48 protein-coding genes and 1 tRNA gene (1 of these 49 running past the window's edge) are annotated in these 57,671 nt (G+C 40.0%); 36 read left to right on the forward strand and 13 right to left on the reverse strand.

Annotated elements, in window-relative coordinates:
• From OCK74_RS20345 to OCK74_RS20375, 7 genes are all read left to right on the forward strand, one after another.
• A partial coding sequence (locus OCK74_RS20345; protein WP_279298925.1) for a non-ribosomal peptide synthetase occupies nucleotides 1-795 on the forward strand: 795 nt, incomplete at its 5' end.
• Nucleotides 792-4,979, forward strand: coding sequence for an amino acid adenylation domain-containing protein (locus OCK74_RS20350; protein ID WP_279298926.1), 4,188 nt, complete (start codon nucleotides 792-794; stop codon nucleotides 4,977-4,979). The genes OCK74_RS20345 and OCK74_RS20350, both read left to right, overlap by 4 nt.
• A 25-nt stretch (nucleotides 4,980-5,004) precedes the next feature.
• Complete coding sequence (locus OCK74_RS20355) at nucleotides 5,005-6,729, forward strand: HAD-IIIC family phosphatase (RefSeq protein ID WP_279298927.1); 1,725 nt, start codon at nucleotides 5,005-5,007, stop codon at nucleotides 6,727-6,729.
• A gap of 2 nt (nucleotides 6,730-6,731) precedes the next feature.
• The gene (locus OCK74_RS20360; RefSeq protein ID WP_279298928.1) at nucleotides 6,732-6,980 is read left to right on the forward strand and encodes an acyl carrier protein; all 249 of its coding nucleotides are present in this window, start codon (nucleotides 6,732-6,734) and stop codon (nucleotides 6,978-6,980) included.
• Between the two features lie 98 nt (nucleotides 6,981-7,078).
• Entirely contained in the window at nucleotides 7,079-8,533 is a 1,455-nt protein-coding gene (locus OCK74_RS20365; RefSeq protein ID WP_279298929.1) for an MBOAT family O-acyltransferase, read from the forward strand.
• 2 nt (nucleotides 8,534-8,535) lie between these two features.
• Nucleotides 8,536-9,522, forward strand: a complete 987-nt coding sequence (locus OCK74_RS20370) for a hypothetical protein (protein ID WP_279298930.1) — start codon at nucleotides 8,536-8,538, stop codon at nucleotides 9,520-9,522.
• A 177-nt stretch (nucleotides 9,523-9,699) separates the two neighbouring features.
• The gene (locus tag OCK74_RS20375; protein WP_279298931.1) at nucleotides 9,700-10,476 is read left to right on the forward strand and encodes a hypothetical protein; all 777 of its coding nucleotides are present in this window, start codon (nucleotides 9,700-9,702) and stop codon (nucleotides 10,474-10,476) included.
• On the opposite strand, the gene OCK74_RS20380 is transcribed toward OCK74_RS20375, so the two are convergent.
• From OCK74_RS20380 to OCK74_RS20390, 3 genes are all read right to left on the reverse strand, one after another.
• Nucleotides 10,428-11,456, reverse strand: a complete 1,029-nt coding sequence (locus OCK74_RS20380) for a synaptic vesicle VAT-1 family membrane protein (RefSeq protein ID WP_279298932.1) — start codon at nucleotides 11,454-11,456, stop codon at nucleotides 10,428-10,430. The two genes, OCK74_RS20375 and OCK74_RS20380, sit on opposite strands and share 49 nt — an antisense overlap.
• 34 nt (nucleotides 11,457-11,490) lie before the next feature.
• Complete coding sequence (gene rnk, locus OCK74_RS20385; protein ID WP_279298933.1) at nucleotides 11,491-11,883, reverse strand: nucleoside diphosphate kinase regulator; 393 nt, start codon at nucleotides 11,881-11,883, stop codon at nucleotides 11,491-11,493.
• Between the two features lie 625 nt (nucleotides 11,884-12,508).
• Nucleotides 12,509-13,249 (reverse strand): YqjF family protein, encoded by a 741-nt coding sequence (locus OCK74_RS20390; protein ID WP_279298934.1) that lies wholly within the window; start codon nucleotides 13,247-13,249, stop codon nucleotides 12,509-12,511.
• A gap of 235 nt (nucleotides 13,250-13,484) precedes the next feature.
• Between OCK74_RS20390 and OCK74_RS20395 the strand changes: the two genes are divergently transcribed.
• From OCK74_RS20395 to eno, 17 genes are all read left to right on the forward strand, one after another.
• Entirely contained in the window at nucleotides 13,485-14,831 is a 1,347-nt protein-coding gene (locus OCK74_RS20395) for a tail fiber domain-containing protein (RefSeq protein ID WP_279298935.1), read from the forward strand.
• Between the two features lie 843 nt (nucleotides 14,832-15,674).
• Nucleotides 15,675-18,704, forward strand: a complete 3,030-nt coding sequence (locus OCK74_RS20400; protein ID WP_279298936.1) for a SusC/RagA family TonB-linked outer membrane protein — start codon at nucleotides 15,675-15,677, stop codon at nucleotides 18,702-18,704.
• Nucleotides 18,705-18,716: 12 nt separating this feature from the next.
• On the forward strand, nucleotides 18,717-20,180 hold the full coding sequence (locus tag OCK74_RS20405) for a RagB/SusD family nutrient uptake outer membrane protein (protein WP_279298937.1): 1,464 nt from the start codon (nucleotides 18,717-18,719) through the stop codon (nucleotides 20,178-20,180).
• A 68-nt stretch (nucleotides 20,181-20,248) separates the two neighbouring features.
• Nucleotides 20,249-21,640, forward strand: a complete 1,392-nt coding sequence (locus tag OCK74_RS20410; RefSeq protein WP_279298938.1) for a glycoside hydrolase family 30 protein — start codon at nucleotides 20,249-20,251, stop codon at nucleotides 21,638-21,640.
• Nucleotides 21,641-21,671: 31 nt separating this feature from the next.
• Nucleotides 21,672-23,903 carry a beta-glucosidase BglX gene (gene bglX / locus OCK74_RS20415; RefSeq protein ID WP_279298939.1) on the forward strand — a complete coding sequence of 744 codons (2,232 nt, stop codon included), beginning with the start codon at nucleotides 21,672-21,674 and terminating at the stop codon, nucleotides 23,901-23,903.
• A gap of 57 nt (nucleotides 23,904-23,960) precedes the next feature.
• A complete protein-coding gene (locus OCK74_RS20420; protein WP_279298940.1) occupies nucleotides 23,961-24,620 on the forward strand; it encodes a GDSL-type esterase/lipase family protein in 660 nt (219 codons plus the stop codon).
• Between the two features lie 40 nt (nucleotides 24,621-24,660).
• Entirely contained in the window at nucleotides 24,661-26,127 is a 1,467-nt protein-coding gene (locus OCK74_RS20425; RefSeq protein WP_279298941.1) for a glycoside hydrolase family 30 protein, read from the forward strand.
• Between the two features lie 48 nt (nucleotides 26,128-26,175).
• Nucleotides 26,176-28,374, forward strand: a complete 2,199-nt coding sequence (locus OCK74_RS20430) for a glycoside hydrolase family 15 protein (protein ID WP_279298942.1) — start codon at nucleotides 26,176-26,178, stop codon at nucleotides 28,372-28,374.
• A 468-nt stretch (nucleotides 28,375-28,842) separates the two neighbouring features.
• Nucleotides 28,843-29,601 (forward strand): hypothetical protein, encoded by a 759-nt coding sequence (locus tag OCK74_RS20435; RefSeq protein ID WP_279298943.1) that lies wholly within the window; start codon nucleotides 28,843-28,845, stop codon nucleotides 29,599-29,601.
• Nucleotides 29,602-29,864: 263 nt separating this feature from the next.
• Nucleotides 29,865-30,074 (forward strand): hypothetical protein, encoded by a 210-nt coding sequence (locus OCK74_RS20440; protein WP_279298944.1) that lies wholly within the window; start codon nucleotides 29,865-29,867, stop codon nucleotides 30,072-30,074.
• A 692-nt stretch (nucleotides 30,075-30,766) separates the two neighbouring features.
• Nucleotides 30,767-30,970, forward strand: a complete 204-nt coding sequence (locus OCK74_RS20445; protein ID WP_279298945.1) for a hypothetical protein — start codon at nucleotides 30,767-30,769, stop codon at nucleotides 30,968-30,970.
• Nucleotides 30,971-31,226: 256 nt separating this feature from the next.
• Entirely contained in the window at nucleotides 31,227-32,297 is a 1,071-nt protein-coding gene (locus tag OCK74_RS20450; RefSeq protein WP_279298946.1) for a mannonate dehydratase, read from the forward strand.
• 4 nt (nucleotides 32,298-32,301) lie between these two features.
• The gene (locus tag OCK74_RS20455) at nucleotides 32,302-33,072 is read left to right on the forward strand and encodes an SDR family NAD(P)-dependent oxidoreductase (RefSeq protein ID WP_279298947.1); all 771 of its coding nucleotides are present in this window, start codon (nucleotides 32,302-32,304) and stop codon (nucleotides 33,070-33,072) included.
• 2 nt (nucleotides 33,073-33,074) lie between these two features.
• Nucleotides 33,075-34,133 carry a lactonase family protein gene (locus OCK74_RS20460; protein WP_279298948.1) on the forward strand — a complete coding sequence of 353 codons (1,059 nt, stop codon included), beginning with the start codon at nucleotides 33,075-33,077 and terminating at the stop codon, nucleotides 34,131-34,133.
• 71 nt (nucleotides 34,134-34,204) lie between these two features.
• Nucleotides 34,205-34,981 carry an SDR family NAD(P)-dependent oxidoreductase gene (locus OCK74_RS20465; RefSeq protein ID WP_279298949.1) on the forward strand — a complete coding sequence of 259 codons (777 nt, stop codon included), beginning with the start codon at nucleotides 34,205-34,207 and terminating at the stop codon, nucleotides 34,979-34,981.
• A gap of 75 nt (nucleotides 34,982-35,056) precedes the next feature.
• A complete protein-coding gene (locus tag OCK74_RS20470) occupies nucleotides 35,057-36,049 on the forward strand; it encodes a phosphotransferase family protein (RefSeq protein WP_279298950.1) in 993 nt (330 codons plus the stop codon).
• Between the two features lie 18 nt (nucleotides 36,050-36,067).
• The gene (eno, locus tag OCK74_RS20475) at nucleotides 36,068-37,351 is read left to right on the forward strand and encodes a phosphopyruvate hydratase (RefSeq protein WP_279298951.1); all 1,284 of its coding nucleotides are present in this window, start codon (nucleotides 36,068-36,070) and stop codon (nucleotides 37,349-37,351) included.
• A gap of 515 nt (nucleotides 37,352-37,866) precedes the next feature.
• Here eno and OCK74_RS20480 read toward each other — a convergent pair.
• A tRNA-Leu gene (locus OCK74_RS20480) sits at nucleotides 37,867-37,950 on the reverse strand.
• Nucleotides 37,951-38,300: 350 nt separating this feature from the next.
• Between OCK74_RS20480 and OCK74_RS20485 the strand changes: the two genes are divergently transcribed.
• Nucleotides 38,301-39,503: an NAD(P)-dependent oxidoreductase gene (locus OCK74_RS20485; RefSeq protein ID WP_279298952.1), complete on the forward strand. Its 1,203-nt coding sequence runs from the start codon at nucleotides 38,301-38,303 to the stop codon at nucleotides 39,501-39,503.
• An 18-nt stretch (nucleotides 39,504-39,521) separates the two neighbouring features.
• Here the strand turns inward: OCK74_RS20485 and OCK74_RS20490 are convergent, their stop codons facing one another.
• Entirely contained in the window at nucleotides 39,522-40,397 is an 876-nt protein-coding gene (locus tag OCK74_RS20490) for a MerR family transcriptional regulator (protein ID WP_279298953.1), read from the reverse strand.
• Nucleotides 40,398-40,585: 188 nt separating this feature from the next.
• Here OCK74_RS20490 and lepB point away from each other — a divergent pair, with 188 nt between their 5' ends.
• Nucleotides 40,586-42,127: a signal peptidase I gene (gene lepB, locus OCK74_RS20495; protein WP_279298954.1), complete on the forward strand. Its 1,542-nt coding sequence runs from the start codon at nucleotides 40,586-40,588 to the stop codon at nucleotides 42,125-42,127.
• Between the two features lie 74 nt (nucleotides 42,128-42,201).
• Complete coding sequence (locus tag OCK74_RS20500) at nucleotides 42,202-42,705, forward strand: cytidine deaminase (RefSeq protein WP_279298955.1); 504 nt, start codon at nucleotides 42,202-42,204, stop codon at nucleotides 42,703-42,705.
• Here OCK74_RS20500 and OCK74_RS20505 read toward each other — a convergent pair.
• From OCK74_RS20505 to OCK74_RS20530, 6 genes are all read right to left on the reverse strand, one after another.
• Nucleotides 42,693-43,208 carry a methylated-DNA--[protein]-cysteine S-methyltransferase gene (locus OCK74_RS20505; RefSeq protein WP_279298956.1) on the reverse strand — a complete coding sequence of 172 codons (516 nt, stop codon included), beginning with the start codon at nucleotides 43,206-43,208 and terminating at the stop codon, nucleotides 42,693-42,695. The two genes, OCK74_RS20500 and OCK74_RS20505, sit on opposite strands and share 13 nt — an antisense overlap.
• Nucleotides 43,208-43,543: a tRNA-binding protein gene (locus OCK74_RS20510; protein ID WP_279298957.1), complete on the reverse strand. Its 336-nt coding sequence runs from the start codon at nucleotides 43,541-43,543 to the stop codon at nucleotides 43,208-43,210. Before OCK74_RS20510 ends, OCK74_RS20505 begins: the two co-directional genes overlap by 1 nt.
• Nucleotides 43,544-43,566: 23 nt before the next feature.
• A complete protein-coding gene (locus OCK74_RS20515) occupies nucleotides 43,567-44,430 on the reverse strand; it encodes a transglutaminase family protein (RefSeq protein ID WP_279298958.1) in 864 nt (287 codons plus the stop codon).
• A gap of 203 nt (nucleotides 44,431-44,633) precedes the next feature.
• Nucleotides 44,634-46,979, reverse strand: coding sequence for a type I DNA topoisomerase (gene topA / locus OCK74_RS20520; RefSeq protein WP_279298959.1), 2,346 nt, complete (start codon nucleotides 46,977-46,979; stop codon nucleotides 44,634-44,636).
• Nucleotides 46,980-47,114: 135 nt separating this feature from the next.
• On the reverse strand, nucleotides 47,115-47,738 hold the full coding sequence (locus tag OCK74_RS20525; RefSeq protein WP_279298960.1) for an SGNH/GDSL hydrolase family protein: 624 nt from the start codon (nucleotides 47,736-47,738) through the stop codon (nucleotides 47,115-47,117).
• 242 nt (nucleotides 47,739-47,980) lie between these two features.
• Complete coding sequence (locus OCK74_RS20530; protein ID WP_279298961.1) at nucleotides 47,981-48,835, reverse strand: alpha/beta hydrolase; 855 nt, start codon at nucleotides 48,833-48,835, stop codon at nucleotides 47,981-47,983.
• Nucleotides 48,836-48,931: 96 nt separating this feature from the next.
• On the opposite strand from OCK74_RS20530, the gene OCK74_RS20535 reads away from it, so the two are divergent.
• The 5 genes from OCK74_RS20535 to OCK74_RS20555 all read left to right on the forward strand — a co-directional run bounded on the left by OCK74_RS20535 (nucleotide 48,932) and on the right by OCK74_RS20555 (nucleotide 53,232).
• On the forward strand, nucleotides 48,932-49,684 hold the full coding sequence (locus OCK74_RS20535) for a Rossmann-like and DUF2520 domain-containing protein (protein ID WP_279298962.1): 753 nt from the start codon (nucleotides 48,932-48,934) through the stop codon (nucleotides 49,682-49,684).
• A gap of 54 nt (nucleotides 49,685-49,738) precedes the next feature.
• On the forward strand, nucleotides 49,739-50,260 hold the full coding sequence (locus OCK74_RS20540) for a KdsC family phosphatase (protein WP_279298963.1): 522 nt from the start codon (nucleotides 49,739-49,741) through the stop codon (nucleotides 50,258-50,260).
• A gap of 87 nt (nucleotides 50,261-50,347) precedes the next feature.
• Nucleotides 50,348-51,259 (forward strand): geranylgeranylglycerol-phosphate geranylgeranyltransferase, encoded by a 912-nt coding sequence (locus OCK74_RS20545; protein ID WP_279298964.1) that lies wholly within the window; start codon nucleotides 50,348-50,350, stop codon nucleotides 51,257-51,259.
• Nucleotides 51,260-51,285: 26 nt separating this feature from the next.
• Complete coding sequence (locus OCK74_RS20550) at nucleotides 51,286-51,852, forward strand: Maf family protein (RefSeq protein WP_279298965.1); 567 nt, start codon at nucleotides 51,286-51,288, stop codon at nucleotides 51,850-51,852.
• Between the two features lie 60 nt (nucleotides 51,853-51,912).
• Nucleotides 51,913-53,232, forward strand: a complete 1,320-nt coding sequence (locus OCK74_RS20555; RefSeq protein ID WP_279298966.1) for a DUF2851 family protein — start codon at nucleotides 51,913-51,915, stop codon at nucleotides 53,230-53,232.
• Here OCK74_RS20555 and OCK74_RS20560 read toward each other — a convergent pair.
• Nucleotides 53,204-53,611: an OsmC family protein gene (locus OCK74_RS20560; protein WP_279298967.1), complete on the reverse strand. Its 408-nt coding sequence runs from the start codon at nucleotides 53,609-53,611 to the stop codon at nucleotides 53,204-53,206. The two genes, OCK74_RS20555 and OCK74_RS20560, sit on opposite strands and share 29 nt — an antisense overlap.
• 45 nt (nucleotides 53,612-53,656) lie before the next feature.
• Between OCK74_RS20560 and OCK74_RS20565 the strand changes: the two genes are divergently transcribed.
• The 4 genes from OCK74_RS20565 (at nucleotide 53,657) to OCK74_RS20580 (ending at nucleotide 56,551) form a co-directional block, all read left to right on the forward strand.
• Nucleotides 53,657-54,460, forward strand: a complete 804-nt coding sequence (locus OCK74_RS20565; RefSeq protein ID WP_279298968.1) for a hypothetical protein — start codon at nucleotides 53,657-53,659, stop codon at nucleotides 54,458-54,460.
• Nucleotides 54,461-54,641: 181 nt separating this feature from the next.
• Complete coding sequence (gene lipA / locus OCK74_RS20570; RefSeq protein WP_279298969.1) at nucleotides 54,642-55,559, forward strand: lipoyl synthase; 918 nt, start codon at nucleotides 54,642-54,644, stop codon at nucleotides 55,557-55,559.
• Nucleotides 55,560-55,743: 184 nt separating this feature from the next.
• Nucleotides 55,744-56,121, forward strand: coding sequence for a cupredoxin domain-containing protein (locus tag OCK74_RS20575; protein WP_279298970.1), 378 nt, complete (start codon nucleotides 55,744-55,746; stop codon nucleotides 56,119-56,121).
• A 25-nt stretch (nucleotides 56,122-56,146) separates the two neighbouring features.
• On the forward strand, nucleotides 56,147-56,551 hold the full coding sequence (locus OCK74_RS20580) for a hypothetical protein (protein ID WP_279298971.1): 405 nt from the start codon (nucleotides 56,147-56,149) through the stop codon (nucleotides 56,549-56,551).
• 101 nt (nucleotides 56,552-56,652) lie between these two features.
• Here the strand turns inward: OCK74_RS20580 and mqnE are convergent, their stop codons facing one another.
• Nucleotides 56,653-57,671, reverse strand: partial view of an aminofutalosine synthase MqnE gene (gene mqnE / locus OCK74_RS20585; protein WP_279298972.1) — the 3' portion only. The gene runs 115 nt beyond the window's last position; only the last 1,019 of its 1,134 coding nucleotides appear in the window; its start codon lies off the right edge, out of view; it ends in the stop codon at nucleotides 56,653-56,655.

Genomic DNA, 57,671 nt, shown 5'->3' on the forward strand with positions numbered 1-57,671 from the left:
CCCATTGGGGTAGTAGGGGAGATCTGTGTGGGGGGAGCAGGCCTGGCCCGGGGCTACCTGAACCGGGAAGAATTAACCCGGGAGAAGTTTATTGCAAGTCCCTTCAAGGCAGGGGCGCGCTTATACCGGACCGGGGATATGGGCAGATGGCTTCAGGATGGCTCTATAGAATACCTGGGTCGTAGGGATGAGCAGGTCAAGATCCGGGGGTATAGAATAGAGCTGGGCGAGATCGAGAGTGTGGTGCTGCAGCGTGGAGGGGTGAGGCAGTGTGTGGTGGTGGCCAAAGAGGAAGAAGAGGGGAGCCGTAAACGACTGGTGGGTTATGTAGTGGCAGAGGAAGCCTTGAATAAGGAAGCCTTGATTGATTATCTGAAGGCAAGGTTGCCGGAGTACATGGTGCCCCTGCAGTGGGTGCAGTTGGAGCAGCTGCCCCTGACCGCCAATGGCAAGGTGGACAGGAGGGCCCTGCCGCAGGTGGAGGTGGGTGCCACCAGCAGGTATGTAGCCCCTACAAATGAAGTGCAGCAGCAACTGGTGCAGATCTGGCAGCAACTGCTGAAAGTAACCCCCATCGGCATCCACGACAACTTCTTCGAACTCGGCGGACACTCCCTGATGGCTACCAGGCTTTTATCAGCCATACGTAAAGATTTTAAAATAGATATTTCTATTCGGGAATTTTTTAATAATTCAACTGTTGTTGGTATTGAAGATGAAATAGAAAAGGCCAATTGGGTGGCAGTTAAACCAATTACAGATGATTTTGATAACCTTGAAAAGTTCTCCATATGATTACTGAGTTATATAAAAAGATGCAAAGCTTAAATGTTCAAATTGAGCTCGTTGACGGTAAGTTGGATATCAGGGCTCCTAAGGGAACATTAAATGAGCAGCTGATCAAAGAAATTAGTGATTCAAAGGAGGAAATCGTTTCATTTATTAAGGCATATCAAAAGAAAAACAATGTTCATTCCATTCCTAAAGTTTTGGTAAGGCCGGAAAATGTCCCACTATCCTTTGCCCAGGAGCGCCTTTGGTTCATCGACCAACTGGAAGGCAGTGTGCAATATAATATGCCAATTGTATTACGCTTGAAAGGTCAGGTAAATCAGAAAGCTTTAGGATACTCTTTTCAAAGTATTATTGATCGTCATGAAGTGCTTCGGACTGTATTCCGAGAAAAGGAAGGAACAGCTTACCAATTCGTCCAGCAAAAGGAAGGATGGCAGTTTGTTCAGGTAGATGGCTTAAAATACAGGGAAGATGCTGTCGCCTTACGTTCCTACATTCAACAGTTGATCAATGAGCCATTTGACCTTAGTAAAGATTACATGCTCAGGGCTCATCTCATAAAGATAGAAGAACAGGAGTATGTGCTGGTGGTTGCCTTACATCATATTGCCTCTGATGGCTGGTCTCTTTCTATCTTGGTAAAAGAACTAGTTGAACTCTATAGTGCATATACGGAGAATCGTTCTTCATCATTACATCCTTTGGAGATCCAGTATGCCGACTATGCCCTCTGGCAACGGAACCATTTACAGGGAGGTGTGTTGCAACATAAATTTAAATATTGGCGAGAAAAACTTCGGGGTGCAGCAGCCCTGCAACTACCCACTGATTATCCCAGGCCTGCCGTACACAGCACCAAAGGTTCTCTTGTAATTTTTAACATTGATCCTTCTCTTTCGGAGCTGCTCAATGTATTTTCACAAAAACAGGGCACTACTTTGTTTATGACCCTGCTTGCTGCTTTCAAGGTCCTGTTGTACCGATATAGTGGACAAAGCGACATCTGTGTGGGTTCACCAATTGCAGGCCGGCAGCAGCATGAAGTGGAAGACCTTATTGGCTTTTTTGTCAATACGCTTGCCCTTAGAGATGAACTGTCAGCAGAAATGTCCTTTATTGAACTGCTGCAACAGGTCAAACAAACCACCCTGGAGGCGTATGAACACCAGGAAGTGCCTTTTGAAAAGATAGTGGAGGAAGTGGTCAGGGAAAGAGACCTGAGCCGCAGTCCTTTGTTCCAGGCCATGTTGGTGCTGCGCAATACTCCAGATGTGCCTCGACTTCAGTTAGGAGATGTGCAACTTTCTGGCGAAGCCCCGGCACATAACACTTCAAAGTTTGAGTTGACTTTTTTTGTTTCTGAGACGAAGAATGGTCTACAGGGATCAGTAGAGTTTTCCACCGATCTGTACAAAGAAGAGACGATCAGGAATATGATCAGGCATTTTCAACAATTGTTGCGCTCAATTGTAAAACAACCCTGGCTAAGAATCTCTGTTCTGCCAATGCTCACAAAGATAGAAGAGCAGCAGTTGCTCTATAATTTCAATAAAACCTCAGTAGAATACCCCGAAGATCATAACATTGTAGATCTGTTTGAACAACAGGTTGAAAAGACGCCATACAGTATTGCTGTTGTTTTTGAAGAAAAGCAAATTACTTACCAGCAATTGAACGAAAGAAGTAATCAACTGGCCCATTACCTCAGAAACAAAGGAATAAAAGCTGAGACCTTAGTACCAGTATGTATCGATCGTTCAATAGAAATGATTGTAGGCGTCTTAGGTATCCTGAAAGCCGGTGGCACATATGTGCCCCTGGATCCTGAATATCCCAGGGAAAGAATATCTTACATGCTTAGCGATAGTGGCGCCTCTGTGGTAGTAACTAGTGGCAAATACATTGACTTGCTCAATGAACAAGCTACCCCTGTAGAAGCTGTAGATTTGGTAGGTGGTTGGGAATTGATCGCCCAGCAGCCTAAACATAATCCGGAAAAGATCAACAAAGCTTGTAACCTGGCCTATGTGATCTATACCTCCGGTTCTACCGGTACCCCCAAAGGTGTTAGAATGCCCGGTAATAGTTTAGTGAATTTATTGACCTGGCAACAAAAGCAATTTCAGAATAAGTACAGGCGGGTCTTACAGTTTGCAAGCCTGAATTTTGATGTAAGTTTTCAAGACATTTTTTCTACTCTTTGCTTTGGAAGCAGCTTGTACTTGATTGCTGCTGAACTTAGATATGATATGGCAGAAATTTTAAAAGAAATACTGCACAATGAAATAACACACTTATTCGTGCCTTTTATTGTTTTGAAGAATCTGGCAGAACATATAAATGTCTCTGGCAATGATTCTTTTAAGTTGGAAGAAATAATTGTAGCTGGTGAGCAATTAAAATTGACAGATGATATTCAAAATCTCATAAAGAAAAAAGGCATCAGGCTAATCAATCAGTATGGACCTACGGAAGCGCATGTGGTAAGTAGTTACACCATTAAGCATGCTGATTCAGAAATACCGTTGCTTCCGCCAATTGGAAAGCCAATTGATAATATTCAATTATATATATTGAGTGAAACACAGCAGCTGGTCCCCGTTGGGGTATCAGGCGAAATTTGTATTGGAGGAGTGGGAGTGGCGCGTGGTTATTTGAACCAGGAAAAACTTACAAATACGAAGTTTATTGACAACCCATTCGGGAATGGTAAATTATATCGTACAGGAGATGTTGGACGCTGGCTGCCTGATGGTAACATAGAATACCTTGGCAGGCGGGATGATCAGGTAAAAATTAGAGGCTATCGGATTGAGTTGGGTGAGGTGGAAAGTGCGCTGCATAAAAGTGGTTTGGTCACACAGTGTGTAGTCATGGCTCGCGAAAGTAAGGAAGGGGGCAAACGGCTGGTTGCCTATGTGGTTCCCCAGGGTGCATTTAATAAGGATTCACTAAAAAGTTATTTGCATAGCAAGCTGCCCGAGTACATGATACCTAACCAATGGGTAAGCTTAAATAGCCTTCCTGTAACGGCAAATGGAAAAGTAAACAAGAAAGCTTTGCCGGATGTGGAAATTACTGCAACTAATCAATATGTAGGTCCTCGCAGTAAAATGGAGGAATTGTTAGTTCAGATCTGGCAAGAACTCCTGGGTGTTGAAAATATAGGCATACAAGATAACTTTTTTGAGCTAGGCGGACATTCCCTTTTAGCTATGCGGGTTGTATCCAGGATTAAAATGGAAACAGGAAAAAGTTTGCCCGTTGGTTCCTTGTTTGAAAATCAAACAATAGAGACGTTTGCGAAACTTTTAATGAAAAATAACCAACCGTCTGCAGTTAAGTCCCTTTACTCATTAAATTCCAAAGGGAGTAAAATACCTCTGTACATAGTTTGCAGCATTGGTGCATCCGCCTTTAGTTTCTACAAGTTCGCAAGTATGTTAGATGATGACCAGCCTATATATGTCTTGCAACAACCAATAAGCTATGAGAAATTAGATGGGCTTCCGAGAAATATAGAGGAGGTTGCTGCAGGATACGTAGCAGAAATGTTGCAACAGAATCCTGATGGTCCATATGCATTATCTGGGTACTGTGTTGGAGGAATTATCGCATTTGAAATGGCAAAACAATTAAAAGCGATGGGTAAACAAGTGGTATTCCTCGCAATGTTTGATACTGCAGTTCCGAAAAAAGTAATGGTTGATCCTTTCTCAAATAAAAAGTTATATCGGTTATATTCGATTGTGTCGAAGTATGTTATTTCATTTTATCTTAAGCTTGATTTTAATATCTATTTATTAAGGTTCGATAGAGGATTATGGATAAATAAGAAAAAGAATTTACTAAAACGATTAATAAATCAAGTAAAGGAAATTTACCCTTCTAATCCGGAAGATGTGGAAGCTAAATTTTTCAAACATAAGATTGCTGTTGCAAATTATCTAGCTTCTAATAGCTATCCGATGACACCCTATGATGGAGAAGTAGTTTTATTCCTTGCTAAAAAAAGTTCAGTTTACAATAAAGGTTTAAAACCTAGCGACTGGAAACCATTTGCAAAGTCAATAAAGGTTTTTAAAATAGATGGAGAACATGCTACCATATTTAATCCCCCTGTTCATCTGGATCGTTTTGTGAAATTATTACAGCAATCCCTAAACGAGTGTAAAAAGGAATAGTTGATGTTAACTAAATTCTATTTGGATGAAAACATTCTCCCAACTCAAGAAAAATTTGAAGTTAGATTACTCCGGTTTGGAAGTGATTAAATTAGCCATTCTAGGAGACACTTCCACCCAATTTTTGAATCAGGCCTTGAAAGGAGCTGGTTTTGATAAAGGATTTAACCTGGAGATCTGGGAAGCTGATTTTAACCAGATACAGCGTCAGGTTTTTGACTTAACTTCCGAATTGTATAATTATAAACCCGAAGTGGTTATTGTCTTCCAGTCTGCTCACAAATTACTTGGTAAATACAACAAACTAAAACCGGAAGAGTATTGTGCTCTAGCACTTAATGAAATAGATTTGATTAAAGCAATATTTTCTTTTATAACAACTCAGTTAAATGTAAAGGTTATATACTACAACTATACTGAAATAGATGATTCCATCTTTGGTAATTATGCGAACAAAATAGAATTTTCCTTTTTGTATCAGCTCCGTAAACTGAACTACGAGTTAATGGAATTGGCTTCTAAAAATCCTACCTTCTTTATTTGTGATATTTCTTCTATTCAGAACGAGGTCGGTAAACTGAACTTTTTTCAAAGTTCAGTTTATATCAATACAGAAATGGTACTGAGTATAGACGTCTTGCCAAAAATTGCAGCTAAAACCATTGATTTAATAAGCGCTTTGAAGGGTAAATTCAAAAAATGTGTGGTTTTGGACCTGGATAATGTAACATGGGGGGGCATCATCGGGGATGACGGTATGGAAAATATTCAAATTGGTAATTTAGGAATTGGTAAAGCATTTTCAGAATTTCAATACTGGATCAAAAAACTAAAAAACCGGGGAATCATAGTCGCAGTTTGTAGTAAGAACTCGGAAACGGTTGCAAGAGAACCATTTGAAAAACATCCTGACATGGTATTGCGTATAGATGATGTTTCGGTTTTTATCGCTAACTGGGAAAATAAAGTGGATAATCTGAGACAAATCCAGGCTACTTTAAATATTGGATTTGATTCAATGGTTTTTCTGGATGATTCTCCATTCGAGAGAAATATAGTTAGAGAAAATATCCCGGATATTACAGTCCCTGAATTACCGGAAGATCCCGCTGATTATTTGGAGTATCTATATTCATTAAACCTTTTTGAAACTGTTACTTATTCAACCGAAGATGCCGAAAGAGCAAAATTCTATCAAACAGAAGTCCTTAGGAAAACTGCGTTACAAAAATTTGCAACTGAAGATGATTTCTTGAAAAGTTTGAATATGCAATCATTGGTCGAGCCTTTTAATAAATTTAATATGCCACGGGTTGCACAATTGTCATTAAGATCCAACCAGTACAACCTAAGAACAATTAGATATACCGAAGCAGAAATTAGTGAGCTTTCAAAATCGCAGGATCACTTTACATTCACATTCACATTGGAAGATAAATTTGGAGATAATGGATTGATATGTGTGGTTGTTTTAACGAAAGAAGATACAAAAACGTTATTTATTGATAATTGGTTCATGAGCTGCAGAGTGTTAAAACGTGGGATGGAAAACTTTGTATTGAGTACCATAACGGATTGTATGAAAAATAAGGGCTTTGCTTTCTTGAAAGGTGAGTATATACCAACAGCTAAGAATGCACTCGTAAAAGAGCATTATCTGAATTTGGGCTTTGAAAAGAATGATGGCTATTGGGTGTATTCTATGAATAGTGGTAGAACAAAAGAGTGCTACATAAAATTTAAATTGTAAAAATGGAAAGAGTAGTTATACTTAGCCAGGTCCAGGATATCTTTAAAGATATCCTCGATGATGAAGAAGTAATATTAACAGATAAAACACAGGCTCCGGATGTAAAAGGCTGGGATTCTCTGACCCATATACAATTAGTTGTAGGCATTGAAAGACATTTTAAAATTCGTTTTACCTCAAGAGAAATTCAAAGTTGGAATAATGTGGGGGAAATGGTAGATACGATCCAAAATAGGATACAGAATTCTTGATCTGCAATTCCAAAAAACATCCATTACCTATTGAAAACTAAAATCTATTGTATTGTCATTTTAGCTAACCATATTACTTACACCTAAACTTTCAGAAAATGTTATTTACATCTAATGAATTTCTGATTTTTTTTACAGCATTCTTTTTGCTGTATTGGTTTGTTTGTGATAAGAATGTAAAACACCAAAATATTCTGGTCCTACTCGGTAGTTATCTGTTTTATGCCTGGTGGGATTGGCGCTTTCTTTCCATTCTTATCACAACTTCCATTGTAAACTTTATTTTAGGGATTTATATTGAGAAAACTACTGTTCCTAAGTCCAGAAAATTACTGCTTTGGATTGGATTACTACAAGGTGTTGGCTGCTTGTTGCTATTTAAATATTTTAACTTCTTTGTTGAATCATTTAGTAATTTCTTTTCCTTTTTCCATTTTAATATTCACATTCAAACCATCAATATCATCATCCCTCTAGGTCTTAGTTATTATACATTTAAAAGTATAAGCTATTTACTGGATATTGAAAAGGGAAAGATCAAGGCAACAGCAGAATGGATGGTTTTTTGCTCATACATTGCATTTTTCCCAGCATTACTAGCAGGGCCTATTGATAAAGCAAGGACATTGATCCCTCAACTGGAACAGAAAAGAGTATTTGATTATAACCTGGCAACTGATGGATTGCGACAAATATTGTGGGGTGTTTTTAAAAAGGTGGTTATTGCAGATAATTGTGCTTCTATTACCAATCATATATTTGATAATTACCAGCATTTCTCAGGAAGTACATTATTAATAGGGGCTTTCTTATACACCATACAGATGTATGCAGATTTCTCAGGTTATTCTGATATGGCAATAGGCTTTTCTCGATTGATCGGGTTTAACATCACCAGGAATTTCGATTTCCCATTCTTTTCTCAAAATATAGCCGAGTTTTGGCGTAAATGGCATATATCATTGACAAGCTGGTTAACCGAGTATGTATTTACTCCGCTAAGTATTGCCTTTAGAGATTTAGGGAAACTGGGATTGATTTTTGCTATCATAATCAATTTTACAATTTGCGGAATTTGGCATGGTGCTAATTGGACTTATGTCCTATTTGGATTGATGCATGGCTGTTATTTTATACCTCTTATATTGACTGGAAAAATGAATAAAAGGAGTAAAATAGCTGGAAATAAAATGCTTCCTTCTTTTAGTGAAGCCGCACGCATGCTGGCAACATTTGTTTTGGTGATGTTTACATTTATCGTTTTTAGAGCTGAAAATATTACCCAAGCCTTTAATTATTACCAAAGACTTTTTTCCATTTCTTTAATTTCAATACCTGCTGTGCCTAAGGGCTATTTGACATTTAGAACTTTGCTGCTGTTTATTGGTAGCATGCTCCTTATAGAATGGCTGAATAGAGAAAAAGAACATGGCTTGCAATTAGGAGTTATAAAAGGTCGGATTTTCAGATGGAGCGTATATGCTTTTATTTTTTTCTTGATCGGAATGTTAATGGAGACTTCTGAAACACCTTTCATCTACTTCAAATTCTAACCATGAAAAAGTTTCTTGCCAATGTATTGCTGTTTATTCCTTTTTTATTGACTTCTTATTTTATTTTTCTAATTGCCTGGGGAAGTTTTGCCCCCGGGCATTTAAGGAAAAATTTAATATACGGGATTGGGGGATATGCGAATATGTACTCGCGTATATGCGAAGCAAAAAAGATGCATAATGTTGATATACTTTTCTTAGGGGCTTCTCATACTTACAGGGGATTTGATCCGCGAATATTCAAGGCATATGGTTATAACACCTTTAATCTTGGTTCTCCTAATCAAACGCCCCTTCAAACAGAAATATTGTTAGAGCGTTACTTAAGCAATTTGAATCCCAAATTGATCATCTATGAAGTACATCCTTGGCCATTTTTATTAGACGGTGTTGAATCTGCTCTTGATCTGCTGGCTAATGATAAAATTGATATGAGTTCAGTAAAAATGGCATTGACCCTCAATAATGTAAAAGCCTATAACACATTGATTTATTCATGGTATAGACAGTTATTTGATTTAGATAACGGTTTTAAAGAAGAAATGAAGAAGGAAGATGATACTTATATTTCCGGCGGATATGTAGAAAAAAAACTTTCATTCAACAGCCCGGAAGCAGAGAAAAAAGAAGAAATCCCTGTCACACTTGCTCATTGGAAGCCTAAAGCTTATCAATTGATTGCTTTTGAAAGAATATTGAAAATAATTAAAGATAAAAACATAGAAATGGTTTTTGTCCAGGCCCCGGTGACTAAGATGGTTTTCAATGTTTTTGATGGTAATGATAAATTTGATGCTTTTATTTCTTCAAAGACTGATCACTACATTAACTTCAATTACTTAATGAAATTGGATGATAGTTTGGATTTTTTTGACAGCCATCATTTGAATCAACAGGGAGTACGGGTTTTTAATGAAGCTCTATTAAAAGGCAAAGAGACTCAATTGCATAATAAAGTTTTGATGACTCATGCGAGCTTTAAAAAGTAAAGCTTCCTGCTAGTATTTTGGCCATAAAACTAATGTGCACAACTTTCTATAATCGCTAATACATATTGATATACAGTAACAAAAGATTGTGCACATCTTTTTTACAATATTTTTCCCTTTTGGTCCGTTTGAAAATTTCGCTAGGTTTACTTTTTATGCCATCAAATTTCTTCCACCATGACGTTACCATTCATTATTGGTGAAGACAGTGCCAATGAAGTTGTTTTTGTAGATTTCGAACAGTTGCCACATTTGTTTGTTTCATACAATGATGAAGCCCAGATCCGGGAGTTTATAGGTTCATTGATTAGTTCATTGCAATTGAATAATAATGGTCTCCTGGTTGATTATGCACTTGCAGTATCTGCAAGAAATCATCATTTAACTTTGAGAAGGGATTGCAATATTAAATACTGTTTTGTTTCTGACGATTATTTGATGAGTAATGTTGGTAGTAAGTTGAAATTCATGCAAGCGCTGCTCAAAGAAATGAGGAGCAGGAGCATTTACTTCAGGAAGCTTGCAGAAGGTAAGCCGGAAAAGAAAAAACAAGTACCCCATTTAATCATTTTACTACATGATGTTTTTGATATTGTCTTATCTTCTAAAAAATCAATTGGTCAAATCTTCTTGCAGCTTTTATTATTGGGAAAAGCACTAAAAATGCATGTAGTGGCTGCTTCAGGAAACTCCTACAGGATGTTATTAAAACAATTGGCTAATCTTGATCCTTCCGTAATGAGAAAGTTCCGGAATCAATTTGGTCATGATCATTTAAATATTGTTACACCATTAGGCGCAGAGCTGGTGATTACTGCCGAAGACTTTATTTTCTTCAAGAAGGCCAATGCAATAGATTATCAGCGCTTGTACCCGGCAAGAAAATCCTTACACGAATCACTTTCTTATATTCCAAGGGTAACCACCACCTTACCAATGGTTGCTCCTTGCTGAAATAAATGAATGGCTTTATGCATTTCTTCAAATGGAAAGACTTGACCTATGTGCTGAGGTTTCAATTGAAGGGATAGTAATCCCTGGAGCATTTCATGCATCAAATCTGTTTGCTCATATAAAAAGATTAAGTTAAAACCCATGAGTGACTTATTCTGTGAGGGTAAGCGTAGTGGATCAATTTTGGGGCGCTTAAAGTATTTCCAGATCAGTTTTGGATAATTAGGAGTTGATCCATGTGATGCAAAGCTGGCGCTCCCATACGCCACCATCCTGCCCATAGGAGCCATCGCTTTCCAGCTTTGCTCTAATATTTTGCCGCCAATGCATTCCATCACTAGGAGTAGAGGGCGACTGTCAAGAGCATTCACCAATTTGCTATAAAAATGATCATCCCGCACAATGACATCATCATAAGCTTCTTCATCCAGTAAATATTCAACTTTATGCGACCCGCCTACAGTGCCAATGGTATAAGCATCATATTTCTTGCAAATACGGTTGGCCATGATGCCTACACCACCAGCAGCGCTATGGATCAGCACAGTCATACCTTTTTTCAGGTTGCCTAAGGCCGTAAGAGCATAATAAGCAGTAAGTCCTTGCACCAGGAATCCTGCACCTTCTTCAAAACTCCAGTCTTCAGGCAACGGAATAATATATCGGTGGTGAATATTAATATACGATACATAACCACCAAACTTTGTAACACCCATGACTCTGTCACCCACCTTCCATTCTTGCACACCTGCACCAACAGCTATAATTTCACCCGAAAATTCCAATCCTGGAATGAATGAACCTGGAGGTGTTGCCTTGTAGAGGCCTTGCATAGAAAAGATATCCGCAAAATTTAAGCCTATAGCCTTCACTTGAATACATACATCTCCTGTCTTGGGATGTTCCAGGACCTCAGTCTGTAGTTTCAAGTTTTGAATCGAACCTGCTTTCGGCATGCGATAAACCTGGCGTTCCTGCATAAGTTATCTATTTCCTGATAAAAACTTGTTATGGCTAATTTGAAACTTCTAAAATAGTAAAAGTTTTCTCACCTGATGGTACTTTCCATTGCACTTGTTGTCCCTTCCTGTAACCTATTAGAGCCGTGCCAATAGGTGACATGATGGATACCCTTCTTTGTTTGATGTCTGCTCTATGGGGTGTTACCAAGGTTAATTCAAACGTTTTTCCATTATGCTCATCCTGTATTTTCACTTTTGAATTAAGTCTTACGACATCTCCAGGTAAATCGTCATTTTTGACAAGTGTTGCTTTCTTCAATTCTGCCTTCAATTCTTCTACATTATTTCGGTCAAATGAATTTCTGGTATGATTTCCTTTTACATAAGATATCATCAGTTGATAATCATCTTGGCTTAGGATAATTTGATTTTTTACCTCTTGCATAGCACATTATTTTACTAGTGAGAAAATGCTTTTATTTCTGTTATTTGATATTTCTGTTAGTTATTTTTTGAAAATGTTTATTGCTCTTTCTCAGGTACACTATTAAAGTAATGAAGAGCAACGGTACTGTTACTACCAAAAGCCAATACCATTTGGCATGTACAACAAATCCATTCTTTAATACAATGGCATTTGTTAGGAGTAGTAATACAACAATAGTATTACGCTCCCAAAATGTTACATTTTGAGTCATAGCAAAGCAATGATTAGAATTAATAATTAAAAGGGATCACTTAATTCAGGAAGAACCCAAGCCTGGCAAATATTAGGCTTGGGAATAGGTATTAAAGTCCTTAAAGTTGGAGAAGTAATAAAGTTTACGACAGAAAGGGTTAAATTCTGTAAAAGAACAGGTATAGCAATCCCTGGTATCTAGTTCTATATACCAGGAATAAAGCGAACTTTTAATATAAATATCGATACCTGCCATCAATACAAATCTAGTAAAATTTGTTGTTTAAAATCCTTTTGGAATTAATAGTTCGTTAAAGATGAACATCGCCTTTACTTTGTGTATATTTAAAAATGCTCCATTCGCAAGAAATATTACAAATCAACATGACTGCTAATCGCTCATCTTCTGCATATTACATGAAATTCTGGTGCCTGCTATTATTTCAATGGCAGATCCCTCTGCAAGCATAACTGAATTTGGTATTTGTCCAGTAAGAAAAGAAAACTTGGTACCATAAACATCCTTGAAATCTACATGAATGGAATATTCATTCACTTGATAGATCTTCCATTTTGGATGCTTTACTTCATATTGAGATGTAAGGGTGTCATTGATTCTGGCATAACCCCAATAGTGTTCTGTGATAAACTCTTCCTCACTACCTTCTGTTATTTGTAAAGGAATTGCATCAGCTTGAACAGTAAACCTGTTCCAGCTTTTCTTCCTCCACTTGTATTCAACTTGTAATTTACTTTCGCTTAAAAGCCATTGATGGCTCATGGACATTGTTTGGTAGTTTTCTTTGTACACCCTGTTGGCGACCATAGTTATAGCGGGACGTGGTACAATTTCTTTAATGAAAACAACACCTCTTTTCCATATGCCATTCTCTTGATACCGAACATAGAATCTTAAATTCACCTCTTCAAAGTTGGCGTGACAGGGAATAGAAAAACCTTTCAGTCTGGTATTTAAAAACATAAAACCAACTAAACTGATGTAATAGTTGTCCTGCCAAATGTCCAGTTCTGTTCCTGCCGGAAGAAATTCTTCCAGCACCGCTTTGTCTACTGCATAGTTTGCAATGGCAAGCTTTCTCCATTCTGCTGTTAAAAAAGTTGATACTGCCATATACGAATTAGGTACTGATGTAAAAATAAAGAATTGAGTCTAACTCATAACTGCCGAAATTTGGGTACTCCTACATGAGGTATAAAACAGCGAAGTTTTACTAATTTAGAGTCTAATATTCGTCCCCAGCGATCACTACAATGAACCGGGCGTATTACACTTTATTCGGCTTTTCTCCCTTCCTCTGGATTCCCACCCTGTGATGCGTTTCTTTCACTCCTTAAACCATCATGGTATGAAACACACATTTATTTTCCCGCTCTTCCTTTCTTTTGCACTTGGCACTTCTGCCCAAAACACTTCGCCTTACTGGAGTTTAGCGGGCAATTCCAATGCTACCTTATCCAATAAGATCGGCAGCACCAATAATGTTTCCCTCAGGTTTGTGACCAATAACATTGAGCGAATGAAGATCCATGCTTCTGGAAATGTGGGTATTGGCACACCTTCGCCTGTTCAAAAGCTACATGTAGTGGGTAATGGTTACTTTACAGGTCTGGTTGGAATCAATACTAGCCCAAGTTATCCATTACATATACATAATCAATCTTATGATTTTGGCTTAAGGGTTTTTAATGCGCCCAGTAACCTTGATATCAATCGCGTTGGAATTTCTGTTTCCTCTGTTATTCAACCTGGTATTGGAGTTGGTATTGTTGCTTTTGGGGGACTAGAGGGAATAGAAGGAACAGCACTTGGTGGCACATCTAATGTAGACCCTTGTATTGGTGTTGCTGGCTCTTCTAATGGCTTTGCAGGTTCCCGTATTGGTGTTGATGGCCTTGGTTTTAATTCTGAGGAAAACAATGTAGGCAACATGTATGGTGTTAGAGGTTTTGCTTATGGTGGCGCTTTTAATGCTGCTGGTTACTTTGAAGGAGATGTTTGGGCTGTGGATTACTTGACGATATCAGACCGGAAATTCAAAACTGGGTTCAATCCTCTTAAGTACTCACTGGAGCAACTTATGAAACTCAAGCCCTATGTCTATGAGTTTAAGACAGCCGAATATGCAAAAATGAACCTACCCAAAGGCGAACAAATTGGCTTGATAGCCGATGAAGTAAAACTGGTATTTCCCCAGCTGGTAAAGCAGGGAGTGCATCCTGCCCGTTACGACAAGGATAAGAAGACCGTGGTGAGTCCTGAAGAAAAGTATGAAGGGATAAATTACAAGGGATTCATTCCTGTATTGATTGCTTCAGTGCAAGAGCTGAAAACTGAAAATGATGTATTAAAAGAAGAAATAGCTGAGCTGAGACAACTGGTGCTGGAATTAAAGAATGGGATGACGGATAACAATTTATCTGCAAATGCTTCTTCTGCTTACTTGGAACAAAATGCACCTAATCCTTTTAAAAGTAACACCATTATTCGTTATTATGTTCCTTCCAATGTTTTTATGGCCAGGTTATTAATAACAGATTTAAAAGGAGCAATAATCAAAACGATTGAACTGAACACCAAAGGCAGCAGTCAAATAACGCTAAATGCAGGTGCTTTGGCAGCCGGCACTTACAATTACAGTCTTTGGATTGATAACCAACGAGCAAACACAAAACAATTGATCATAACCAGGTAGTGCCTCATTTATGTACTGAGTGGATCTAATCATTAGTATTCATTGCATATTCGAATGATTTTGATGTGGCAATTGGTATTATAGTCTTTATCTGGAGACTGATTCAATTTGAACATTCACTATCGAAGCTTATTTCATTAAACTTTTTTAAAGGTTTTAGAAATGAAGCCCTGATTCTTTTATTCTTGAATCGGGGCTTCGTGCTTTAAGCAGCTGGGGCAACCTGGGGATTGTGAAGAGCAGCCGACCCAGTGGGGCAGTCCAGATAACAAAATCAACCAAAAGAATTGACTCTATAATTCCAAACTGCCGAATTTTTGAACGCTTACAATAATTATCCTTCCTGTAAATTTTTTATTTCATGCAATGTTTCGCCATCAATTTTTGTCTTGTTTTGTGACTCATTTACTTACCCTTGTCAAACGATAGCCCGTATGAAAGATTACGAATTATTCGACAATTACTCCTCAATTGTGCCAAAGGAAAAAATTGTCCCAGGCAGCCTACAGGATTTCAGGCAATTAATTCACTACTATTCCAGAGCTATAGTTCAATTTGAATTTTCTTTTTTTAAGGACCGGAGGGTGCTGCCGTAGAGCTGGCAGAAAGTGTTTTATTAAGCTATGGAAGAAAAAGCAAGGGGCGGTTGTGAAACATGAATGGCCAATGCTCTGTATTTTCTGAAAAGCTGTGATGAAATGAAAATGGTGTTACGACCTTGATGTTTCAATTGACTTTGGTTATTAAAAAAACAGGAAATACTACGATTTTCAGAAGGTTGAAAGTACAGACTCATGTAATAAGCGCTGAGGTTTCTGATTATTAAACCCTAAACTAAATACGATGAAAAAAGGTACTTCTTCAGGCAGGTTTATTCATTTGTCGATAAAGTTTTCAATTCTATTGATGCTGTTCACTGCCTTAAGGGTTCAGGCTAAAGATATTAATGGCCTGACTGTGGCACAAAATGCATCAGAAAACCGTGAGATCAGAGTTGCCGGTAAAGTTACCGGTGCCAACGATGAGCCATTGAGCGGCGTTTCTGTGCGCGAAAAAGGCACTTCCAGCGGGACCTCTACAGACAACAATGGCATGTATGCTTTAACTGTAGACAATAATGCGATATTACAATTCAGTTATATTGGCTATGAAACACAGGAAGTTCCTGTAAGTGGACAATCGGTTATCAATGTGAAACTAGTGGTGGCTACAAAGCAGATGGAGCAGGTAGTGGTGATTGGGTATGGAACACAAAACCGGAGAAATGTAACTGGCTCTATCTCTACTGTTCATGCTGAAGACTTTGAAAACAGGCCAATTTTCTCCACAGCACAGGCCATACAAGGCAAGGCTGCAGGCGTACAGGTCACTCAGCCTTCGGGTAAGCCCGGAACAGATTTTTCTGTACGGATAAGGGGTACAAGTTCTATCAATGCCAATAATGATCCTCTCTATGTAATTGACGGAGTGCAAACTACAGACACCAGAGGCCTGAACACAAATGATATTGAAACAATACAGATACTAAAGGATGCAGCATCTACTGCTATTTATGGCGCACGGGCTGCCGGTGGCGTAGTGATTATTACTACCAAACGAGGCAGGTCAAACCAATCGTTGGTGAGTTTCAATACCTATGTAGGTTTTTCGAAAGTAGTGAATACAATCGATGTTTTAAACACACCTCAGTACCGCGAATTGATGGAAGAAGTATTAGGTCCCGGCACTGTTGACCCTTCCATTACTACCAATACAAACTGGGTCGATGAAGTGTTTAATACAGGGGTGAACCAGAATTATCAGGCTTCTGTTTCAGGGGGAAGTGATAAAGCGCAATATTTTTTATCAATGGGTTATTTAAAAGATAAAGGTGTTGTAGAGCCTGCCCGGTTTGATCGTTATTCAGTACGCTTAAACCTGGATAATAAAGTAAAAAGTTGGCTGAAGGTCAATGCAAATTTGAACTATATCCGCAGTTCGTTTAGAAATACATTAGACAACCTCAGCTCGGGAAGAGGTGGTGTTATTCTTAGTGCTTTAAATACGCCTCCATTTTTGAATGTTTACAAAAGTGATGGTAGCGGGCAGTTTGATCCCAATCCTTTTCAGCCTTCCTGGGAAAATCCCGTTGCTTACCAAAGCAGGGATGAACGTTCAAAAGACAACAGGTTCCTGGGGAACCTGGGCGCAGATATAAGTTTTGCCAGGTTCCTGTCTTATAAGGCGAACTTTGCCGTTGATATTTCCAATACCCAATTTGACTCTTTCATTGATCCATTCAGAACCAGTTACGGCCGCCAGCAAAATGGCATAGGAACCGCACGAAGGGATAACCTTTTTACCTGGCTTTGGGAAAATACATTGAACTACAATCAAAAATTTGGTTCTCATAATGTAATCGCTTTAGGTGGCATTTCAATTCAGGAAAAAAGGCTTGACAATGCATATGTCGAAGCCCAAGACTACCCCTCCATTCCTGGTGTTCAAACCATTAATGTAGCCAACCAGATTAATAATGCTGGTACAACTGCATCAGAATCAGCTCTGGCTTCTTTCTTTGGACGGCTGTTGTATGACTACAATAGTAAATACCTGTTCACAGCTGCTTTCCGCTATGATGGTTCATCCAAACTGGCTGAAGGTAACCAATGGCAGTTTTTCCCTTCTTTTTCTGGGGGATGGAGGATTTCAAGCGAACCGTTCATGCAGGGCGTTGATTTTATCAATGATCTTAAACTGCGTGTTGGTTGGGGCCAAACCGGTAACCAGGAAGGCCTGGGTGATTATGCATGGAGAGGATTGTTTAACACGACAAGAAAACCCGTTACTAATCCATTGTCTGGGCCAGCTATTTATAGAAACACAATTGAGAATCCTGACCTGAAGTGGGAAACCACAACACAAACAAATATTGGGCTTGATGCTGCAATTTTAAATCACAAGGTTAACATTACTGCCGATGCTTACTGGAAAAAAACAAAAGACCTGTTACTGGCTATTCCGTTGCCTAACACAGTAGGTGTTGGATCGAACGTTTTTGATAGAAATGATGGGGTTTTGGAAAATAAAGGTTTCGAACTGGCTATTTCAAGTCCAATCATAGACAGGAGTGATCTTAAATGGAATGCCGATTTTAATATTTCTTTCAACGATAATGAAATAAAAGAGTTGGGTTTGAATAAGATCTATGATTTTGCTACTGTTTACAGTAATAACCAGCAAGTGATCCGTGTAACTCCGGGGCAACCTTTAGGCGCATTTTACGGATATATATCAGAAGGTGTAGATCCGGCAACAGGCAAGCTGGTCTTTAGGGATCTGAACGATGATAAAATCATAACACCAGACGATCGTACTTTTATAGGATATGCGCTGCCTAAATTTATCTATGGGTTAACCACTGCGCTGACATATAAAAACTTTGACCTGAATGTCTTCTTCCAGGGAGTGCAAGGCAATGATATTTTTAATGCCACACGTGTTGACCTTGAAGGCATGTTTGACAGCAAAAACCAATCGACTGTAGTGCTGAACCGTTGGAAAACTCCCGGCCAGGTAACAGATATTCCGAAAGCGAACGATCCTGATAATTACAAAAACTCAACACGTTTTATCGAGAATGGATCATACCTGCGGTTAAAAAGCCTGACACTCGCCTATAACTTCAATAAAGACCTGGTGCAGAAGCTACACCTTCAAAAGTTAATGCTATATGTAACAGGTCAAAACGTCTTCACCATAACCGATTACTCAGGCTTTGATCCCGAAGTAAATGCATTTGGTTCCAACAGCAAAGGAACGGAAATAGGCGTTGATTATGGCACGTACCCGCAAACGCGCACTTTTATTTTCGGTTTGAATGTTGATTTTTAAAACATTACCATTATGAAAAAAAACATTTTAATAATAGGGTTACTTGCTTTGTTATCAGCAGGTTTTCTCTCCTGTAAAAAGTTTCTGGAAAGAGATCCGCTTTCTCAATATACCGATCAGGATCTAGGGTCTACTGATACGGTCAAATACACAACGGCAGGGCAAGCCGAGGCATTGTTGCAGTCTGCATACCAGGATTTTAAAAATGAATATTTTATGCTGGACAACTTTGTCAATGGAGATGCACAATCGGATAATGCTTATGCGGGTGCGGATCAAGTACCAAATTTTCAGATAGATGAGTTTAGGATCGACGCTACAAATAGCAATGTTTCCAGAGACTGGGCAGATATATATAGCCAGGTCGCAAAAGCCAATACTGTCATTACAAATGTGCCCCGTATTACTGATCCGGCTTTAACCCAGGAACGCAAGGATCAGATCGTCGGTGAGGCATCATTTATAAGGGCTTATTGTTATTTTGACCTGGTTCGTCTTTGGGGCGACGTACCACTGGTATTGGAGGAAATCTCATCCATAAGTGCATCCAATATAGAACAGGTATATCCTAAACTTTATCCAAGCCGTTCACCCAAAGCAGATGTGTATGCACAAATTATTGCAGACCTGCAAACAACTATTGCCAAAGCACCAGCCAGCGGATCAACAAAGTTTATAGGTACGAAAGGAGCAGCACATGCGCTACTGGCAAAGGTGTACGCAACCATAGAACCGCATGACTGGACAAAGGTTAATGAACAGGCAGATGCAGTGATTGCAGCTGGGTACAGTTTATTGCCACAGTACGATCAGCTTTGGGACAATGCACACGAAAACTCGTCAGAAGCTATTTTTGAAATAGATTGTATTGACTGGAATACCGGCGGCAACTGGGGAACAGATATGGTTAAGGGAACAGACTGGAAAAAGTTCAACACCCCAACTAATGACCTGGTAAATGCTTTTAATGCAGAAGGCGATAATATAAGAAAGAATGCTAGTATCGTATTTGAAGACGTAACCGGCTTATGGACAGACCGTTACTGGCCTGCGACAACCTTTCCTTTCATTAACAAGTACAGAGATCATAGCGGAGGTCAGAACTTTATTTTGATCCGCCTGGCAGACATTCTTTTATTAAAGGCTGAAGCCTTAACAGAGTTGAATGATTTAACTGGGGCTAAGGCATTACTGAACCAGGTACGTAACCGCGCCAAGTTGGGAAATACAACAGCCAATACACAGGCTGACCTAAGGTTAGCGATAGAAAAGGAAAGACGTTTGGAACTTGCCTTTGAAGGTCACCGTTGGTATGATCTGGTGCGTACCGGCCGGGCCATACCAGTAATGAATGCACAAAAAGATGGAAATGGCGCCAGTCTTGGGTATAATCTTACTGAAAACAAATTGATATGGCCTATTCCTCAATCCGAAAGGGATAAGAATACTAATCTTACTCAAAATCCTGGTTACTGATCCTACTACTATTTATAAAAGATCCTTTCAATTGTAATATTGGTAGGATCTTTTTTTTAAATTACTCCATGAATAAAATAACATTTTTTGCACTCATACTTATTCTTTGCATAGGTTGCAAAAACTCTTCTAAGAGTGACACGGCAATGGAAGTATGGTTAACTGATCCTGTCAAAAACATATTATTTGCAAAGCAGTCTCTAGGCAATATTACTGCAACAGGAACAGTGCCGGCAATTGAAGTTAATGAAAAAGAAACCTTCCAAACTATTGATGGCTATGGCCATGCTTTAACTGGCGGCAGTGCGTTTCATTTGTATAACATGGATGCCGCTACGCGTGCAGCCCTGCTGAAAGAATTATTTGCTACAGATGGCAACAATATAGGTATAAGTTATTTACGGGTGAGTATAGGTGCTTCTGATTTGGACGACCATGTTTTTTCTTACGACGATTTGCCGGTAGGACAAACAGATACTGCTATGGAAAAATTCAGCATAGCGGAAGATAAAAAATGGTTGATCCCTGTTTTAAAAGAAATACTGGCCATTAATCCTGATATAAAAATATTGGGATCGCCCTGGTCGCCACCTGCATGGATGAAAACTAACGACAGCACAAAAGGTGGTAGTTTAAAACCTGAATATTACAATGCTTATGCGAAGTACTTTGTAAAATACATACAAAGCTTAAAGGCGGAAGGCATCAATATAGATGCCATCACTATTCAAAACGAACCCTTGCATCCTGGCAATAACCCCAGCCTGTTAATGTTGGCAGAGCAGCAAGCCGCTTTCCTGAAAAAAAGTTTAGGGCCGGCATTCAGGGCAGCAGGCATCACTACAAAAATTATTTTGTACGACCATAATGCGGACAGGCCCGATTATCCCATGAGCATTCTTGCGGATAAAGAAGCAGCGCAATATGTTGACGGTTCTGCCTTTCACTTGTATGCAGGATCAATAGATACGCTTTCCAAAGTGCACGAGGCTTTTCCTGATAAAAATCTTTACTTCACTGAGCAATGGGTGGGAGCGCCCGGCAACCTGCCAGAAGATTTAAAATGGAATGTAAAAAATCTACTTATTGGCGGTGCAAGAAACTGGTGCAAAAACTATTTGCAATGGAACCTGGCAGCCAACTCAAAATGGGAGCCGCACACTCCCGGCGGTTGTACGGAGTGTTTGGGAGCCGTAACCATTGACGGCAACCAGGTAAAAAGAAATCCAGGGTATTACAACATTGCGCATGCATCAAAATTTGTGCGTCCCGGAAGTGTGCGTATTGCATCTACTATGCCGGAAGGCTTGCCCAATGTGGCTTTTAAATCACCAGACGGTAAAAAAATTTTGGTAGTATTAAACGAAGCTCCTGCATTAAAATCATTTAAGGTTCTGGATGATGGCAAAAGTTTTTCCATTGCATTGAATGCAGGCGCTGTAGCAACATTAGTGTGGTAATCACTCACCAGATAACCGGTAACAGGCAACCATGATAAAACAAATTATAATTATAGTATGTAGTTTGATATTATGTGCAAACAGCTTTGCCCAACAAAAGAGCATTGAAGAAAAAGTAAATGCGCTGATGAGCAAAATGAATCTAGAAGAAAAAGTGGGACAGATGAACCAGTACTCCAGTACCGAAGAACTAACAGGGCCAAAGATGGCATCACCAGATTTGTTAAAAGAAATAAGAGCAGGCAGGTTAGGTTCAGTGCTCAATATTCGCGGCGTAAAACAAACACGCCAGTTGCAGGAAGCCGCTATGCAAACACGTCTTAAAATACCTTTGCTTTTTGCACATGATGTGATACATGGCTACCGCGTTACCTTTCCTATACCGCTTGCCGAAGCTGCCAGTTGGGATTTGGATGCAATAGAACTCTCTGCACGTATTGCAGGTAAAGAAGCTGCAGCGGCAGGCCTGCACTGGACATTTGCACCAATGGTAGATATTTGCCGCGACCCGCGTTGGGGACGGGTTATGGAAGGAGCAGGCGAAGACCCTTATTTAGGTTCGCTCATTGCAAAGGCTCGTGTGAAAGGTTTTCAGGGCAAAGGCTTTGGCTCTACTGATGCAGTAATGGCATGTGCTAAACACTTTGCAGCATATGGCGCCGCCATTGGAGGACGCGATTATAACTCTGTTGATATAAGCGGCCGCATGTTGTGGGAAACTTATCTTCCTCCATTCAAAGCTGCTGCTGATGCAGGTGTAGCTACATTTATGAATTCGTTCAATGACCTGAATGGTGTGCCGGCCAGCGCCAGTACTTATTTACAACGAGATATTCTTAAAGGCAAATGGAATTTCAAAGGCTTTGTGGTGAGCGACTGGGGCTCTATAGGCGAAATGATACAGCACGGTTATGTAAAAGATAACTATGAGGCTGCCGAAGCCGCTGTTAAAGCCGGTAGCGATATGGATATGGAAAGCCGCAGTTACATTAACAATTTGGTACAATTGGTAAAAGATAAAAAAGTTCCGGAATCTGTAATAGACGAAGCCGTTAAAAGAATACTCACACTGAAATTTAAAATGGGGCTTTTTGATGACCCGTTCCGTTATTGCGATGAAAAACGGGAAGCTGCAACACTTAACACACCCGAACACCAGGCGGCAGCATTAAGAATGGCGGAGAAAAGTATGGTGTTGCTCAAAAACGAAAATCAATTGCTGCCGCTTAACAAAGAATATAAAACCATTGCACTCATTGGACCGATGGCAAAGTCAAATGCCGATATGAAAGGCTTTTGGGCACTCGATTGGGGCAAAGAAGATAATCTTGTATCATTATACGATGGTATGCAGCATAAAGTAGGCAATACCACGCAACTATTATACTCCAAAGGTTGTGACATTACTGACACCAGCCGCGCTCAATTTACCGAAGCAGTAGCAACCGCACAAAAAGCAGAGGTGATAATAATGGCCATTGGCGAAGCGCATGATATGAGCGGTGAGGCCAAAAGCCGTGCTAACATTCATTTGCCGGGCGTTCAGGAAGAACTGGTTAAGGCAATACAAGCCACAGGAAAGCCTTTAATTGTATTAATAATGGCAGGTAGGCCGTTAATATTCAATTGGACGGCTGATAATGCCAATGCTATTTTGTACACATGGTGGTTGGGAAGCCAGGCAGGCAATGCTATGGCCAACGTGTTGTATGGCGATTATAACCCTTCGGGTAAATTGCCAATTACCTTTCCACGGTTTGAAGGACAAATTCCGCTGTACTATAATTACTTGAATACAGGCCGACCGGCGCAAAATGAAGACATTACATTTTATCGTTCTGGTTATATCGATACGCCCAATAGTCCACGTTATCATTTTGGTTACGGCCTTAGTTATACCCAATTCAAATACGAAAATTTGAAACTGAGCGATACGGTAATGAATAAAAACGGAAGTATTAAAGTTAGTCTTTTGCTTACCAACACAGGCAAATTTGCTGGTGAAGAAGTAGCCCAATTATACCTGCGAGATTATGTTGCAAGTCTCGTGCGTCCTGTAAAAGAATTGAAAGATTTTAAAAAAGTATACTTGCATCCAGGCGAAACAAAGACCATTGAATTTACTATTGACAAAGAAAAGTTATCGTTTTACAATGCCAGATTACTATGGGATTGCGAGCCCGGTACATTTAAGCTGATGATAGGTAGCTCATCAAAGGATATACGCTTGGAAGGTGATTTTGAATTGATGGGCAGCAGATAATGAGCATGATTTGGAGCTTAAAGGGAATTTGAATAGAAGTTTTATACTCACAACAATATGATAAAAAATATCATCATACTGTTTATTGCTTTTTTGAGTGTCACGGATCTTTTCTCACAAGAAAAACCTTTCTGGAATGATATTCAAAAATTCAAAGAGAGTGATAGATTCAATCCGCCTGTGCAAAAAGCCATTGTGTTTATTGGTAGTTCATCTTTTGCTATGTGGCATGATGTACAGGACTACTTTCCCGGCTATACCATTATCAACAGGAGCTTTGGTGGCTCCACATTGCCCGATGTGACAGGTTATTTAAATGATATTGTGTTTCCTTATCATCCCAAACAAGTCGTGATATATTGTGGAGATAATGATTTGGCTAATTCGGATACAATTACAGCGAACGAGGTATTGCAGAGATTCAAACTTCTATTTCAAAAAATACGCAAGCAACTTCCCTCCATATCCATTGTATATGTTTCTATAAAACCAAGCCCAAGCAGGAAACATTTAATGACAAAGGCCGCGCAGGCCAATATAATGATACAGAAATACTTAAAGACTCAAAAAAATACCAGCTTTGTTGATGTGTATCATAAAATGCTTAATAAAAACGGAAGCATAAGAAGCGATATTTTCTTGCAAGACGAATTGCACATGAATGCAAAAGGATATGCCATCTGGAAACAGGCGATATTACCGTATTTAAAAAAATGAATTTTATCCGTCTTTGTGTGCAACCACAAAACGTAATATTATGAAACATTTTTTATTTACATTGATGATGGGTTTGACAACCAACATCATGCTTGCACAAACAAATGAGCAAAACACACAGGCAGAAAGCTCATTTCAACTCCACAACAAAAAGGCCACCGTGTACATGACAGCGAATAACACAAATTTTCATTTATCAGTTACCGAAACACTTCAATTTACAGACTTTGTGCAACCTAAGGAAACCGACATTAGTATATTTGTTGACCCTACACACCGTTTCCAAACTTTTATAGGAATGGGTGGCGCCTTAACAGACGCATCAGCTGAGACATTTGCAAAATTGCCTAAAGACAAGCAACAAGAATTATTGAAAGCATACTACGATCCTAATGCGGGTATAGGCTACACTTTAGCAAGAACTAATATGAACAGTTGCGATTTTTCCAGCGGTAGTTATACATATGTAAAAGATAATGATAAAGAGCTAAAAACATTTAGCATAATGCATGACCAACAATACAAAATTCCATTTATAAAACAGGCAATTGCTGCAGCAGGTGGAACGCTAAAACTGTTCATCAGTCCATGGAGCCCGCCAGCCTGGATGAAAGATAACAACAATATGCTGCGTGGTGGAAAATTGAAACCTGAATATTATCAGTCATGGGCAAACTATTATGTGAAATTTATCAGGGCTTATGAAAAATCAGGTATTCCGGTATGGGGACTCACTGTGCAAAATGAACCTATGGCTACACAAACATGGGAATCGTGCCTTTACACAGGAGAAGAAGAACGTGACTTCATAAAAAAATACTTAGGGCCTACATTGCAGAAAGAAGGATTAAGCAAAAAAAAATTAATTGCATGGGATCACAACAGAGACCTCATGTATCAAAGAGCTTCTACGGTTTTAAACGACCCCGATGCTTCCCAATACGTGTGGGGTATCGGTTATCACTGGTATGAAACCTGGACAGGTGCAGGCATGCAATTTGACAATGTGAAAAGAGTAGCAGAAGCATTTCCCGGCAAAAATTTGATTTTTACTGAAGGTTGTATAGAAAAATTTAATATAGAAAAAACTAATGATTGGGCTTTGGGTGAAAAATATGGCCGTTCTGTGATAAATGATTTAAACAGTGGTGCATCAGGCTGGACAGATTGGAATGTACTGCTTGATGAAACAGGTGGCCCAAACCATGTAGGTAACTTTTGTTTTGCACCTGTTCATGCCAATACAAAAACAGGTGAGTTGATTTATACAAATGCTTACCACTACTTAGGTCATTTTTCAAAATTCATTCGTCCCGGTGCAAAAAGAATTATATCATCCTCAAGCCGAGACGTGTTGCAAACAACGGCGTTTATCAATGAATCAGAACAATTAGTAGTAGTGGTACTAAACTTATCTAATGATAAAATTCCATATTACTTATGGATAAAAGGAAAAGCCGCTAAAACAGAGAGCTTGCCTCATTCCATAGCAACCATAGTGATATAGAGCTGGCACTTGGTCGACAGACCATATTATTGTATAAACAGAAAGAATATGAAGCCGTTTTATTGTGTACTACTTTTCATTTTTCTTACCATTAACGCCTTCGCTCAGGTTATTTTATTTGATACTAAGTGGCGCTTTACGATGGGCGATAATCCCGAATATAAAAATGAATATTACAACGATAGAAATTGGCAACAAGTAGTGGTACCTTCTTCTGCCAAAGGGCGTGAAGGCCTTTGCTGGTACAGGGTGCACTTCAATGTGCCCAAACATATGACTGGCAAAGAACTTGTTTTATTTGCGGGAACCATTGATGCAGCCGATGAAACATTTGTCAATGGAAAGCTGGTAGGAAAAAGCGGCAAATTGCCTCCAAAAGTGGAAACTGCATGGGATGTGGAAAGGCAATATTCAATTCCTGCAGGAATTGTAAAAGAAAATAATACCATGGCTATTCGCATGTACACGGCACCGGCCATTGGTGGTATTTACAAGGGAAGACTGGCTTTGATGACAAAAGAAACCTATGAGAAAGAGAAAAAGGAATTAGCGCTTAAAAAGCAATCTTATTTTCAATTAACTACTTCCAATGGATTAATTTCTGCAGTATATAATAAAGAAACGAATAGAGTGGAAGCAGTATATCCTCACATTTTCAGCGATTATGATTCTGCAAAATTTGTTGAACCTTTTTTGTACAATGTTGAATTAAAGCAATCTCAGCAACCTGTGTCTGTAAAATATGTTGCCAATACGCATGTCATTGAAGTGAAGTACAAAAATTTTACTGTAAATTATTTTGCATCTTTTACAACTGGCGAAAAAATATTTTATGCAGTGGTGAAAGGAGTTCCTTCAATTGTTAAAAATATTTCTTTTAAATACGATGAAGGAAAAGCGCAGGTACAATTAAATGAATGCACTATTATTAAAAATGGTATTGCAGAAAAATATTTTCTATTTGGGTTCACCAATGGCTTGCATATTGATGCTACTGTTTTAGAAAAAGAGAGGGCAAGGCTATTACAAAATAATGCATCGTTGTTGACAGAAGAAATACAATATTTGCAATTGGTGTTTGCACGTTGCCATATACCAGCCAATGCAACTGCTGATGAAAAAAATCTTTTACAACAGTCAGTTTCATTTTTAAAAATGTCGCAGGTGGCAGAACAGGAAATATTTCCTTACTCACATGGACAAGTAATTGCTTCTTTGCGTCCGGGTGCATGGTGTATAGCATGGGTGAGGGATGGTTCATTTGCTATTGCTGCTATGGCAAAACTTGGCATGCATGAAGAAGCAAAAAAAGGATTGGAGTTTATGCTGAAAGCACAGCCCTCTGGGCGTTTCGTGCACTATATTTTCCGTGATGGAAAGGATTACGGCATTGGTGTGGATTATCAAATCTCGGCAACACGTTATTTTGGCAATGGCAAAGAAGAATGTGATTTTAATGAAGATGGCCCCAATATTGAAATTGATGACTTTGGACTTTTTCTTTTTGCATTGGATGAGTATATGAAAAATAGTAACGATGTGGAATTCTATAAAAGATGGGAACATGTATTAGCAACAAAAGTAGCAGATGCAATTGTTCACAATATAGATACCAATGGATTGATACGAAGAGATTCTGGCCCTTGGGAACATCATTTGCCAGGAAGGCAATACACCTTTACTTCGGGAGTATGTGCCGAAGGGTTAAAACGCTTTGCTTTATGGCAAAAAAAGCTTGGATACAATTGGCAAAAATATTCTGATGCTGCAGAACGACTTTATAATGGCATTGTGCAACACACATTGTATGATAACCGCCTGATAAAAGGCAATGCCAATGACCAATTAGCCACCGACCATTATTTTTATGATGCAGGTACATTTGAATTATTTGCAAACGGGCTTATCACTAACAAAAAATTATTTGAAACACATATGCAGGCTTATGACAGTGTGTTGAAGGTAAAGGATGATATTGGATACATACGCATTTTCAGCAATGATACCTATGAAAATCAGGAATGGCCTTTTGCAGACCTTCGTGTTGCTGTTGCACAAAAATATTTTGGCAATAAAACGGTATCAAAAGCTTTGATTGATAAAGTTACAAAGTTGTCAAAAGCTAATTATAACACGATTCCTGAAATTTATAGACTTAAAGATTGTTATTTCCGCGGCGCTATTCCAATGGTGGGTTATGGTGCAGGAGCTTATGTGCTGGCGTTGCTGGATTATTATGGCAAATAGTTTGGTGATGGTTTCATATGTATGTTATATTTCATGTCTCATGCTTCTTCAAACCAACACAGTGAAAGATGTTAGAATGATCTATAAACTGAACTTTTGCCTGAAGCAGAATTCAATAGGAATAATTCTTATGAGATTTAAGGGATCTACCTAAATACCTGGGGGATGACGAAGGGGAATTTGAAAATTGGGTGAGGGGAATGATATTAGGAGATTGGTGGGGGAAAAGTGGTTTTCTAGGCTTTTCCTAGGCTTAGCTATGGATTGAGTAGGGCTTAGGTAGGGCTGAGGAACGAAAGATCAGGGGTAGGATGATGAGAAAGACCAGGGATTGGCATCTGCCAGAGACGGACACGGGACGAATCAAGAGACGGGGGAGTCTGGGGATGGGAAATAAATGTGCTTTGGAACGAAGGTGGCATACTGTTGTCCTACTCTAGGTATACTGATGGTATGCTTCAGGTATACTTGAGGTACGAAGGATCCCTACTCGGAAGCTGGAGTTGGGGCGGACAAAAGCGGTCATTTCCTGCCATTTGCTGCCAAAACGGCCAGGAGGTTTTTGGTTGTGGATGGGTAGGAGTAGCTTTAGGGGATAAATGGATGAGCTATATGAATCAGGTCTATATCAATAGTAAAGAAAGGGTGGTGATCAAGGATGGCAAAAAGGTACCTAGACTGCTGTTGGGCATGATCCGGGGTACGATTGGGAAGTGTTTTGTGGTGAAGCATTATAGGGGGAACAAGAAAAAGAAGTGGAAGAAAAGGATCGTGATCACCAAGTACCCGGACATGAGTGGCATAGTGGCCAGTGAAAAGCAGAGAGTAAGGAGGGATCTGTTTAAGGAGGCAGTGGTGTATGCCCAGTGGGTCCTCTCGGATCCAGAAAGGAAGGAGACATTCAGGAAGACATTACCCAGGAAGAAGAGGAAGCATGTCTACCAGGCGGCTATCCGGTTGTATATGAGGATGCAGGGGGATAAGCAGTGGCTGAGGAAGCAGCTGGCGGTGAGGGGGATGATGAGCACAGGCAGAAGGGAGATGGTGGAGTTTGTGAATGGGCAATGGTCAATGGTGAATATTGGAGGGAGGTGTGCTGGTGGGTTGAATGGTGGGGAGCAGGTGGGAGCCTGGAGGGTGGTGTGGCAGAAAGAAGAGGCAGTGGGGCTTGAGGTGGGGGATGTTTATAGAAAGGAACCGGAGGGTTTAGAAGTATTGCAGATTTAGAAAATGGTGTAGAAGGAAGGAGTTAGTTTTTGTTGTTTTCAGATGAGCACTACGCTGCTTGATACAATGAAGCACCTTTTGCCTCTGATGGGAAGGTCCTGTATCATCTTTTTTGAAGTGGCGAGTTCAAAATAATTTAAGATGACTTTTATTAGTATGGTTGCAAGTAAATGCCGGTATTGTTCTTCCCAATGTCCACTCATTGGTGAACTGCAAAAATCAACATTTAATCCTCATCCCCCAAGTATTTAACTTGATCCCTGATGATTGCTCAGAACATCAGTGGGTTGTGGCTTTCCAGTGATTTTGAATGGAAGCAGAAGTTGCAGTATTTAGTGTTTCCTGAAGGAGTGGTGTATAGCAAGAAAAATGAGGCAGTTCGAATCGGAAGGATCAATAGTTTATTTGCTGCCATTGAGCCATTGAAGCGGGATTTGGAGGAAAATGAAAAAGAGGCTGTATCAAAAGTATGATATAGCCTCTTTTTATTCGGGTAGGTGATGGAATCGATTTTCATTTACGCGATTCTCAGTGCCTTCATTTTACTTTTGATACAGCCTCTTATATCAAGGTCTGTGCCCAGAACAGGTACAATACTATTTAGCTGAAATGCTGTTCTAATAAGGATTTCAGTGTTTTCTTATTGTTGTCAAGGTGTAATTAGGGTGAAAAAACTGTAAAAACTCTATAAAAAGGCATCTTGCTTATTATTTATTCTTGTGAGTTTTTATAAACTTTTGCTTGCTTCTTTCAGTGAAGTCGCCAGCTCCCCGCTGCAAAACAAATCGGCGTGTCGGGGGGTATAAGATACGCAAAAATCGGTAGCAACCCAGCTACAAAAGCGGCTGCAGTCGCGTGTGAAAATGCTTGCAATAATTTTTCATCTCCAATTACAATGGACTTTACTAAAAAAGTGCTTACGTTAAGCGAAGCTTGCGCTTATACGAGGTTTGTTAAGAGCTACATGTATAAAAGGACAATGGCCGGAACCATCCCGTGCAGTAAGCCGAACGGCAAGGCCATATTCTTTGACAGAGAGGAGCTCGAGCGATAGATGCTTAGTAAACCAAAGGTCAGCCTTGCCGAGTCGCAGACACAAGCAGCCACTTATCTTACGACTAAAGCCGGAGGTTCAAGATGACAGCCCTCCAGCACTTAAACGAGCTTGCCACAAACGCAAAGCGGGCAGAAGTATTCAGGCGTTCCTGCTAACTGGATACCCATAGCACGATTTAGAGATAAAACCGCTAATGTGCTAACCAGGTCAATCATAGCATTCCTAACGTTTGAAGGCCACCACAGCGAAAGAATCAGCATTGTGAGCAGGCAGATTAACGGCAAGTGCACTGCTGCTGATGCCTGCAAATAGTTGACGATTTATTCATTGTTTCGCCATAGCGGCAAACCCATCTGTTGGCTGCCGTTTTTTTTGCCAACAATGTTTACTGTCAGCAAATTTACCTGTCCAATAAAAGATAGCAAGTATAGCTAGATTATTGTGATAAGAAACTGATTAAAATCACTTTGGATTAAAATGGATGCCTGCATATTTTTATATCTAGAATACCCCCTGCGTCATGCTTGCTTTTCCATTAAAAGAAACAACTGAATAAAAAATATAGATAATGAAAATAGGTTTTGGATTATATAGTCATATGCTTACTAATGACTATTACAAAATGGCAAAACAATTGGGAGCTACTCATATCGTTGCCCATCTTACGGATTACTTTCATCAAAGCGATACAGGTGCCGACGATCAACCTTTAGGAAATGTTCATAAAGGTTGGGGTATAGCTAAAGAAGCCCAAATATGGTCCTATGAAGAACTGATTGCTTTAAAAAGGGATATTGCCAAGCACGGGTTGATACTTGAAGCCCTTGAGAATTTTAGCCCTGCTTTTTGGTATGACATTTTACTGGATGGACCAAAGAGAGATGAGCAGTTGTCAAATCTCAAACAATTACTAAAAAACATGGGTAAAGCAGGTATTCCTATTATGGGGTATAACTTTTCGCTGGCTGGAGTGGCTGGCAGAACCATAGGCCCATATGCCAGAGGAGAAGCATTGTCTGTAGGGCTTGAGGGCTATTCAGAAGCATTAGATGTCCCTATTCCAAGCGGGATGATATGGAATATGATTTATGATACCGATGCTCCTAACGAAAATATCGAAACCATAACTCACGTAGAACTTATGAAGCGATACAAGCACTTTATAAATGAAATGATACCAGTAGCAGAAGAGGCTGGCGTAAAACTAGCAGTCCACCCAGATGACCCTCCACTTAAAGAAGTAAGGCGGCAACCAAGATTGGGATATCATCCAGATCATTATAAAGAAGTAATGGAACTTGACCAAAGTTCGAGCCATGTAATGGAACTATGTTTAGGAACCATGGCCGAAATGGAGGATTCTAATATATATGAGGCATTGGAATATTTTGCAAAGAACAATAAAATTGGATACATACATTTCCGTAATATCAAAGGAAAGGTACCCCATTATAAAGAGGCATTCATTGATGACGGTGATATAGATATGGGAAAAATAATTAGGATATTACGAAAGCACAAATTTGAAGGTGTCCTTATTCCCGACCATGCACCTCAGGTTACAAGCAAAGCTCCCTGGGATGTTGGCATGGCATACGCTATGGGATATATTAAAGCATTAGTGGATACTATAAAATAAAAATATGATAACAATAGATTTAAAAGACAAGACCATTTTAATGACAGGTGCTTTGAGTGGTATTGCGGATTATGTAATTAAAACTTTGATAGATGCTAATGCAACACTCATTTTAACTGATAAGTGCAGTATTGAAGAAGCATATCCTATATTAAAAGCCAGAGGATTGTCAAATGAGAATTATTTCGCTATGGATGTAACAGATGCGAATGAGGTTCGTGAAACCATAAAGTTGATTTTTAAGAAATGGCCTGATATAAATGTTGGTCTAGGACATGCTGGAGGTACAGGAATTAAACCTTTTTTGGAAGCCTCTACACTTGATTTTTATAATTTGGTTAATTTCAACTTTTTAGGTCAGGCTTACTTTGCACATGCCATAGCTAACGAATGGGTGGAGCGGCAAATTCATGGGCATTTAATTTTTACCTCAAGTTTTGTGAGTAGCATTCCCATGGAAGGGATTACTGCCTATACCTCATCTAAGGCTGGATTGGAAATGCTTATGAAAAACTTAGCCTTGGAATTTTCCAAATATAAGATTAGGGTAAATGCAGTCTCGCCTGGTAATGTTGCAGTAGGAAAATCCAAAGAATTGTATGATAACGTTCCTGATTATAGAGCTTGGGTTGACAGGGTATCCCCTTTAGGAGCACGAAACACACCTGAAGCCATCGCGAACGCCTTTGCGTATCTATGCTCTCCATTGGCTAATGAATTACATGGACATGCGCTTTTAGTAGATAACGGTGTAGGATTACCTAAATTGGGTTGATAATGGAACAGATATTCTATGTAGGATCATATTCGAAGAAGGGAGGCTATTTTCCAAGAATTTCTGGAGAGGGCCTAACCAAATGTGCTTTAAATGTAAAAACAGGTGAACTGAAAAAAAAAGAATCATATCAGGAAGTGCCAAATGCAACCTATTTGACGAAATATGGGAGTGAAATATTACTTGTGGCTTCGGATGAATATTATAACCCTGGCAATGTTTTATCTGTTGCTTTACAAAAAGATACATTAGTACCATTGTCATCGCAGAGTACACATGGTGCGGCTACTTGTCATTTGAGTGTGAATGATGTAGTAGATATGGTTTTTGTTGTTTCATATTTGGATAGTAGGCTTTCAGTGCATGATATGAAAGAAGGGAAACTGTCGCCGGCAAAATATGTTTATCAATATCAAGGTCATGGGCCAAATAAGGAACGACAAGAGCAGAGTCATGCTCACTGTGCGCAGGTTTCATCTGATGGGAAATGGCTCTATGTCTGTGATCTTGGTAGCGATAAAATATGGATACATGATATTGAGAACCTTACTGGTGAGTTTACGGACGTAATAGGGATAACAGTGCCGTCGGGTTATGGTCCCAGACATTTGGTTTTTGGAGAAAAGTTCACCCATGTATATGTGATCTGCGAACTGAATGCACATGTGCTTACCTACAATAGAAATGAAGAAACGGGAATGTTGACACTAATAGATGATCAGGCAACTTTACCGGAAAATTATGATGGGATTCCTTCAGCCGCTGCAATTAGGATGCACCCCTCTAAAAACACTCTTTATATATCCAATAGAATTCATAATAGCATTGCCGTTTTTTCTATAAATAGGTTTACGGGAACATTAACTTTTGAAACCAGGATCGACACAGAAGGAAACGAGCCGAGGGATTTTGATTTTGATCCTAGTGGAGAATGGTTAGTATGTGCAAATCAGGATTCTGATACAATCGTATCAATTAAATTGGATGCTAATACTGGACTGCCGACTTCAGGCGTTAAATCGGTCTTGGAATGTGGAACACCGGTTTGCGTGCTTTTTTAATCTGAAATTAAGATATAATAATAACTCAAGACGGTTATATCATATTTAGGTCAATCTTAAAAGAAGTATATATGTTTAGTTTGAAACAAAAAGTTGCCCTGGTGACAGGCGGTGGAGATGGAATTGGGAAGGCTATTTCCGAAACGTTGTCTAAACAAGGGGCAACAGTTTACGTGTTGGATGTAAATGTGGAAAATGGTGTGAGAACAGCAGAAAAGATTGTTGACAGTGGCTATTTGGCCTACTTTAAGCAATGTGATGTATCTAACCAAAAGCAGGTAAAAAATGTGGTTGAAGACATTTATGACAAAGAGGGCAGAATCGATATTTTAATTAACAATGCAGGTATAGCCCATATAGGAACTGCCCTAACTACCTCGGAAGAAGATTTTAACCGAATCATTAATGTTAATGTAAAAGGGCTTTACAACTGTGTGCACAGCTGTATTCCGTTTATGAAGAAGACTGGAGGTGGTGTAATTATCAATATGGCATCAGCGGCATCAGTAGTTGGGTTACCCGATCGGTTTGCATATTCTATGAGTAAAGGAGCTGTTACCACGATGACCTATTCCATAGCAAGGGATTTTGTTGGTTTTAATATTCGTTGCAATTGCATTTCGCCAGGTAGGGTTCATACTCCTTTTGTGGATGGATATTTAAAAGAGTACTACCCTGGAAAGGAAACCGAAATGTTTGAAAAATTATCAAAGACCCAGCCCATAGGACGCATGGGCACCCCAATGGAAATAGCAAATTTGGTACTTTATCTGTGCAGTGATGAAGCCTCGTTCATAACTGGTAGCAATTATCCAATAGACGGAGGATTCGTAACCTTAAATACTTAACAATAAAAAATTTTAATAGAATGTATTTACTACGATTTGGAGATAAAAACAAGGAAAAACCTTATTTGAGTAGTAATGGGCCAAAATGAATTGATTGACTATTTGGTCAAAAAAAGAATTCTTACTTCTTCCTCCGTTGAAGTAATAGCCTTAAGCGGTGGAGTGTCTTGTGAGATTTTGCTAATTAAAGAGGGAGACAACAAATTTGTGCTCAAGCGAGCATTGGCAAGACTTAAGGTAAAAGACGATTGGTATGCAGATGTAAATCGGAATAAGATTGAACAGAAATACATAAAATATGTTGCCGATTTTTTGCCCAGTGCGGTGCCAAAAATCCTATACAGCGATGACGAGCATCATTTTTTTTGTATGGAAATGCTTGACAACGGATTGACCAACTGGAAGGATCTGTTGCTAAACAAGCAAATTAATTTGGAATATGCCGATACTGCAGGTAAAAATTTGGGCATCATACATAATAAGTCGAATGGAGACCCAATTGCTGAGAAGGATTTTGATACACTGGTTAATTTTAACGAACTGCGCATTGAGCCTTATTTGATCAAAACGGGTAAGCTTCACCCAGACTTAAGTTCCTATTTTTATGATGAGGCAATGCAATTGGCATCAACAAAGAAGTGCCTTGTGCATGGAGACTTTAGCCCTAAGAACATATTGATCGGCCCAAAACGATTTGTTTTACTTGACAGTGAAGTAGCTTGGTACGGAGATCCGTTATTCGATATAGCTTTCTTTTTAAATCACTTTTTTTTAAAGTCTTTATATATACCTGGGAAGGCAAATGAATTTATGGAATTGGCAAGGGTTGCCTTGAAGAGTTATATGTCAAATTCGGGCAATGTTATTGACGAAAGTTTTGAATACAGGTTAGTTCGCTTACTATTACTACTTATGTTGGCTAGAGTTGATGGCAAATCACCTGTTGAATATTTAAATACGAAACAACAGCAGATAGTGAGGGATTTTGTTTATCAACAATTGCGCAATGGCAGATTTGACTTTGATGTTTTGATTACCCACTGGATAGAAACCATATCAAACTATTAACAACATTAAAAGATAACTATGAAAATAAAGCAAGTTGATGCTTATCAAATATTTGATTCGAGGGGAAATCCAACTGTTGAAGTGGAAGTTACCCTCGAAAATGGTATAACGGGTTATGGTTTAGTTCCATCAGGAGCATCTACCGGACAATTTGAAGCGCTTGAATTGCGAGACAACGATAAGGCCAAGTTTAGGGGAAAATCTGTTTTCAATGCCTTGACGCATATTAAAACGGAAATCGCGTCCTTGCTCATTGGTGAATCAGTATTTGATCAAAGCCAAATCGACAGGAAAATGATAGCGTTGGATGGCACTCCCAATAAGTCCCGCTTGGGGGCTAACGCCATTCTTGGTGTATCTATGGCGGTGTCCAAAGCTGGAGCCAATACAAAAGGAGTTCCTTTGTACGCTTATTTGGGAGAGGATAAAGGAAATTTAATTCCGCTCAATGAGATTCAAATTCTTGGAGGAGGGGCCCATGCCGATTGGGTTAATGACATTCAAGATTTTTTGGTAATCGCAATTGGTGCCAAAAGTTATGAAGAGACTCTCGAAATAACCCATAATATTTATCATGCCGCAGGCAAAGTAATGAAGGCATATGGAAAGTGTGTAGGTATTGCAGACGAAGGAGGATGGTGGCCAGACTACAAAACAAATGAAGAACCTTTTGAGATTTTATTGGAAGCTATAAATAAGGCAGGATATGTAGCTGGAAAGGATGTGGCAATTTCATTGGATATAGCTGCAAGTGATCTTTATGATGGTAATAATTATAATTTACCGCTAGATAAAATGTCTTATACTCCCAACGAGTTTTACAAACTAATTAAATCATGGTGTGAAAAATATCCGATAATCTCTATTGAAGATCCATTTGCTGATACTGATATTAATAATTGGAAACGTTTTGAAGCCGAGATGGGTACTAAAATCCAAATTATCGGTGATGACTTGTTCACGACCAATATAAAGCGTATCGAGTGGGGTATTGAACAAAAATTGGCGAACTCAGTATTAATCAAACTGAACCAAATAGGAACGGTCACCGAAACAATTGAAGCCATACGTTTGACGCAGGAGGTGGGTTGGCTTCCCGTAATCTCTGCCAGATCGGGTGAAACAGAAGATGCATTTATATCTCACTTGGCTGTGGCCACTAATGCCGGACAACTAAAAGTTGGTTCATTTGCCAGAAGTGAAAGAATGGTTAAGTGGAACGAAAATATAAGAATTCAACGTCATTTGGGGAAGCAAGCCAAATTCATTGGTTCAGATATTTATAAAACCATATTGAAATGAGGTTGATGCGTCGGTAGTTGCATGGAAAATTCAATAGGTTTTTGAGTGAGTTGGGTTTAACCCTAAATAATTATTAAGAGGCGGGTGGTCGATACAACACAATTTAAATCGTCGCTAAATATAATTACTATTTGGGGCCGCTCATAGCCGAATCATCCCATTTGCAGCCGCACCCTTGCAAGCAGTTAGGTTTTTCCATGCAGTGGTATAAAATCTTGCAACTATCAATGAGAGTTTACACATTGGCATGGTCAATTGGAAAGAGGTGTATCTTCTAAATCCTGGGATTGTTGCACTCTTGGTTGAAGTAGATAGGGGTCGATTAATTTATAGAATGAAAGGAAGCTCAAGACGGATTAGGTACACAACTCTAAAAAAGGGCTTGATCAAAAAAACAAAATGGATAGAACTTGAAGTTCCTTCCTGGTTGCTTACATAAGACGTCCCCTGTGGCGTCTCCTGAAAAAATAAAGCCTCATAAGTTATTGACTTATAAGGCTCTATTTTTGTTGTTGTGCCCAGGACTGGAATCGAACCAGCACACCCGTGAAGGCGGCAGATTTTGAGTCTGCTGCGTCTACCAATTCCGCCACCTGGGCTTCTGCACTCTGGATATACTAGCTGGTAGTGCTTTTCGTACATCCGTGTTTCAAAGAGGGTGCAATATTACAACTTTCCTCCTAATTGTTGTGCTAACCACCACAATTTTTTTTCTAAAAATCCTAAACCCTTACCGACAGCAGCTTTTCTTTGGAAGGAATACCTTCTTCAATATCCTCAATATGGATTGTAACAGTTTCATAGATCATATTCCTAATCCGAAAGTAAATACTTTCCTCGTTAAAACCGGCCCTATTATCTCATCTGAACTGTTAAAGGTTTTATCTTTAAGGAACAACTATCTGCAGCTTGCTCAAGTTGCTTCATAGCCACCCTCAACCATTCATACATGAAAACAATCGGATTAATTAGAGAAGGCAAAATTCCCGCCGACAACCGTGTAGCCTTAACGCCCGTCCAATGTAAATGGCTCATGAAGCATTATCCGGAATTGAAAATTGTGGCTCAACGTTCTCCCAATCGCTGCTTTACCGAAAACGAATACAAAAGGGCAGGAGTAGATATCGTTGAAGGCATCAGCAATTGCGATATCCTCTTGGGCATAAAAGAAGTTCCTGTTCAGGACCTTGTTCCTCAAAAGATCTATCTGTTTTTTTCTCATACAAAAAAGAAACAGCCCCACAACCAACATTTAATGCGGGCTATTGTGCAAAAAGGGATCACGCTGATCGATTATGAATGCTTGGAGCATGAAGATGGACAGCGGATCATTGGCTTTGGTTTCTTTGCCGGTGTGGTAGGTGCTCACAATGGCATGATGGCCTACGGAAACCGCACGGGAACTTTTCACCTGGAAAGGGTCTACCAGCAAAAAAGTTTCCAGGAGTTGATCCATACTTATTTTGGACTGAAAATTCCTAACGTAAAAATTGCCGTTACCGGCTCCGGCAGGGTGGCGCATGGTATTCTGGAGATCATGAACCTGATGGGGATTATTGAAGTGGAAAAGGATGAATACCTGGATCGTGAATTTTCCTATCCGGTTTATGTGCAACTGAAAGGAAGTGACCTCTACCAGCATACAAAAGACGGTTCTTACAACCGCGAGCATTTTCATCTCTTTCCAGAACAATACAGCAGTTTGTTTCCAATCTATACAGCGCAAACAGACATACTGATGAATGGTGTTTATTGGGAGCCCGGCATACCCCAGTTGTTTCAAATGGAAGCTGTTTCCAAACCTGGCTTCCGGATACAGGTGATCGCCGATATCACAGATGACAAAAATGGGTCTGTGCCAATCAACCTGGGCGACCAGTCCATAGAAGATCCGGTATATGGGGTAGACCGTCTTACTTTGACGAAAACGGCTCCTTATTTAACCGGTTCCATTGATTTGATGGCGGTAGGCAATTTGCCAAATGAATTGCCCAGGGATGCCTCCCGCTATTTTGGGGAACAATTGATTAAACATGTCTTGCCAGATTTACTGGTTGGCGGTTCACCAATTATTGAAAGGGCCACAATTGTTCAGAATGGAAAGCTTACGGGTGGGTATGCTTATCTGGAAGATTATGCATTTGGAAATTAAGTTGTATTTAATAAATGGTCACGAGTGGTGAGTAATGAAATCAATGATTTCCTGATCTGATTTGAGGAGTATGAGATTGGTGAAGGGCCTGTGCACGTTCATCACAATAGTGCCGGTGACAACGATATTTTTACCAGGAAATGTTTTGATCAGGATTTCCAAATAATCATCTGCATCATAGTGTGTAAAATTGGTGATCTGGTGCAGAAATAGGTACTGCAGGTTGGGATTGCTGGTAAACTGCTGTAAGATGTCCCGCTTTGCATTTATGCCTAGGTAAACAACACCCCAGCCGTTTTTGCGCAGCAGGTAATTGATATAGAGAAGTGGAAGCTCATGAAATTCTCCTTGGGGAGAAAACAAGAGCAGTTCTGGTGATTGCGGAGGCTTGTTCAGCTTTTCCGTTTCTGCAATGATTTTATTTTGAATGATATAACTGGAAAAATGCTCCTGTGCCGGGATAACCCTGTTGGTAACCCATAGTAAACCCACTCTTTGCAGGTAAGGATAACAAAGATCAGTGATGCACTTTTCAAATCCCATCCTCTCAATAAACTCTTCTAATAGGCTAGTGAAAGCTTTTTCATTAAAGTCAATAGCAGCTTCAATTAGTTGCAACACGTATTGCTTGTAATTGCTTTCTTCGGGTTCTGCCTTGCTCACTTCTTCCAAAATTGCCTGGGCGTTCAATTGTGCAATTTTGGAAACCTTCCAGCCATTGTGATATAAAAAAGCAATTCGCAACAACTGCTTCAGATCTTCATTATCATAAACACGGTGTAAGCTTTCCTTACGTTTTGCATGGAAAATAGGAAATCGCTGCTCCCAGATACGCCATGTATGAGCTTTGATACCGGTCAGGTTTTCTATATCTCGAATAGTGAACGATTGCATCCGCCGTGAAATTAATTAATTAGCGAATTAACCAATTTGGTAATGTGATAATAAAGAATATATAGGAAAAATTGTAAAATGAAGGTAAATAGAGCGTAAGGATGCTATACTTTAGCAAAAACTTTTGTTGTTTACTGTTGGACTACATGTTTATTATAATAAATTTGACCGCTTTTAAAAACTAATTCATGCCGTTTTCGCATATTCTGACTGTTTACTTGATTTCGTTTCTGCTCGTTTTTCTTCCTTCGTTTGGAATTGCTAAGATGTTTCAAAAGGCTGGTGTTGCTCAGTGGAAGGCATATGTCCCTTTTTACAATACCTGGGTCATGCAGGAGCTTGCAAGAAGGCCTACACACTGGGTGTTCTGGCAGTTTATCCCTGTGGTTGGCTGGTTTATTACACCTGGTATTTTCATTGAGTTTGTAAAGGTCTTTGGTCGTTTTTCTTTTATTGATCATACATTGGCTGCTTTATTTGCTCCATTTTATTTTCCTTACCTGGGAACCTCCAAAATGGTTCGATATATTGGTACCGAAGGCGTAAAGCACTACCGAAAACCGGCTTGGCGCGAGTGGGTGGATGCTGCCATTTTTGCAATTGTGGCCGCTACACTCATCCGTACATTCGTTTTTGAGGCTTATACCATTCCTTCTGGTTCAATGGAAAAGACCTTACTGATCAACGACTTTTTGTTTGTGAGTAAGTTCAGCTATGGCCCCCGGATTCCGAATACACCGTTATCAATTCCTTTTGTTCATAACTACATTCCCGGAAGCAGTGCCAAGTCTTATTCCGAATTGGTCAAAATCCCATATATCCGCTGGTTTGCTGCTCCTGTGAAGAGAGGTGATGTAGTAGTGTTTAACTTTCCTGCTGGCGATACTGTGATCAATCGTCCTGATTTCCAATCATTCCGGCCTTATTACCAATTCATCAAAGAAGTAGGAGAAGGTGATGCCGCAAGGGGTCGTCAATATGTATTGTCTCATCCTGAGGAATATCCCTTGGCTATTCATCCTGCTGATAAATCTGATAACTACATTAAGAGATGTGTTGCAGTTTCCGGCGATACATTATCAATCAGGAAGGGACAGGTATTGATTAATAGTGTAGCCCAGGTACCGCCGCCATTTTCGGTAATGCCCTACGTAGTTCAAACGAATGGGCAGATGCTGGATGAAGAAGTAATGAAGGAAGAGTATAACGTAGATATTACCAATCCCGATCAATTCCAGGTGGGTGCCAATAATCTTTATTTAATGTCGCTGACCAATGAGGCTGTTGAGAAAATGAAGAAAAGTCCCTGGGTGAAGTCTATGGAAGCGAGATTGATCGATACTGCATATTATGATCCTTCATTTGCTGATTTCGTGATCCAGCATGGTTGGAGCATCGATAATTACGGACCGATTTGGATACCTAAAAAAGGTGCTACCTTACAACTAAAGCCTGATAATTATTCTATTTACGAAAGAGCCATTCGCACCTATGAAGGAAATGACTTTACCATGCGTGACGGCAAGTTCTATTTAAATGGAAAAGAAGTGAATTCATATACTTTCAAAATGAATTATTACTGGATGATGGGTGATAACCGCCATGGTTCACAGGATTCTCGCTTCTGGGGATTTGTGCCTGAAGATAGAGTAGTGGGTAAGGCTTGGATGATCTGGTTTAGCTGGGACAAAGGTCCGCGCTGGAATCGTTTGTTCAAGATCGTTAAATAGAATGCTTTAGAAACGGAATGGTCGACTTTTGAATATAACCCCGGTTGTCATCGGGTGTAAAAAGGAGGGAGGAGATGAAAGAGCATAAATTCGAGTTTTCGTATAAAGTATACAATCGCATTGAAGAATTGCCTGCAGAGCAGAAGTTATTGTTGGAAAAAGCAAGAGAAGCTACAAACTTGGCGTATGCACCTTATTCAAGTTTTTTTGTAGGTGCTGCTGCCCGGCTGGCAAACGGGGAAATTGTGAAAGGCAGCAATCAGGAAAATGCTTCTTTTCCGGTAGGTCTCTGTGCTGAGCGTGTACTCTTAGGCTCCATATCCTCTCTCTTTCCTCAGGTTCCGGTACATGCAATGGCCGTAAGCTATCATAACCAGAACCCTGATGCAGAAAGCGATCGCCCCATTTCTCCTTGCGGGCTATGCAGGCAGACGATCCAGGAATATGAAAACCGCTTTCATCATCCCATTCAGATCATTCTTGGAGGCTGGGAAGGAGTGGTTTATGTAATTGAAAGTGCCAGCCATCTATTGCCATTCGCCTTTACCAGTAATGATTTGACGACTCACCACCCCTGATCCAACATTTGAACACCTGAGTAATACTTCGCTTCAAGTTCAAGCAGGTATTTTTTCCGCCAAAGGCCTCCGGCATATCCGGTCAGACTCCGGTTGGAGCCGATCACCCGGTGGCAGGGTATGATGATGGCGATACAATTTTTACCATTGGCGGCGGCAACTGCTCTTATTGCTTTTACATCTCCATATTGTTTGGCCAGGTCCTGGTAGCTGACCGTTTTGCCAAAGGGGATCTGGTACAAAAGTTCCCACACTTTCTGTTGAAAAGCCGTTCCTTCCTGCTGTAGGGGCAGATCAAATATTTTTCGTTTACCTGCAAAATATTCATCCAATTGCTGCGAACATTGCCTGATCAACTCAGGGGATTCACTTTGGATTACTTCCTTTTGATCTGGCAACTCATGCTTCTGATCACTAAACAGGACAGAAGTAATATGGTTGGAAGTGCTTTGAATTTGAAGCCATCCCAAAGGAGAGGAATAATATCCGGTAAATGTGTCCATCAGCCTATTTTTAAACCATTGGAAACTTGTTTTTGTGGCTGCAGCAATACAACGCTGCCATTTTCATCATAAATACCCAGCACAAGGCACTCACTTGTAAATGAAGCGATCTTCTTCGGCGGAAAGTTGGTAACAGCAATGACTTGCTGTCCCACTAAGCTTTGTACGTTATAATGATTGGTGATCTGTGCCGAGGATTTCCTGGTTCCTAGTTCCCCAAAATCTATCGTAAGCTGGTACGCAGGTTTCCTGGCTTCAGGAAATTCTTCTGCCTTGATAATTGTTCCTACTCTGATATCGATCTTTTCAAAATCATTCCAGGTAATGGTGCTCATGAGTTAAAGGTATAAAGGCCGTACTAATCTAGCATATTAGCCAGTTTCAATAGCTCTTCTTTCTTGTAATGTTCTTTATCGTTGTCGAAGCAATTGGCCAATTCTTCCAATAAGTATTGAATGATCTTTTTATTGGATAACGGTTTGAAATAGGATGGAAGAGCGGGTACAGATATTCTTTTAAAATAACTTTCAATGTCTTTATGGGAGAAAACTTGTCCGCTGGCAGGTTCAATATAGAATTCGATCTTGGATGCAAAATCAGCTTCCTCTGTAGAATACCCTGGCTTCTGAAAAGCAAGTACAAATTGTTTGGGAATGCTGATCGCTTTAACTGGGATATCAAGCAAATCGCAAATGATCAGGTACAGTATGCCATTGCTAAGCTGGTTACCCCTTTTGGTCTCCAAGACTTTGTTCAGCAAAAAGTCATTGATGTTTGTATAAGAAACTTCCGTTCCTTTCAATCCATAATAACCGTAAATGATGCCTGTAATAATGCGGATCTGCTCCAGCGGCGTTAAATAGTTGTTCAGTTCCAGCCATACATTTCTCCGGAGTTTTTCTATTTCATGCAGCACTGGTGCTGTAGACAGGTCTGGGTATTGAAACTTGGCAACAAGCAGTGAGCCCACCATCAGGTCAAAATGCCCTGCAACATTCCATTGCCGGAAGTCCTCAGCGAGGTCTGTAAATTGAAGCTTATGGATAATGAGCTCTATACGGCTTTGAATAGTTTCATTAGGTGTATTCTCCCACAGATCTTCCAGGTTGGGAATAATAGGTTTGCCATATTCCACAATCTTTTCCGATACAGCCCCAAACACCTCTTCATCCGGGTCATCAATCAATTGCAATAAGGCCGATATTTCTTTCGTTTGCTCCATCTATATTATAATTTATTCCCACCGCTATCGCATCCGATAGTCTAATTCCCCGCCTTCACCTCCAACTCCCACCAAATCGCACCCCAACTCTGCACCAATTCCCCAAATCCCTCTAGCCCTCAATCCTCCATTCTGTCCCCACTTCCCAACCTCCCTTCAATCATCTATCATCTTCTCCCCCCATTCGTCATTCGTCACTCAAATCATCCCTTCTTCTTCCTCGCCGGCGCCTTCTTCGGCGGATTCGCCTTTGCCTCTTCAATTATTTTCTTTACTTCTTCTATCGCAAGGTCTGCAGCTCTTTCCTGTTGCTCCTTGCTCAGTTTATAGTTGCGCAACCCAACTTTGATGTAAGGACCATAAGGACCTCTCAAAATCTGGATCTTTTCCTTTTCAAAAACCTTGATCGTCCGCTCATCTTTTGCTTTCCTCTTTTCTTCTATGATGGGGGCTGCTTCCTCGAGGGTTATACTGTATGGATCAAATTCTTTACCCAAAGAATAGAACTTTTTATCATGTGCAATGTAAGGGCCAAATCGTCCAATGCTGACCGCTACATCCGAACCCTCAAACGCACCAAGCACCCTTGGTAACCTGAAGAGCTCCATCGCCTCATCCACGGTAATGGTTTCAATACTTTGAGTGGATTTCAACTTGGCAAAGCGTGGCTTTTCCTCACCTTCTGCTGTGCCAATCTGAACCATCGGCCCATAGCGTCCCATACGGGCGATTACCGGTTTGCCGCTCTCTGGATCAAGACCCAGTTCTCTTTCACCTTTTATACGTTCTGCCGTCTCAATGGTTTTTTCTACGTCCTTTTTAAAAGGGTTATAAAACTCATCGATCATTTTATTCCAACGCAGCTTTCCTCGGGCTACCTCGTCAAAATCACCTTCGATCCTGGCGGTAAAGCCATAATCCATTATGTCATCAAAATACTGCTTTAAGAAGTCAGTTACAACTAGTCCAAGGTCTGTGGGGAAAAGTTTTGCTTTTTCTGCTCCTATATTTTCCGTTTCCGTTTTTTTGGTAATATGGTCCTTGCTGAGGGTCAATACCTTGTAATGCCTTGGAGTGCCTTCCTTATCACGTTTTTCAACATAGCCTCTTTTGAGAATAGTTGAAATGGTAGGAGCATAAGTAGATGGACGGCCAATACCTAGTTCCTCGAGTTTCTTCACCAGCGAAGCTTCCGTGTAGCGGGGCAGTGGACGGGTGTTGCGCTCAATGGCCTTCATTTCCTTCAAGGGCAACTGCTGGCCAACGGTTAACGGTGGCAGCATGCCTTCCGCTGTTTCTTCGCCTTCTTTATCCTCATCGTCCACATCTTCCCTATATACTTTAATAAAGCCATCGAATTTCAGCACTTCACCGGTTGCCGCCAATTCAGCTTTATTTGTAGAAACTTCAATTTTAGCAACGGTCTTTTCCAGCTCAGCATCTGCCATTTGCGATGCCATTGTACGCTTCCAGATCAATTCGTAGAGGCGTTTGGCATCAGCATCTGGTACTGTCGTATTTGACATGTAGGTAGGACGGATGGCTTCGTGAGCTTCCTGCGCCGACTCATTTTTGTTTTTATACTTCCTTGACTGGTAATACCTGTTACCATAAGATGCTTGTACTGTGTTCCGGACATCATCCATGGCTGTTTCGCTCAGGTTCACACTGTCCGTACGCATATAGGTAATGTGACCATTTTCATACAGCTTTTGCGCCACCAACATGGTCCGGCTAACACTGTAACCTAATTTACGGCTCGCTTCCTGTTGCAGGGTAGACGTGGTAAAAGGAGCTGCGGGAGAACGGCGCGTCGGCTTTACCTGGATATCTTTTACTTTATAATTGGCACCAATACATTGATGTAAGAATTGTTCAGCTGTGGCCACATCAGGGTATTTGCTCCCTTCTGCCTTAAAGCTGATGGGCTTACCTGCCACATCATTTGCCGTGAACATAGCTTCAACCTTAAAGCTGCTCTGCGGTTTAAATGCATTGATTTCCCTTTCGCGCTCAGCAACGAGTCGCACAGCAACGCTCTGAACCCTTCCTGCGCTCAGGTTGTTCTTCATGCTCATCTTCCGCCACAACACCGGGCTGAGCTCGAAACCTACAATTCTGTCTAGCACCCGGCGGGCCTGCTGGGCATTCACCAGGTTCATATCTACAGTACGAGGCCTGCCAACAGCCTGCTTGATCGCAGGTTTGGTGATCTCGTGAAAAACGATCCGTTTAGTACTTCCCGGGTCAAGTCCCAGCACCTCGCATAAATGCCAGCTGATAGCTTCCCCTTCACGGTCCTCATCCGTTGCCAGCCACACTTCATCGCTTTTTTTAGCGAGCTGTTTTAATTCTTTGACAACCTTTTGCTTGTCTTCAGGAACAATGTATCTGGGCTTGTAATTATTTTTAATATCAATACCCATATCGTCTTTCTCAAGGTCCCGGATATGCCCATAGCAGCTCTTAACCTCAAAGTCACTTCCTAATATTTTTTCAATCGTTTTGGCCTTTGCAGGAGACTCAACGATCAGTAAGTTCTTAGCCATATGTCTCGTATCGTTTAAATATATACGCGGATAAATTCGTTCAAGTTTAGGGCAAGAATAAGAATTTTTTAGCTAGGGTTAGTTTTTTTCAGCGGGAAAGGTCGGAGAGAGACCCCTGAAAGTGGCTGATTCTCACTATGATACGCTCTCTGCTTTTAATAAATTATACACCTGCCGTCCCAGCATTGACGCCCATTTGGTATATACTTTTTCGGAGGGATGCAATCCGTCTGCCGCTGTCATACTGGCATCTTGAGTTACTTCTCTTGAAAATGTAGTTATATCCACATACTGAACGCCGAATGAATCGGATATCCTTTTATTTACCTCGTTGTACTGATCAATCTCCGAGGAAATTTTATCAGAGTCCAAGTCCTTGGCAAATGTTGTTTTGCTATAATCTGGTATGGAAAGCACAAAAACATGTTCCGGTGTTTTGTTGGCAAGAAGGATAGCTCTCGAAAGCAGTATGGCAAATTCCTTTTCGTAAGCTTCAATAGCATAACCCCGGTATTGATTATTCACCCCGATGAGTAAAGTCACAAAGTCATAAGTATACAGAAAGCTGTATTCTTCAATCGCATTTTTTAATTCACCCGAAGTCCATCCTGTTTGAGCAACTATTTCCGGGGCAATGAAATTAAAGCCCTTCTTTCTTAATAATTGAATGGTCTGATAAGGAAAGCTTTTATGAAGGGGCACTGATTCACCTATCGTATATGAATCTCCAAGAGCTAAAAAAGAAAAATTCGTTTCCATGGCAATCTATCTGGTTTTTATAAATTTTAAATATTGATAATATTATGCGGATATACTTTATTCAGTTCACCACAATAACGCTATTCATCCCTTTTCAATCCTGCAAATATGCATTTTAATCTTTCAACTGGCCGCATTGTCTCCCTAAATTCCGAAATCCGAAATCCCAAATCCGAAATTCCCAATCCCGGTTCAAGCATTCTTGTTTCAAAAGTTCCTTTCTGAAATAATCAGGGCAAAGTTCAAACAGATGAATGAAAAAAATCAATAATAGCCTTATAAGAGTTATTGTCCCTGTAAATACGTCTATGCCCCAGGCCCTGCGAAATAAGGAATTGAAAATTTGGATACTCCTTTTCAATGATTGGTTTTACATCCCTCATCGGTGTCATTTGATCATCTTCGTCTTGAAGCCATAAAACTTTAGCTTTAATATTTTGTGCAGCCCTCGCAATGGAAAACCATTCCGGCGGATGGCCACCTTCCTGCTTGATTACATCATCGAATTCCCTACGAACCTCTCCGTCCAATTGAAGAAATTTAAAAAAAGAGTCGATGGCTGTTGTTGTTTCAGTGGCTGGTGCAATAAGTGTAACTTGATAGGTCTCGTCATGTTTCATTTCTTCTAAGGCAAGTGCGATAGCAAGACCACCCAAAGAATGGGCAATAAAGTTTTTGATCGGTCCGTAATGTTTATCGATGTACAGGATAAATTCTTTATATAATACTGCATTGATCTGTTTGCCCATGCTCCGGCCATGGGCAGGTGCGTCAAAAGCTAATACCTCATAGCCTTTTTTGATCAATGGCTTTACATAACGGTCAAAGTTTATGACACTGGATTCATAGCCGTGTAGGATCAATAATTTATTTTCTGATGGATGATTCCATCTGTAACCACTGATCTTATGATGATGAAAGGCGAATTGGATATTCTCTGCCTCTTCAAATATGTGTGGAAGCTTTTTTCGGTTCCTGTATTGGGGAGTACAAAATAATTGAAATGCTTTTTCTGCAGTCTTTCTTTTGGATATCGAAGAAAGAATTGCAAATTTTGCTCTTATATAATTGATAACCAACTTTTGACTGACACTCATTAGGTATATTGGTTTAATTGTTATTGGCACAAACTATGATCGCAAAAACAGGCGAAATAACAAATAAACCATCAAACCATAAACCACATACCTTTCATGGACATTGTTTTAATTGGAACAGGTAACACAGCTTCTGTTCTTGGCAGAAAGCTGAAAGCGGCTGGGCACCAGATTGTGCAAATTTTTGGCCGCAATGCAAAAGCAGCCAGCGACCTGGCTTACGAACTGGATACAGAATCGACAAATTACTGGAGTGTGGTGACCCGGGATGCCGATATTTATATAATAGCCGTTTCTGATATTGCAATCCAGGAGGTTTTGAAAGAACTTAAATTGCCCAATAAGACAATCGTGCATACTGCAGCCTCAGTTTCAAAAGAAGTATTGCACGAGGCAACGCATTATGGGGTCTTTTATCCCCTGCAAAGTTTGAAAAAGGAAAATGCTTACCTGCCTGATATCCCGATCATTATAGATGCCAGTGATGAAAAAACCTTAAACGAGCTGGAATTACTTGCTGCCAGCATTTCTGGAAAAGTCATGAAGGGTAATGATTTTAGCCGGCTAAAATTGCACCTGGCAGCTGTTTTTTGCAACAACTTTGTCAACCACCTGTATCGGTTAACCGAAGATTATTGTAAAAAAGAAGGCTTGGATTTCCAACTGCTGTTTCCTTTGATTAAAGAAACTGCATTGCGCATCGAGCACCTTTCTTCTTCAAAAGCACAAACTGGTCCGGCTATAAGACATGACTATAATACAATTGAAAAGCACAAGGGACTCTTGAAAGATCACCCGGAATTGCTGCAGTTTTATGAACTGTTTACTGATAGCATTATGAAGCAATGAGCTGAAGGGCAGTTTTTTCCCGATATATTTGCAGCTGAGCTTATAGTTTAGGTTATGAACGTTTTAGAATATTTTACCAGCGTAACTACATTTATCTTTGATCTTGATGGCGTTCTGACCGACGGAACTGTTTTAGTATTGAATGATGGTTTACAGGCCCGCCAAATGCACGTAAAGGATGGCCTGGCGTTGCAGATGGCATTAAAGAACGGCTATAATGTAGTGATTGTTTCAGGAGGTTATTCTGAACCCGTGATTGGCAGGTTGAACAAGCTTGGCGTACAGGAAGTATACCTCAATATTAAAAACAAACTGGAATTTTTAAATAATTACCTGGACCAAAATAATATCGGCTGGGAAGAGGTGTTATTCATGGGAGATGACCTACCCGATGTTGATGTATTAAAAAAAGTAGGTATGCCGTGTTGTCCTGCCGACGCTGTAATGGAAGTTAAAAGAATTAGTAAATATATTTCACCTATCAAAGGCGGCTTTGGCTGTGCCAGGGACGTCATTGAAAAAGTGCTCAAGCTTAATGACCACTGGAACTTTGACACCAGCGTTACCTCCAGGTAACACATACATTAGTTTCTTGTTATAGAAGCTTAGGATTCCTGCTTGCCTCAGTACGAAAATCAATTTTGAACATTTTAAATCATTCTAATGAGATTAGTTGCTGCATTTTTACGCCTGGTCCGATGGCCTAATCTCGTGTTTATTATAATTACCCAGTTACTATTCTATTTTTGTATTTACCAGCCTCTTTTCCAAACGCAGGAAATCTATCAGCTACTCTGGCTGATCGTAGCATCGGTTTTTATTGCTGCGGCCGGGTATATAATTAATGACTACTTTGATCTCAATATCGATCAGATTAACAAACCGGGCAAAAATGTAATTAATTCCATTATTAATAGACGCTGGGCAATTATTTGGCACATCGGGTTAAGTACGGCTGGTATCATTGCTACAGCTATTGCTGTTTCTTTTCATAAATGGTATTTGATTATAGCAAATATTGTTGTTGTCTCACTCCTTTGGCTTTACTCAACTTCTTTCAAAAGACAACTGTTAATTGGTAATATCGTTATTTCCCTGCTGACTTCCTGGACTGTTTTGATTCTGTTTTTCGCAAAAGTTCCTTTTAATGCTGTATATGGCAACAATGATCCGAATATTACAAAATATTTCAAGATATCTTTCCTTTATGCTGGGTTTGCATTTGTTATTTCACTGGTCCGGGAAGCCATTAAAGATATCGAAGACCTGAAAGGGGATTTGCGTTATGAATGCCGGACCTTGCCCATAGTTACCGGTATTCGTACTGCGAAAGTATATGTTGCTGTATGGCTTGTGGTATTGATTGGCGCTCTATTGCTCCTGCAGCTCTATTTATTACTGATTGGTTGGGCATGGGCTGTTATTTATAGCATCCTGTTTGTCATTGTTCCATCCATTATTCTTTTAAGCAGGCTTTTGAAGGCGCGCACTACACAGGAATTTTCCAAATTGAGTGCCCTTACAAAATTGATTATGTTCACTGGTATACTATCAATGATCTTCTTCAGACTGTAATTTTGAGCACCTTTTCAAATGAACACATGATCCCAAAGACAAAATATATTCTGGCATCACAGTCACCAAGGCGCAAGCAGTTATTAGAATGGGCTGAAATAGATTTTGAAGTAGTTGTTTCTAATACTGATGAGTCATTTCCATCTCATCTTACTCCAGTGGAGGCGGCTGTCTTCATCGCTCGGCAAAAGGCTGAAGCCGTAAGTGCTCAGGTAAAAGACAACCGGGTGGTGATTGCTGCCGATACGATCGTAGTGTTGAATAATGAGATCATTGGGAAGCCAAAAGACCGGGAAGATGCATTGAAAATATTAGCGAAACTCAGCGGGAATATTCATCAGGTCATTACAGGTGTGGCAATAACAAATGGGATGGAGCACTATTTTGCAGATACCACGGAAGTGGAATTCCATACTTTAACTCCTCAACAAATTGAGTTTTACGTTGATAAGTATCAGCCGTACGACAAAGCAGGTGCTTATGCAATACAGGAATGGATTGGAGTGGTAGGCATCAAACGAATCGATGGAGATTTTTATAATGTGATGGGATTACCGGTAAGTAGGGTAGTGCAGGCCCTGAACAGCCGTTAATTTAGGATCTGCTCTTTTAAAAGTTGGCGACAATGAGTATCTTTTGGGAAAAGATATGATATGTCCGACCTTTTCACCCTGCATGAGGGTGGGTTAATTACCGAAAAACTGCTTCATTATATTTGGCGCTTTCAATATTTTAACCGTACACAACTCCTGTCTTCTGATGGAGAAAAAGTGGAGGTGGTCTTCCCCGGAATCATCAACTACAATCAAGGGCCCGATTTCAAAGGTGCGAAAATCAGGATTGGAACTACTTTATTCGCCGGAAGTGTAGAACTTCATTTGAAGACTTCTGACTGGCACAAGCACGGGCATCAGGGAGATAGTAATTATGGTAATGTGATCCTTCATGTCGTTTATCAGCATGATGCTGACCCCGGTAATAATATCCCTGTCTTGGAATTGGAACCCCACATCTCTGGTATCCTGCTGAATAAGTACCAATTTTTGATGAACGCATCTGCATTTATTCCCTGTTCAAATACTATTGCACAAGTGCCTGGTATTACCTGGTTATCATGGAAAGAAAGACTGTTGGCAGAGCGATTGGAAAGAAAAGCCGTAATCATTATCTCTTTTTTAAAAGAAAACAATACACACTGGGAGGAAGCATTTTGGTGGCTTCTGGCCCGCAACTTTGGCAGTAAAGTAAATGTTGAAGCTTTTGAAGCAATAGCGCGATCTATACCTATTAATATATTAGCAAAACAAAAGGCGCAAATACATCAATTGGAGGGTTTGTTGTTGGGACAAGCAAATTTGCTGCAGAAAGATTTTTCTGAAGAATACCCTAAACTACTCAAGCGGGAATATGAGTTTTTAAAGAAGAAATATCACTTGGTACCCATTTCAATTCCTGTCCACTTTCTGCGAATGAGACCCAGGAATTTTCCAACAATCCGTCTGGCACAACTGGCTATGCTGGTACATACTTCGGTGCACTTGTTTTCAAAGTTCCTGGAAACAGAAAATATGAAGGATGTGACCAATAGTCTTTATGTCACGGCTAATGATTACTGGCATTATCATTATTTATTAGATGAGCCTGCTTCATTCAAAAAGAAAACGATCGGAGCCGGTATGATAGAAAATATAATCATCAATACGGTGGCGCCGGCATTATTCGCATATGGTCTCTATCACAAAGAGGAAAAGTATAAAACAAAGGCTATACAGTGGATGGAACAATTACCGGCAGAAAAGAATTCAATTATTGGGGGATTTGCTGCATTGAAGATTTCCAGTAAGAAAGCCTGTGATTCACAGGCCCTACTGGAATTAAAAAATGAATACTGCTCTAATAAGCGTTGCTTGGAGTGTAGTGTTGGAAATTACTACCTGAAAAGTATTACCAGTTCCACTCCACATGCACTTTGATATCTGGGTGGATACTTTGTGCAACAGGGCAGGTGTGTGCTACATGCCTCAGAATATCTTTCGACTTTTCTTCAATACCTTTTAAATGGTCTGGAATATGAAATTTAAGATTGATACCTCCAACTCTTCTAGGCTCGGCCTTCATGATTTTCTCCACATCCACTTGAATACCTTTAAGATCAATATTCATTGATCTGGCTTTTATGCCCATCACAGTAACCATACAGGTTGCCAGGGAGGTGGCCATTAAATCGGTAGGAGAGAACCTTTCCCCTTTGCCATGGTTGTCCGGCGGTGCATCAGTTTCAATGGCAGATGAAGATTTCAAATGAGTACAGGTTGTCCTTAGATCACCATCATAAACTACAACAGATGTCATACTTTTTTGACTAAATTTACGTTTGAACAATATATTTTAAACTTTGTGAAGAAAATATTCATCATTATTGGCCTATTGACAGGCTTTATTGTATTGACGGAAGACGCTACAGCCCAGAAAACTGCTAAAGAAAGCCGCCGCGAAGAAAAGAAAAAACGCGCTAATGCCATTACCAAGCAGGAAGAAGAAGGTGTGCTCAACTATGTAAAGGAAAATGCTTTTGGTCTGCAGTTGCGAACAAATGGTTATGGGCTATTCTATGAAATCGGTCGAATGAGATCCCCTCGGTTTACGAATATTTACTCTTTGGAGTTGACCGAAATCCAGGACCCTAAAGAAGAAAAAGTGAGCAGTGGTACGGGATTTCTGCTGGGTAACTCTTATAAATTTGGAAAAATTAATAACTTCTACGCTGCCAAATTGGGTTTTGGCCAACAATATATTTTCGGGCAAAAAGGGAATAAAAATGGTATCGCCGTAATTGGCTCTTTTCAGGGAGGCTTTTCTATGGGATTCCTGAAGCCATATTACTTACAGATAGTGGACAATGGTGCCAATCGGGAAATTAAGTACACGCCTGAAGACTCAGAATTATTTTTAGATTATAGCAGTATCCAGGGTAGTGCTGGGTTTACAAAAGGGTGGAGCGAAGTGAAATTGAAACCTGGAGCCTATGCCAAAACAGCCCTTCGTTTTGATTTTGGTGGTTATAATGAGTCAATTACCGCTGTAGAATTAGGTATGTCGGTAGAGGGTTATGCTGATAAAATTGAGATGATGGCCCTTAAAAGCTCGCATAGTTTATTTTTTCAGGCGCATTTTGCCATGGTTTTTGGCGGACGAAAGTGAATATCAGACAAATCGGGTTATATTTGTATATAATCGAAAGCTGGCCTGTGAGCCAGCTTTTTGTTAATGAATAATTGCCGGCTCATTTTTGAAAATCATTGTAGTTTAACTTTGCACCCTTATTCCTGTTTTCAGTACAAAAGAACTGGAGCATGAATGGTGAACATTTGAATTGAAAATTATGATTGAACTTCCTGTAGTACCTGATGTTTCTGCGGAAAATAAATTGAAAAAACCTAATTGGCTCCGCGTAAAGCTTCCTATCGGTGAAAGCTATAAACACGTGCGTGGCTTGGTTGATACACATAAATTGCATACCATTTGCGAGAGTGGCAATTGTCCAAACATGGGTGAGTGCTGGGGCGCTGGTACCGCTACTTTTATGATCCTTGGAAATATTTGTACCCGCAGCTGCGGTTTTTGTGCCGTAGCCACAGGTCGCCCGGAAGCAGTTGATTGGGACGAACCCCAAAGGGTTGCAGAAGCCATCCATCTGATGAAGGTGAAACATGCTGTGATTACTTCGGTTGACCGGGACGAGCTGAAAGACGGCGGTTCTACTATTTGGCATAACACCATTAAAGCGGTAAAAGCTTTAAACCCAAATACAACCTTGGAAACGCTAATTCCCGACTTTAAGGGGAAAAAAGAAGATATTCAAAGAATTATTGATGCCGCACCAGAAGTGGTTTCTCATAACATTGAAACTGTTGAACGTCTGAGCCGGCAGGTAAGGATTCAGGCCAAATATTGGCGCAGCATGGACGTGATCAGGACCTTGAAGGAAGGTGGCATGCGTACGAAAAGCGGCATAATGCTGGGTTTGGGTGAAACCAAGGAAGAAGTCGTACAAACATTAAAAGATTTATTCAATGCAGGCTGTGACGTAGTTACTATTGGCCAGTATTTGCAGCCTTCTAAAAAACATTTGCCTGTTCAGCGTTTTGTTCACCCGGACGAATTTGCAGAATACCGGGAAGTTGGTTATAGTTTAGGTTTGGATTATGTTGAAAGCGGTCCCTTAGTTCGCTCTTCATATCATAGCGAGAAACATGTGATTGCCGGTTTAGGACAAAAAGAATGGAAAAAGCAGGACTAGCCCTTAGGTATTTACCTGAACAGCACTATTAAATATTATTATTTTAAGTTATAATAACCAGTAGATAGACCTACTGGTTATTTTTTTAATATAATACCGATGCTGTTGGTATACTGATTTGAGTAGACAGGCCAAAGCAACCAAAGTGGTTTACAAACGTATTATAGTTATGTAAACACATGTTATGAAAACACATATTATTCGGCCTTGGCTGAATGCCGTTTTAATAATCTTTTTTATTATTTCAGCCTGCAGTAAAAGTGGTGATGGATATGGTGGAGGTAGCAATAATCCGCCCAGCAATAATAACAATAATACTTCTTCTGTAAGCATGGGAAGCTCAAGCTTTTCGCCTGCCTCTATAACAGTGAAGACCGGTACTACTGTTACCTGGACCAATAATAATGATATGCTACATACTGTAACCGCAGATGACGGTAGTTTCAATAGCGGAGATTTGGCATATACTAAAACCTATTCTCATACTTTCAGCCAGGCAGGTACATTCCACTATCATTGCGCCTATCATGCAAACATGAAAGGAACAGTTATGGTTAATTAATAAAACTAATTACACATTAAGCTTTATGAAAATAGTTAAACTAAACTTCTGCTTAAATCTCTTTTTTGTACTCGCCATTGTTTTCTCTTCCTGTTCTCGCCAGAATGATGAAGATCCTTTACCCCAGGCGGGTATTCAAATTACAACACCTGTTGAAAATGCATTGGTGCGATTTGGCGAAACACTTTTAATTAAAGGAACGGCAACTGGAAATGCAGAATTGCACGGTTATGAAATAGCAATCCGTAAATTAGGTGGAACTAACCTTTACTTTCAGCATTATCATGGCCATGATCATACTATAAATATTGATGAAAGCTGGAAAAATACACTTAATGAAACTGCGGATATGGAAATTGTTGTGAGTGCAATTCTGGATCATGAACAACATAAACAGAACAAAATTGTTCGATTTAAGATTCAGAATTAATTCACTAAAAAGGCACCAGGTGAAAGAAACAATGATCATATAGTAATTGATCACAGTTATTTCACCTGGTGCCTTTTGGTTGTAGATAATCAGGTTGTATACTAAAACTCCTGTATCACATTATATAAGGTATCGCGTTCTACTGGTTTACGGGATACCTGTTTGATCAGGGTTACTATTTCTTCTGTAGTCATGGATGGTGTTTGCTCTTCTGCACCGGCCATGGAATAAATTTTAGTTGTATCATCTATAGTTCCATCAATATCATCTACACCAAAAGCAAGTGAAAGTTGTGCATTCTTACGCCCAAGCATAGGCCAGTATGCTTTCAGGTGTGGAAAGTTATCCAGGTATAAACGGGCAATGGCATACATCTTCAGATCTTCGACAAGACTTATTTCCTGAACATGGCTCATGTCATTATCACCATTGCGGAACTTAAGCGGTATGAAAGTATTGAAACCTCCGGTTTTGTCCTGCAGGTCACGCAAGCGGCGCATGTGGTCTACCCGTTGACTGTAATTTTCAATATGCCCGTATAGAATAGTGGCGTTACTATGCATTCCTAACTGATGAACAGTTTCATGAATATGAAGCCATCCCTCTGCATCTACTTTATCAGCACAAATTTGTTGGCGGATCTCTGCGTCAAATATTTCAGCGCCTCCACCTGGAATTGATTGCAAGCCTGCTTCCTGTAATATCTTCAAACCTTCTTCAACACTTACTTTTGCTTTGCGGAACATATAGTCCAATTCAACAGCAGTAAATGCTTTGATGTGCAGGTCTGGGCGAAGTTCTTTAATTCTGCGCAGGAGATCGGCAAAGTAACTAAGGTTCATTTTGGGATGCACCCCGCCAACTATATGCACCTCTGTTTCTGGTTTACCTTCATATTTCCTCACGATGTCCAACATTTGCTCGATGCTGAGTTCCCAACCTTCTTCTCGGTGAGCATATAGTCGCGAATAAGAACAAAAGTTGCAGGTAAACAGGCAAACATTTGTTGGTTCAATATGAAAGTTGCGGTTAAAATAAGTGTTATGGCCATGTAATCGCTCTCTTACATAATTGGCCAGTGTTCCAACGTATCCGAGACTAGCTTTTTCAAATAGGAGTA

It is taken from the genome of Paraflavisolibacter caeni, assembly GCF_025628885.1.
Taxonomy (GTDB): domain Bacteria; phylum Bacteroidota; class Bacteroidia; order Chitinophagales; family Chitinophagaceae; genus Flavisolibacter; species Flavisolibacter caeni.

What these genes read in the sequence shown, in the direction of transcription:
- OCK74_RS20350 (WP_279298926.1), top strand. Translation starts at nt 792, where the DNA reads ATGATTACTGAGTTATATAAAAAGATGCAAAGCTTAAATGTTCAAATT.
- OCK74_RS20355 (WP_279298927.1), top strand. Translation starts at nt 5,005, where the DNA reads ATGAAAACATTCTCCCAACTCAAGAAAAATTTGAAGTTAGATTACTCC.
- OCK74_RS20360 (WP_279298928.1), top strand. Translation starts at nt 6,732, where the DNA reads ATGGAAAGAGTAGTTATACTTAGCCAGGTCCAGGATATCTTTAAAGAT.
- OCK74_RS20365 (WP_279298929.1), top strand. Translation starts at nt 7,079, where the DNA reads ATGTTATTTACATCTAATGAATTTCTGATTTTTTTTACAGCATTCTTT.
- OCK74_RS20370 (WP_279298930.1), top strand. Translation starts at nt 8,536, where the DNA reads ATGAAAAAGTTTCTTGCCAATGTATTGCTGTTTATTCCTTTTTTATTG.
- OCK74_RS20375 (WP_279298931.1), top strand. Translation starts at nt 9,700, where the DNA reads ATGACGTTACCATTCATTATTGGTGAAGACAGTGCCAATGAAGTTGTT.
- OCK74_RS20380 (WP_279298932.1), bottom strand. Translation starts at nt 11,456, where the DNA reads ATGCAGGAACGCCAGGTTTATCGCATGCCGAAAGCAGGTTCGATTCAA.
- rnk (WP_279298933.1), bottom strand. Translation starts at nt 11,883, where the DNA reads ATGCAAGAGGTAAAAAATCAAATTATCCTAAGCCAAGATGATTATCAA.
- OCK74_RS20390 (WP_279298934.1), bottom strand. Translation starts at nt 13,249, where the DNA reads ATGGCAGTATCAACTTTTTTAACAGCAGAATGGAGAAAGCTTGCCATT.
- OCK74_RS20395 (WP_279298935.1), top strand. Translation starts at nt 13,485, where the DNA reads ATGAAACACACATTTATTTTCCCGCTCTTCCTTTCTTTTGCACTTGGC.
- OCK74_RS20400 (WP_279298936.1), top strand. Translation starts at nt 15,675, where the DNA reads ATGAAAAAAGGTACTTCTTCAGGCAGGTTTATTCATTTGTCGATAAAG.
- OCK74_RS20405 (WP_279298937.1), top strand. Translation starts at nt 18,717, where the DNA reads ATGAAAAAAAACATTTTAATAATAGGGTTACTTGCTTTGTTATCAGCA.
- OCK74_RS20410 (WP_279298938.1), top strand. Translation starts at nt 20,249, where the DNA reads ATGAATAAAATAACATTTTTTGCACTCATACTTATTCTTTGCATAGGT.
- bglX (WP_279298939.1), top strand. Translation starts at nt 21,672, where the DNA reads ATGATAAAACAAATTATAATTATAGTATGTAGTTTGATATTATGTGCA.
- OCK74_RS20420 (WP_279298940.1), top strand. Translation starts at nt 23,961, where the DNA reads ATGATAAAAAATATCATCATACTGTTTATTGCTTTTTTGAGTGTCACG.
- OCK74_RS20425 (WP_279298941.1), top strand. Translation starts at nt 24,661, where the DNA reads ATGAAACATTTTTTATTTACATTGATGATGGGTTTGACAACCAACATC.
- OCK74_RS20430 (WP_279298942.1), top strand. Translation starts at nt 26,176, where the DNA reads ATGAAGCCGTTTTATTGTGTACTACTTTTCATTTTTCTTACCATTAAC.
- OCK74_RS20440 (WP_279298944.1), top strand. Translation starts at nt 29,865, where the DNA reads ATGATTGCTCAGAACATCAGTGGGTTGTGGCTTTCCAGTGATTTTGAA.
- OCK74_RS20450 (WP_279298946.1), top strand. Translation starts at nt 31,227, where the DNA reads ATGAAAATAGGTTTTGGATTATATAGTCATATGCTTACTAATGACTAT.
- OCK74_RS20455 (WP_279298947.1), top strand. Translation starts at nt 32,302, where the DNA reads ATGATAACAATAGATTTAAAAGACAAGACCATTTTAATGACAGGTGCT.
- OCK74_RS20460 (WP_279298948.1), top strand. Translation starts at nt 33,075, where the DNA reads ATGGAACAGATATTCTATGTAGGATCATATTCGAAGAAGGGAGGCTAT.
- OCK74_RS20465 (WP_279298949.1), top strand. Translation starts at nt 34,205, where the DNA reads ATGTTTAGTTTGAAACAAAAAGTTGCCCTGGTGACAGGCGGTGGAGAT.
- OCK74_RS20470 (WP_279298950.1), top strand. Translation starts at nt 35,057, where the DNA reads ATGGGCCAAAATGAATTGATTGACTATTTGGTCAAAAAAAGAATTCTT.
- eno (WP_279298951.1), top strand. Translation starts at nt 36,068, where the DNA reads ATGAAAATAAAGCAAGTTGATGCTTATCAAATATTTGATTCGAGGGGA.
- OCK74_RS20485 (WP_279298952.1), top strand. Translation starts at nt 38,301, where the DNA reads ATGAAAACAATCGGATTAATTAGAGAAGGCAAAATTCCCGCCGACAAC.
- OCK74_RS20490 (WP_279298953.1), bottom strand. Translation starts at nt 40,397, where the DNA reads ATGCAATCGTTCACTATTCGAGATATAGAAAACCTGACCGGTATCAAA.
- lepB (WP_279298954.1), top strand. Translation starts at nt 40,586, where the DNA reads ATGCCGTTTTCGCATATTCTGACTGTTTACTTGATTTCGTTTCTGCTC.
- OCK74_RS20500 (WP_279298955.1), top strand. Translation starts at nt 42,202, where the DNA reads ATGAAAGAGCATAAATTCGAGTTTTCGTATAAAGTATACAATCGCATT.
- OCK74_RS20505 (WP_279298956.1), bottom strand. Translation starts at nt 43,208, where the DNA reads ATGGACACATTTACCGGATATTATTCCTCTCCTTTGGGATGGCTTCAA.
- OCK74_RS20510 (WP_279298957.1), bottom strand. Translation starts at nt 43,543, where the DNA reads ATGAGCACCATTACCTGGAATGATTTTGAAAAGATCGATATCAGAGTA.
- OCK74_RS20515 (WP_279298958.1), bottom strand. Translation starts at nt 44,430, where the DNA reads ATGGAGCAAACGAAAGAAATATCGGCCTTATTGCAATTGATTGATGAC.
- topA (WP_279298959.1), bottom strand. Translation starts at nt 46,979, where the DNA reads ATGGCTAAGAACTTACTGATCGTTGAGTCTCCTGCAAAGGCCAAAACG.
- OCK74_RS20525 (WP_279298960.1), bottom strand. Translation starts at nt 47,738, where the DNA reads ATGGAAACGAATTTTTCTTTTTTAGCTCTTGGAGATTCATATACGATA.
- OCK74_RS20530 (WP_279298961.1), bottom strand. Translation starts at nt 48,835, where the DNA reads ATGAGTGTCAGTCAAAAGTTGGTTATCAATTATATAAGAGCAAAATTT.
- OCK74_RS20535 (WP_279298962.1), top strand. Translation starts at nt 48,932, where the DNA reads ATGGACATTGTTTTAATTGGAACAGGTAACACAGCTTCTGTTCTTGGC.
- OCK74_RS20540 (WP_279298963.1), top strand. Translation starts at nt 49,739, where the DNA reads ATGAACGTTTTAGAATATTTTACCAGCGTAACTACATTTATCTTTGAT.
- OCK74_RS20545 (WP_279298964.1), top strand. Translation starts at nt 50,348, where the DNA reads ATGAGATTAGTTGCTGCATTTTTACGCCTGGTCCGATGGCCTAATCTC.
- OCK74_RS20550 (WP_279298965.1), top strand. Translation starts at nt 51,286, where the DNA reads ATGATCCCAAAGACAAAATATATTCTGGCATCACAGTCACCAAGGCGC.
- OCK74_RS20555 (WP_279298966.1), top strand. Translation starts at nt 51,913, where the DNA reads ATGTCCGACCTTTTCACCCTGCATGAGGGTGGGTTAATTACCGAAAAA.
- OCK74_RS20560 (WP_279298967.1), bottom strand. Translation starts at nt 53,611, where the DNA reads ATGACATCTGTTGTAGTTTATGATGGTGATCTAAGGACAACCTGTACT.
- lipA (WP_279298969.1), top strand. Translation starts at nt 54,642, where the DNA reads ATGATTGAACTTCCTGTAGTACCTGATGTTTCTGCGGAAAATAAATTG.
- OCK74_RS20575 (WP_279298970.1), top strand. Translation starts at nt 55,744, where the DNA reads ATGAAAACACATATTATTCGGCCTTGGCTGAATGCCGTTTTAATAATC.
- OCK74_RS20580 (WP_279298971.1), top strand. Translation starts at nt 56,147, where the DNA reads ATGAAAATAGTTAAACTAAACTTCTGCTTAAATCTCTTTTTTGTACTC.